This is a genomic window from Sneathia vaginalis (assembly GCF_000973085.1).
Lineage (GTDB): Bacteria > Fusobacteriota > Fusobacteriia > Fusobacteriales > Leptotrichiaceae > Sneathia > Sneathia vaginalis.
Window position 1 is genome coordinate 115344 of the sequence record NZ_CP011280.1, and the last position, 57671, is coordinate 173014.

The window sequence follows — 57671 nt, forward strand, 5'->3', positions numbered from 1 at the left end:
CAAAAAGATATAAAGCACATGATGAAAACAATGAGTGCAAAGTTGGAGATAAAGTAAGAATTATGGAAACTAAACCTTTAAGTAAGGATAAACATTGGAGAGTAGTTGAAATAATTGAAAAAGCTAAGTAGTAATTGAGAGGAGGAACTGTAGTGGTTCAACAACAAACAATACTAAACGTTGCAGATAATACTGGTGCTAAGAAAATTATGGTTATTAGAGTTCTAGGTGGATCTAAGAGAAGATTCGGAAGAATTGGTGATATAGTAGTTGCATCAGTTAAAGAAGCTATCCCTAACGGAAGTGTAAAAAAAGGTGATGTAGTTAAAGCTGTTATCGTTAGAACAAGAAAAGAAATTAGAAGACAAGATGGTTCATATATAAAATTTGATGACAATGCAGGTGTAATATTAACATCAACATTAGAAATCAAGGGAACAAGAATTTTTGGACCAGTAGCAAGAGAACTAAGAGCTAAAAACTTTATGAAAATAGTTTCATTAGCTCCAGAAGTACTTTAAGAAGGAGGATTAGGACGTGATCAAAACTAAAATAAAATCTGTTCCTAATAAATTACACGTTAAAACAGGAGATACTGTTGTTGTAATAAGTGGAAGATCAAATAAAGAAAAAAGAAGCGATAAATCCGAACAAATGGGAGATAAAGGTAAAGTTGGTAAAGTTTTAAAAGTTTTCCCTAAAACTGGTAAGATTATAGTTGAAGGTGTTAATATTAAAAAGAAACATTTAAAACCTACTCAAATGAACACACAAGGTCAAATTGTCGAAAGAGAAATGCCAATATTCTCATCAAAAGTTATGTTATGGGATGATAGTGCTAAAAAAGGTACTAGAGTAAAACATAAAGTTGTAGACGGAAAGAAAGTAAGAATTTCAGTAGTATCAGGAAAAGAAATATAGGAAGGAGGACACCAGATGGCAGACAAATATATTCCAAGATTACAAAAGAAGTATAATGAAGAAATTGTAGATACATTAGTTAAAGAATTAGAAATAAAAAATATGATGCAAGTTCCAAAGCTAGAAAAAATAGTAGTAAACATGGGAATTGGTGAAGCTGTTAACAATAGTAAGCTTATTGATTCAGCATTGAAAGAATTAGCACAAATAACTGGACAACAACCTTTACCAAGAGCTGCAAGAAAATCAGAAGCAGGATTCAAATTAAGACAAGGACAAAAAATTGGAGTTAGTGTTACTTTAAGAAAAGAAAAGATGTATGAATTCCTAGATAGATTAATCAGCATAGCTCTACCAAGAGTTAGAGACTTTGAAGGTGTTTCTTCAAAAGCATTTGATGGAAGAGGAAATTACACTTTAGGAATTAAAGAACAAATCGTTTTCCCTGAAATTGAAATCGATAAAGTAGATAAAGTTTTAGGATTAGGAATTACAATAGTAACATCAGCAAAAAATGATGAAGAAGGAAGAGCATTACTAAGAGCATTTGGTATGCCATTTGTAAAGTAGGAGGTGCAATAAATGGCTAAAGTAGCAATGGTTGAAAAGAACTTAAGAAGAGCTAGAACTGTTGATAAATATGCAAAGAAAAGAGCAGAATTAAAAGAAAGAATTAAAAAAGGTGACAGAGAAGCAGTACTTGAGTTACAAAAATTACCTAGAAACGCTTCACCAACAAGATTAAGAAATAGATGTAAGATAAATGGAAGACCAAGAGGATATATGAGAGAATTTGGAATTTCAAGAGTTATGTTTAGAAAGCTTGCTGGAGAAGGTTCAATACCTGGAATTACAAAATCAAGCTGGTAATATTCAATAAAGGAGGATAAAATGAATTTAACAGATCCTATTGCAGATATGCTTACAAGAATAAGAAACGCAAATGCTGCTAAACACGCAACAGTTGCAGTACCTTTTTCAAGAATTAAAGAAAGCATCGCAAATATATTAAAAAATGAAGGATATATAGTAGATTACGAAATCAAAGAAGAAGGAACTAAAAAAGATATAGTAGTTACTTTAAAATTCGTTGATGGAGAAGAAGTTGTTAAAGGGTTAAGAAGAATTTCTAAACCAGGAAGAAGAGTATATAGTTCAGTTGATAACTTACCAAAAGTATTAGGTGGGTTAGGTATAGCTATAGTATCAACACCAAAAGGTGTATTAACTGATAAAGAATGCAGAAAGCACAGTGTTGGAGGAGAAGTTCTTTGTTACGTATGGTAATAAAGACCAACATTGCGGAAATTAACGCTAAGGAGGAAATATGTCAAGAGTAGGAAACAAGCCTATTATACTGCCTAAAGGTGTTGAAGTTAAAAGAGAAGGTAACTTATTCACTGTAAAAGGGCCAAAAGGAACATTAACAAGAGAATTTTCAGATGTAATTAAAATTAATGTATTAGAAAATGAAGTTACATTTGAAAGACCTAATGATGAACCAAAAGTAAGAGCATTACACGGAACAACTAGAGCAAATTTACATAATATGGTTGTAGGAGTAAGCGAAGGATTTACAAAGAAACTAGAATTAATTGGGGTTGGATACAGAGTACAAGCTAGTGGTAAAGGATTAACATTAGCATTAGGATATTCACATCCAGTTGAAATAGCTCCAGTTGAAGGAATACATTTTGTTGTTGAAGGAAATACTAAGATAACTGTTGAAGGTATTGACAGACAATTAGTAGGTCAAATAGCAGCAAATATTAGAGCAAAGAGACCGCCTGAACCATATAAAGGAAAAGGTGTTAAGTACGTTGATGAAATAATCAAGAGAAAAGAAGGTAAGAAAGGATAGGAGGTAGCTTTACTATGTATAAGAGAATAGATAGAAAAAGTTTAAGAGCAAAAAAACACAAAAGCATAAGAAATAAAGTTAGTGGAACAGCCGAAAGACCTAGACTTTCAGTGTACAGAAGTTTAAATAACATTTTTGCTCAAATAATAGATGATGTTAAAGGAGTTACTTTAGTATCTGCGTCAACAGTTGAAAAAGAAGGAAAAGTAGAAAAAGGTTCAAATGTTGAAGCTGCAAAAATTATAGGAGAAAGAATTGCTAAAAAAGCAATTGAAAAAGGAATTAAAAGTGTAGTATTTGATAGAAGTGGATATGTCTACACAGGAAGAGTTAAGGCTTTTGCAGATGCCGCAAGAGAAGCAGGACTTGAATTCTAAAGGATAAGGAGGATTTATTTTGGCAAAAGAAGTTAAGACTAATGAATACAAAGAAAGTCTTTTAAGAATAAGCAGAGTTTCAAAAACTGTTAAAGGAGGAAGAAGAATTTCATTCTCAGTATTAGCAGCAGTTGGAGACGGACAAGGTAAAGTTGGTATAGGATTAGGAAAAGCTAATGGTGTACCTGATGCTATAAAAAAAGCTATAGCTTCTGCAAAGAAAAACATGATAAAAGTATCATTAAAAGGTGGAACTATACCTCATGATCAAATTGGTAAATTTAATTCTACTTCTGTATTATTAAAGCCAGCAACTCAAGGTACTGGGGTTATAGCAGGTTCAGCAACAAGAGAACTTCTTGAATTAGTTGGTGTAACTGATGTTCTAACTAAGATTAGAGGAGCTAGAAACAAAGATAATATAGCAAGAGCAACTTTAAATGGTTTATCAAAATTAAGATCATTAGAAGAAGTAGCTAGATTAAGAGGAAAGACAATAGACGAAATAATTAGATAGATTAGGGGGTAAAATTAATGTCTAAAGTAAGAGTAACACTTGTTAAAGGAATTAATGGAAGAAAACCTAATCATATCAAAACTGTGAAGGCACTTGGTTTAACTAAGGTTAACCAAACTGTTGAACACAATTTAACAGATGATATAAAAGGTAAGATTAAATTAGTTTCTTATTTACTTAAAGTAGAGGAGGTTTAATATCAAATGAATATAAACGAATTAAAACCTGCTGAAGGATCAAAAAAAGATAGAAAAAGAATAGGAAGAGGTCACGGAACTGGTTGGGGTAAAACAGCTGGTAAAGGACATAATGGTCAAAAACAAAGATCAGGTTCATTTGTTTCAGCTGGGTTTGAAGGTGGACAAATGCCTTTAGTAAGAAGAATACCTAAAAGAGGATTTACAAATGCTGCATTCAAGAAAGATATGATAGTATTAAATCTTAAAGATTTCGTTGATAAATTTGAAGATGGTGAAACAGTTTCATTAGAATCATTAATCGAAAAAGGTGTTTTAAAGAACCCTAGCTTCAGAACTAAATATACTGAAGAAGGATTAAAAGATAGACAATACACAAGTATTTTAAAAGTTATAGGTGTCTATGAAATAAATAAAAAATTAAAATTTGTTGTTGAAAAGATATCTAAGTCAGCTAAAGAATTAGTTGAAAAAGCTGGAGGATCAGTAGAATTATTAGAAATTAAATCTTACTCAAAGGTTGCTTCTAATAACAAAAAAGAAGACTAATTCAAGTAGTTAAGGAGTGATGTCATGACATTATCAGAAGCAATAATGAGTAGATTAAACTCTATCATTAAAGTTAGAGAGCTAAGAAGAAGAGTTACATACACTTTAATAATGTTTATGATTGCAAGAATTGGTGTTCATATCGCAGTACCAGGGATAAATATGGCAGCTTTTGGAAAAATTACAAGTAATCCATTAGCACAATTTCTAGACTTATTCTCTGGTGGTGCTATTCAAAGAGCATCAATTTTCTCTTTAGGTATTACTCCATACATTAATGCTTCAATTGTATTTCAATTATTAGGTGTTTTATACCCTAAAATTGAAGAAATGCAAAGAGAAGGTGGAAAACAAAGAGAAACAATAACACAATGGACAAGATATCTTGCGATTGGAATAGCAATAGTTCAATCAGCAGGTATTTCATTCATATTACAAGCACAAAGAATAGTAATAGAACCAGGATTTACATTCGTAATTTCAACAGTAGCATTAATGACAGGTGGAGCTGCATTTCTTATGTGGCTATCTGAAAGAATATCTATAAAAGGTATAGGTAATGGTACATCAATGTTGATTTTCTTGAATATAGTAGCAAACTTACCACAAGTAAGCTTCAATATGACAAAGGGATTGAATGTAAGTACATATGGAAGAATATTATTAGCCTCTTCAATACTTCTATTTATCTTCATAATTGTCGTTATGGTAATAATCCAATTAGGAGAAAGAAGAATACCTATACAATATGTAGGTAAAGCAAGTAGAGGATTTGGACAAGGTCCAAGCAGTGTTGGTAAGAAAACATTCTTACCAGTTAAGATTAATACAGCTGGTGTTATGCCTATAATCTTTGCTTCAATGTTAATGGCAATACCTGGCCTTATTGTTACAGCAATAAAAGATCCAGTTAAGCATAAATATTGGGAAAAATTATTAGGTCAAACAGGATGGCTACATCTGTTAATAACAGCACTATTAATCATATTGTTCTCGTTCTTCTATACAGCTATAGTATTTGATCCAGATAAGATAGCTGAAAGTTTGAAGCAAAGTGGTGGAACATTACCATTAAAGAGAGCAGGAAGTGAAACAGCTGATTATCTAGAAGAAGTAGTAACAACTATAACTTATGGTACAGCAGTATTCTTAGCAATATTAGGAATATTACCTAATATATGGTTTGGGTATATAGTAAATATGCCAGTTATGATTGGTGGCACAAGCTTAATAATCTTGGTTGGTGTTGCAGTTGAATTAATTCAACAAATAGATTCACACTTAGCAGTCAAGAAGTATAAAGGCTTTGTAAATAGCCATAGACCAAAAAGAGTGAAATAAAGAGTAAAATAAAATAAAAAATGGGACTTTGTCCCATTTTTATTTAATCTTTATACTTTATTTTTCTTCTTAATATTTGCTCAATAGTATTAGCTTCATCCATGTTTCTAACCTTTAGTATTTGTGATTTTCCATTGAAATAAATGACTTTAACTTCTTTGTTAGATTTTTCGATTTTTTGTAATTTTGGTATTTCAACTAATTTATGATTGAACATTAAATAGTTCATATTGTATATTGCAATACCTCTTTCTCTTATTGTATACCCATATACAAGACAAAGTAGAGAAACTGTTATGCATAAAACATAATGATCGGTATTTCTTAGGTATGTAATACTAAAAATGTAGAGTATTAAAAATAGTATATATGGTACTAATGATAGCTTTTTATACATACTTGATAAATTGTATATTTTAAAATCTTTACTTGTTTTATACAAGTTGTTTATAGTAACTAATCCTAATATTGGTTGTAGAAGTAGTATAAATATTAAAAGCATTGCAGTCAATTTATCTTTTGGATATATAATATACGAAGATAATAAAGACATGATAATTCTAAAAATTAGTGTAAATACGTTTTCTATTATTCTTTTTTTCATATTTCTCCTTTCCTTTGTATTATATCACACAAAACGAATAATTTTATATACTGAAACTAAAAAACTAAAAAAAAGAAAAATACATTTTTATACCACAAAACATTAGTAAAATTTTGCTGTATATAGAATATATGGTATAATTAAAAAAGTAGGTAATGGAAAGTAATGAATGAAAAAACATATGAAAATACACTTAAAAATTACCAAATAAAAAAATAGCTATCTAAAAATAAAAACAATATATAAATTAAATTATATAAATAAAAAAGGGGCTGTATACTTTACAGTACCAGACAGATAAAGGAGGTTCAATTTTATGAATACAATAAATACGATTGTTTGGCTGTTTCCGGTTATTTTTATGCTGCATGACTTTGAGGAGATTATTTTTGTGGAAGCATGGAAACGGAAATATAAAAGAAAAATACAAACAACAAAAATGAAGAAGATTCCATTTGCCGATTTGGGGAGCACCCCTTCATTTTCCATTGGTGTATTGATTGAATTTTTTATTATTTCAGCTTTATCCCTTTTTGCTTGTATCTTTGATTGGTACTTTTTGTGGCTGGGATTATTTTTTGGATTTACCATTCATCTGATTGTGCATTGTATGTTGGCGTTGCAATTTAAAGGCTATGTACCTGGAGTGGTCACCGCAGTCCCGTTCCTTCCATTTTGCTTTTATATCCTTTGGGTTTCAAATAAATTCCTTTCTTTTACCACAGCTCAATTATGGATCAGTTATGTAGTAGGCGCTATTTTGATGCTCTTAATGGTGGCTGTTTTGCATAGATGCATGAAATCGTTTGAAACTTTTATCAAGAAGTGGGAAGTTTAATTACCCACAAATAGCAAATTTTGGTAATGGAAAGTAATGAATGAAAAAACATATGAAAATATACTTAAAAATTAGCAAATAAAAAAATAGCTATCTAAAAATAAAAACAATATATAAATTAAATTATATAAATAAAAAAGGGGCTGTATACTTTACAGTACCAAAAAGTAAAGGGAGGATAAAAAAATGATGAAACGTCTATTTTTAATTTTGTTTTTACCACTTTTTTTAGCATGTTCTAATTTTGGGGATGGTAAAACTATAAAAACAGCAATGCTTGTAGATATTGACAGCTTAAATCCATATAAATTTGTTGGAAGTTCAACTGAAGAAGTAATGTTTAATGTTTATGAAGGTTTAGTAAAACAAACGCCAGATGGTGAAGTAAAACCAGCAATTGCTAAAAGCTATAATATCTCTAGTGATGGACTAACATATACATTTGACATACGTGATAATGTGTATTTTCATAATAATACAAAATTAACACCAAGTGATGTTGTATTTTCTTTGAAAAAAATGAAAGAATTAGAATTACAACCTTCATTTAAAAATATTAAAGAAATAAAGTTGGAAGGTAATAAGGTTATACTACAACTAGAGAAAAAAGATGCATCATTAATTTATTATCTAATAACTCCTATAGTAGATGAACAAACATATAATACAATAGATAAAAAAGCTATAGGTACAGGTCCATATTATGTTGATACATATAAGAGGGAACAAAAACTTGTATTTAAAGCATTCGATAAGTATTGGGGAGAAAAACCTAATGTAAAGACAGTAAAAATAAGTATTATGCCAAATTCAGATACAGTCTTTATGAAGTACTTAAGTGGAGAATTAAACTTTATCTATACAGTAGATTCAAAAAGATTAGATGAAATAAAGGATAAAACAGTAATAAAGACACCTAGAAATATGCTATTCATATTAGGTATAAATAATAAGAAGTATGATAAGAATATAAGGGAAGCTTTAAATATTGCTGTTAATAGAGATGAAATAAATAAGAGTGTATTTAAAGGATTAGGAAAACTATTAGATAAAGATAGAACTGGTGACACAAGTACATTGAAAGGAATGAAGTTCGAATTAAAAGTTCCAACTAACAACAGAATGTACACTGATACAGCACAAGTTGTTAAACAACAATTAGCTAAGGCTGGTGCAGATGTAAATATAGTTCCAATAGAATGGGCTAGTTGGTTACAAGATGTGTATACTAACAGAAACTATGAATTAACTCTAATAGGATTTACAGGTAAGTTAGATAAAGATGCTGTTTATAGAAGATATACATCAACTTACAAGAAAGATTTCTTGAACTTTAATGATAGTGAATACGATAATTTAGTAAAAGAAGCTAAGGTAACATTAGATATTAATAAGAGAAATGAAATGTACAATAAAGCATGGAACATCTTATTAAATGAATCAGCAAGTGTATTCATATTAGATCCAACAAATCTTGTTGTGTGTGACAAAAACATAAAAGGATTCACACCATATACAATATCATTTATAGATTTCTCAAAGTTAGTTATAGAATAAGAAAAAATGCAACGTGAAATTTTGCGTTGCATTTTTTTATCTTTGGGGACATATTTTTGGATATAATTTGGACATCTTTGGGGACATTTTTCATGTGCAAGAGCTAATATTCTAATATATATTAGGCATTTTGCAATTTTTATTAGGGACATATTTTGGACATCATTGTGGACATTTTTTGGACATAATATTGACAAAAAAATAAACATTTTGTATACTTATCTTAGATGATGCCGCTTTAGCTCATTTGGTAGAGCAACTGACTTGTAATCAGTAGGTGATTGGTTCGATTCCGATAAGCGGCACCATTTTTTTGTGGTTAAGTATTTAAAAATATTGTATAATATGGTCATATGAATATATAGAAAGAGGCTTGAGATGTATTATATAAAAAAAATAGTGAAGGGTATATTCAATATTTATATCATAACCACTATATCTTTCTTTTTAATATCACTAATACCAGGTAAGCCTGAAACAGTAATACTTGGTGTAGATGCGTCGCAAGATAGAATAAATGCGTTTAGAAAGGCGTTTAATTTAGATTTGCCAGTATTTAAGAGATATATAATTTGGCTAAAAAAAATAGCAGTTGGTGATTTTGGAGTATCCTTAAAATCACAAATACCTGTAAAAGACTTAGTTTTAGAAAAATTACCATTAACCATATTAATAACAATAATTAGTGTCATAATCATTTTTTTAATTTCTATACCACTTGCGTTTATGTTAAACAAGATAAAAAATAAGGGGAAAATGAAAAAGTATAACAAATTACTAGCACTAAGTATTTCTATACCATCTTTTTGGCTAGCAATACTTGTAATATATGTATTTAGTGTTTTACTTAAATTAGGTGGTTTAAGTTATGATGATAATATATTTTCTTTAATAATACCATGTTGTATTATTGCAGTTCCTAAGATTGGGCAAATAACATACAACCTAAAAAAGAACCTATACCACGAAATAAGACAGGAATATATAAAGTACTTGTACTCTAATGGTATGAATATGAAATATTTAAATTTTTATGTATTAAAAAATGCCATATTACCAGTCTTACCTTTAATAGGTTTAATGGTTATAGACATACTAACGGGGGTTGTAATAATAGAACAGATATTTTCTATACCAGGTATAGGAAGACTATTATTAATCTCAGTATATACAAGAGATATTCCTCTACTTCAGGCATTAATAATATACACATCATCTGCTGTTGTAGTGATAAATATTGTTGTAGACATCCTATATGGAGTCTTGGATAAAAGAATTTCTATGGAGGATAAAAAATGAAAAAGATAAAATACATAATACCATTAATTCTTTTATTCTTTATTAGAAATCCTTTTAAGATAGATAATTTACACATATTAGCAAGACCTAGTCTATTACATCTATTAGGTACAGATAATCTTGGTAGAGATATATTTACAAGGTTACTAATAGGGACAGTTAATACTATTATGATAGTACTAATAGCCGTAGTACTATCTAGTATAATAGGGAACTTATTAGGCTTTTTATCAGGGTATTTTGGAGGCGTAGTTGATAATGTTGTAGAAATGGCAATAGATATTCTTTTATCAATACCCTCTATATTGGTGGTAATAACAATAGTAGTATTACTTGGAGCAGGCTTTAAGTCATTAATATTTGCAATACTAGTAATATACTTACCCTCAATTACCAATTATGCACGTGGGCTGATAATAAAAGAAAAGGACAAGGAATATATATTGGCTGCTAAAACATATGGAGTTAAGAGTTTTAGAATAATAGTGCGACATATATTTCCGAATATAAAAAAATATATACTACTTAATTTTGAGATTAATTTTTCAAAAGCAATACTAACAGAAGCAAGTTTAGGCTTTTTAGGTATAGGTATAGATCCTACAATACCCACATTAGGTAATATGCTTAATAGTTCACAGTCATACTTCTTAGTTGCACCTTGGTTTACAATATTCCCAGGTTTAATGATAGTGTATATAGTGTATAAGGTTAATAATATAACATTGAGGAAGAAGAATGGAAGAATTAAAAATTAAAAATCTAAATGTCACTATAGATGGTGAACATTTATTAAAAGATATAAGTATTAGCGTAGGGAAAAATGAAGTCATAGGAATATTAGGAGAATCAGGTAGCGGTAAGACATTAACTACTAAGTTCATACTTAATATTTTACCAGAAAAAGCTATAGTAACTTATGATGAGTATGTAAAAAAAGTTAGTGTAGGTGCAATATTTCAGAATGCATTTATAGTTTTTAATCCAACAGTTAGACTTGGTAGGCAATTAAAACATTTATACAAGTCACATTATAATACTATAGATGGATTTGATGCTAAAATATCAGAGATATTTAAAAAAGTAGGATTAGATAAAAAAGATTTTTTAAAAAAGTATTCTTTTGAGTGTAGTGGTGGAGAAAGACAAAGGTTAGCAATAGCTGGAGCATTAATAGGAGATCCTAGTATATTAATAGCTGACGAGGTAACAACAGCACTAGATACAGATACTAAAAATGAAGTCTTAAGCTTATTAAATAAGATAAGAGGTAAAACCTCAATAATATATATATCACATGAGGTAAATACTATGAGAAACTTTGTTGATAGAATTTATGTGATGTATAAGGGAGAAATTATAGAAAAAAATACGACAAAAGAACTTTTTGAAAATCCTAAGCAAGAGTATACAAAAAGATTAGTTGAATTAGCAAATAAATATATTGATTAATAATATTAGAAAAGAGGAAATAAATGTTTGGACAAATAATGAAAGTAATAGTATTAAGCTTTATAGAAGGATTAACTGAGTTTATACCAGTTAGTAGTACAGGACACATGATACTAGTAGAACATTTTTTGCAATTATCAAGTAATAAGAACTTTGTAAATTCATTTGAAATAATAATACAATTGGGTGCAATTTTATCTGTTATAATCTACTTTAGAAAGAAAATATTCCCCATAAGTATACCTCTATGGTCTAAGATAATAGTAGCTATGATACCAGCCGTTGTAATAGGTCTAGCATTAGATGACTTTATAGAACAAAAGTTATTTAATCCATATGTAGTAGTTGCCATGCTTATTATCTACGGGATAATATTGATATTCCTAGAACAAATAGGAAAGAAAAAAGATATAAGAAGATTAAGAGATATTAGCTATAAAAAAGCACTATACATAGGCTTATTCCAATGTTTAGCAATGATACCAGGTACATCAAGATCAGCTGCCACTATAATGGGTGGTATGTTAATAGGTGTATCAAGAATAGCAGCTACTGAATTTTCATTTTTCTTAGCAATACCAACTATGTTAGGGGCAACAGTATTAAAGCTACTTAAAATAAAGGCATTAAGTTATGGAGAAATAGGTCTAATAGTTCTAGGTTTCATACTTTCATTTGTGTTTGCATATATATTTATTGCAATATTTATGGAATATATAAAGAAGCATAACTTTAAAATATTTGGATATTACAGAATAATACTAGGTATAGTTGTTGCTATAATCCTAATATTTAGATAGGAATATATGGAAATAATAAGTAATAAAGAAATAGACAATAAAAGATTCATAGAGTTTATTTACACAAATTTTAAAGATAATACTGACAAGGTATATATTGATGAAAAAAGTACAAAAGATAGCATATCTTTAAAAACAGGGGAACTTGAATTTAAGCTACCAATTCTTTTTGACTATGATAGGCAAAGATATGCTATGTATAAAGCTCTATTATTAAAAAAATATAATAAGAAACTTAATTGGGGTGTTTTAGTTGGTGTTAGACCTACAAAGCTAGTGAATAAAATGCTAGAAGAAGGTCATAGTGAAGAAAAGATAAGAAATATACTAAGTTTAGTGTATCTTGTAAAAAAAGAAAAAATAGATTTAGTGTTTGATATAATAAAAAATGATAGGGGATACATAGATAAGTCTACAATTTCTCTATATGTTGGTCTTGCATTTTGCCCTACAAAGTGCACTTATTGTTCATTTCCAGCATACCTAAAAAAAGGAAAGTATGAAAAAAAGTATGATGAATATTTTTTAACAATAATAGATGAAGTAAAGGAAATGACTAGTTTAATAAAGGAACTTAGGCTAAAAGTTGGTGAAATATATATAGGTGGTGGTACACCTAGTTTTTTAAATTATAGTGAATTAGAAACCCTATTATCTACATTACATAATAATGTAGATTTTAGTACCATTAAAGAGTTTACATTTGAAGCTGGTAGAATTGATACACTAGATGAGAAAAAGTTAGATATATTAAAAAAATATTGTGTTGATAGAATAAGCATTAATCCTCAAAGTTTCAAGGAAGAAACTTTAAAAAAAGTAAATAGATATCATAGTCAGGAAAAGTTAGATGAGATATATAATCTGGCATACAATAAAGGCTTTTGCATAAATATGGACTATATCATGGGCCTACCTAATGAAAGTACAGAAGATATGTTGAATACAATAGAAAAGATGAAGTCATATAAGGCACAAAATATTACTATACATTCACTAGCACTAAAAAAGACAAGTTATCTTTCAAAAAGCAAGTTTTTTAGTGAAAATGTCGATATGGATAGGGTATACAAGAATATATATTCATTTGCTAAAGAATACAATTATCTCCCCTACTATATCTACCGTCAAAAGCAAAGCTATAGGGAGGAAGAGAATATAGGTTTTTGTAAGAAAGGTTATCAGTCAAGATATAACATAGATATAATAGAGGAGAATAAGAATATCTTTTCTGTTGGAGCAGGATCATATACCAAATTAATAGATAAAAATAACATAACAAGGATAACAGCACCAAAAGATCCATTGGTGTATGTTATTGAATATAGGGAAAGAATAAAAAAGAAAAAAGAGGAGATAAAGAAATTTTATGAAAAAAATTTTACTAGCAGTATTTAGTATAATTTTAGTGATATTGGTATCTGAATATTTACCTAGAATAAATAGGGATATTGATGAGCCACATGTTGAAATAAATGAGGATGTGACGTATAAGACATATGGAAAAAAGGATGTAAAAAAAGAGATAAATGATATTTCATATGAGGATATAAAGGACATTGATATATCTAAAAAAAAGATGGACAAGATAATGGAATATAAGGAATATATGGGAGGTATAAAAAAAGTTTGTGATTTAAAAGCTATACCAAGATTTACAGATTCTGATATAAAAAAATTAGAAAGTGTATTTAAAGATTCAAATATTTCATATAAAGTACATAATATTAATAAAGCATCTGAGTTAGAGTTAAGATATTTAGGACTAAATAAACAAAGTATAAAAAAAATAGCTAATAAAACTTTAAATAATATGATAGAATTAAAAGAAGTTATAGGAAAAGATGTAGAAAATATAAAAGGTGCAATCACTTTTTAAAATTTGATACTTATGATATAATATACAATGGTAATTTGTGGAGTGATAATATGAAAACAATTTTTGAATATATTTCATCAAATAAAGAAAAATTGACTGAAGATAATTTTAATCCTGTAGATAGTTTAGTATTAGCAAGATTATCATATCTACCTATGCATAAGATAATAAATACAAATGAAAAAATGAAACTAAAAAAATTACTAAATATATTAAAATGTTTTAGAGATGAATTTTTTGTTGATGTGGCAAACGACAAGAAATTTGTCAATTTTCTGTCTAAAAGCAATAGATTTTTAGACTTAGAACTTTCTGACTGTGTGGAGAGTGTAAGTAAGGATGAATCAAAGCAATTTGGAGCTTTAGTAATAGATTTAGGGTTTTCAAAATATATTTCATTTAAAGGTACAGATAGAAGTTTTGTTGGAATAAAGGAAGACTTAGATATGTCGTATAAAAATATTCCAGCACAAAAAGAAGCACTAAAGTATTTTAATAATATTGCAAAAAAGTATGATAATTCTCTATTTATACTAGGTGGGCACTCAAAGGGTGGAAATATTGCAATTTATGCAGGTATATATACTGATGATAAAAATAGAAATAGGATAAAAAGTATATATAACTTTGATGGACCAGGATTTTTAGATGAAGTCTTAGAAGAAGAAGGATATAATAAAATTTTAAATAAAATATATACAATACTCCCAACATCATCATTTATAGGCTTACTTTTAAAAAGAAAAGAAAAAGTTAAGTTTGTAAATAGTGATAATTTCTTTGTGATGCAACATGATGTATTTTCATGGCATGTATCAGGTAAAGATTTTTCATATACTACTAATCAAACTAAGATTAGTAAGACTGCGAGCAAGTCTATAAAAAAATTACAAGAAAGTATAAGCTCAAAAGAAAAAGAAGCTTTAATAGAAAGTATAAATGAAATACCTTCTATTATTTCAAAAATAAAGAATAGAAAGAGATAGACATGACGAAGACTGAGATTTTTAAAAAGATTATTAAGACAGACTTTAATTTTAGTGGGAGAGTTTGCATAGACTCAAGAATGTTAGAAAAAGGCGATATATTTATTGCAATAAGAAATGGAAATAATTTTGTTAATACAGCCATACAAAAAGGATGTTTTCCTATATATGATAATGGAAAATATGAAGTAGGTTTAAAAGTAGACGATAGTTCAGAGTTTATAAAACAATTTGCAAGAGAATATAGAGAATATTTAGATGCTACTGTTATAGGTATAACAGGTAGTAATGGTAAGACAACTGTTAAAGATGTTTTGGCACATTTATTAGATAATTCATATAAAACAGAAGGTAATCATAATAATTTAATAGGTGAGCCTCTAACTATACTAAATTGCCCTATAACTTCAAAGTATTTGGTACTTGAAATGGGTATGAGTAAATTAGGTGAAATAGATGAATTAGCAAGTATTGCTAAGCCTGATTATAGTATAATAACAAATATAGGGGATTCACATTTAGAATTTTTAAAAACAAGAGAGAATGTATTTCATGCAAAGTGTGAAATAATAAAGCACACAAAATATATGACCATAGTAAATGGTGAAGATGAGTTTTTATCTACACTAGATAAACCTAATGTTATAAAAGTTAAATTAGATAAGTATACACCAAATGATACTTATACACATTTTGTATTTAAAGGTAAAACTTATGAAACAAATTTACATGGTAAACACAATGCACAAGATATATGCTTAACATTAGAAGTCTTAGAACAAATGAAAGTAAAGCTTGATGAAGATAAGCTAAAAGATATAAAAATAACTGATATGAGATTTCAAATAATAAAAAAGAATGGAAATATATATATTAATGACGCATATAATGCAGCACCAAAATCTGTTGAAAGTTCACTTTTAACACTTAATGAACTATTTAAAAATAAGAAGAAATACTTAGTTTTAGGGGATATGTTAGAATTAGGTGAAAATGAAATAAAATATCATGAAGATTTAAAGTATGTATTAGATAAAATTGATTATGAAAAAGTTTATCTATATGGTAAACTAATGAGTCATTTGAATGCAGATAGATGCATACATACAATGGATAAAGAAGAAATAAAAAAAGATTTAGACAAACTTTGTGATGTTGTAATATTTTTAAAAGGTTCAAGAGGTATGAAACTAGAAGAAATTATAGGAAGTGATAAGTAGTGCTGTATTTTATTCAATTATTTTTCATAAATAACTTAAGTATATTAAGAGTTTTTAAATCAATTGCTATAAGAGGCTCAATAGCTTTCTTTATTTCTCTATTTATAATCTTAATATTCGGACAAAGATTCATTGATTTTTTACGTAAAAAGAAAATGGGCGATAAGATAAGAGAAGATGGACCAAGTACACATCTTAGTAAAGCTGGTACACCTACAATGGGTGGAATAATGATAATATTTTCAATAGTAATATCAATGCTAATAACAGGTAATTTTACAAATAAATTTAATAATTTTTTAATAGTTATGACTGTACTATTTACAACAATAGGTGGTTATGATGATTATTTAAAATTAACTAGAAGTAAAAAAGGGTTGTCAGCAAAGAAAAAATTAGCAGGGCAAATAATAATGACTATAATCTCATTTGTGTTCATATTCACTTTTGGATTAGTTAATAAGACTATAGATTTTTCTATAATCAATCCATTTATTAAATGCTCATATATTTATATAACACCTGTAGTGTTTTTCGTATTTATGATTTTAGTTATAGTAGGATCATCTAATGCAGTTAATTTAACTGATGGATTAGATGGACTAGTTAGTGGGCCTATTATGATAGTTAGTATCATATTTTTAATGGTTGCATATTTCTCAGGTCATAAAGAAATGGCACAATACTTAAATATTTACTATATCGAAGGAGCTGGAGAAATAGCTGTTTACCTATCATCAGTAATAGGGGCAGTAATAGGATTTTTATGGTTTAATTTCTATCCAGCACAAGTCTTTATGGGAGATACAGGTTCATTAACCTTAGGTGGTATATTAGGAATAATAGCGATATTTTTAAAGCAAGAATTATTATTACCTATAGCAGGATTCATATTCATAGTAGAAGCTTTATCAGTAATGATACAAGTTACATATTACAGAAAGTATAAGAAAAGAATATTTAGAATGGCTCCTATACATCATCACTTTGAAATGGGAGGTTTAGCCGAAACAAAGGTAACAATAAGATTTTGGATAGTCACTATAATCACATGTATTATAGCGTTTATGATACTTAAGATAAGATAGGAAGTAGTAAAATGAAATACGTGGTATTTGGTTTAGGAATTAGTGGAAAAGGTGCACGAGAATTATTAGAAAAAAAAGGACTAGAACATATAGTTGTAGACGATAAGTATGGTATTAAAAGTGTTGATGCTATGAAGATGACAAATAAGGATGATGTAGTTGTTAAAAGTCCTGGAATATCATGGAATAATGAATACTTAAAATACTGTATAAAAAATGGAATAAAGATAATTTCTGAAATAGATTTAGCACTAAAATATATAAACAAAAAAAGCAAAATAATTGCAATAACAGGTACTAATGGTAAGACCACAACTGTTACAAAATTGTATGAACTTTTAGTTTATGCAGGGTACAAGGCAAGTGTTGGTGGTAATGAGGGACACTCATTAGCAAAAATTGCTGTAGAACACAATGATAATGACTATATTGTTCTAGAAATGAGCAGTTATCAATTAGAAAATAATCCTCAAATAAAGCCATATATAGCATTAATAACTAATTTAACACCAGATCATTTATTGAGATATAATAGTGTTGATGAATACTATATGACAAAAATGAATATATTTAAAAATCAAGATGAAAATGATTTTGCTGTTATAAACAAAGAAGATAAAGAATTTAAAAGATTATTTAAAGGCACAAAAGCTAAAATAGTCTACATGAATGATTATCGTGATTTATTAGATTTTAAAACAAATTTACATGGTGAACATAACGTGCAAAATATGTTAAACATTATTGCTTGTAGCAAGATAATAGGAATAAGCGATAAGGTTATTAAAGATTTCTTGTCTACAACAAAACCATTAGAACATAGAATGGAACAATTCTTCAAAAAAGAAGATACGTATTTTATAAACGACTCAAAAGGAACTAATGTAGAATCAAGTCTTGTAGCAATAGATACATATATGGGTAAAGACCTGTATCTAATCTGTGGTGGACAAGACAAGAAAATAGATAATACAAAGTTATTTGAAGCAATATATAAGGCGAATGCATTTGTATATTTAATAGGTGAGAACGCTCATCTATATATAGAAGAATTTAAGAAAACTTCATATAATAGATATATAGACTTAAAAGATTTAGAAAGTGTAGTTAAGTATATTAAAGAAAATCTTCCTTTAAAGGGAGAAAAGTATATATTATTATCTCCTGCAACAGCAAGTTTTGATCAATACACAAGTTTTGAAAAAAGAGGAGAACATTTTAAAAACTTAGTACATAAGTATTTCGGAGGAGAAAATGTTTAATAGAAAGCAGGTATTGACTACAATTCTAGTATGTTTAGGTATTATATCAATAATAGGTATAATATTTATAGGAAGTGTAACACAACCAGAAGCAGAATATTCTACAGGAAATAAGTTTGCGTATTTACAAACATATATCAAGTATATAATTGTAGGGCTAATTTTAGCAGGTATTACATACAAGGCATATAGTTATGAAAGTATTAGAAAATTCTTGTATATTAGACAAGTTGAAATTATTATGGCTTTATTAATAATGGTATTCTTAATCTTACCAATATTTCTAGGAGTTTCAGTAAATGGAGCTAGAAGATGGATAAGAATAGGGTCATTTCAAATGCAGCCTTCTGAATTAGTTAAGCCAATTTTAATATTGTTAGTATCACAGATAATGTATGGTTTTAAAAGAAAAAGAGATGAAGAGTTTACTTTTTATTATTGGGCAGGTATAACAATAATTTCAGTTTTTATAGTAATATTACAAAAGTCTAAGACATCAGCAATACAATTAGCAGCAATTTGTTATTTAATATTTGCTGTTTCAAAATTTAGAGAAAACGTCAAAGTTACTATAGGCTTTTCGGGATTTTTTGTAGGAGTAATTGTTCTAATTTTTAAAAGAGACTACAGTACGACACGTTTAACTAATTTTGCAGGTAAAGGTATGCCTCTACAAGTAAAAGCAGCAATAGATGCTGTAAAAGCAGGAGGTATTTTAGGTAGAGGTATAGGTAATGGATATCAAAAATATTTCTATCTACCTGAAGCACATAATGACTATATCTTCGCTTCCATATGCGAAGAAGGAGGATTAATCTTTGCTTTGTTAATAATTATCCTGTTTATCGTCTTATGTGCAACAATGTTTTATGTCGCTAGTAAAATGAAAGAATCAATTAATAGATATGTAGTATATGGAGTTGCATTTTCAATAGCTAATCAAGCTTTATTGAATATAGCAATCAATTTAAATTGTGCACCATCAACAGGTATAACTTTGCCATTTATAAGCTATGGAGGAAGTTCATATATTAGTAATGCAATTTGTATGGGACTTCTATTCTCGGCGATAAATATAGAATATACTAAGAGAGGACAGTAAAATGAAGAAGATAGCATTTACAACTGGAGGGACTGGAGGTCATATATATCCAGCATTATCTCTAGCAAATGAAATGAAAAAAAGAGGCTATGAAGTAATATTCATAGGTACTTGTCATAGAATGGAAAAAGAAATAGTTCCTAAAGCAGGGTATAAGTTTTATGGTTTAGATATACTACCATTTAATAGTATTAAATCTGTTTTAAAAGGTATTAAAGCAGTATTTGAAATAAAGAAAATATTAAAACAAGAAAATGTTGATACTCTAATAGGTTTTGGAAACTATATCTCTATACCAAGTATCACAGCAGCAAAGTTATTGAAAATAAATATATACTTACAGGAACAAAATATAGTAATGGGTAAGGCAAATAAGTATGGAATGTTTTTTGCAAAGAAGGTATTTTTAGCATTTGGCAATAGTCTTGATTTAATAAAGAGATTCAAGTCTAAGTGCGTAGTTACAGGGAATCCTTTAAGACATGAGTTCTATAACATAACAAAAGAAGATGCAAGAAATATTCTAAGTATACCTAAGGAAAATAGAGTAATACTAGTTATGGGTGGAAGTCTAGGAGCTAAGAGCATAAATGAGGCGATATTATCTAATATAGATAAGATAAATGAAAAGGAACACTTTACCCTATATTGGTCTACTGGTGAGAAGCTATATAAAGAAGTACAAGTTAGAATAAAGAATTTTAATAATATAATAGTTATGCCATATTTTGAAAATGTTTATGAAATAATGGCAGCATCTGATCTTGTAATATGTAGATCAGGAGCATCTACAATATCTGAATTATTACAATTAGAAAAGCCTTCTATACTAATACCGTATGATTATGTAGGACAAAAGGAAAATGCTGAAATGTTAGAATATGTGGATGCAGCAAAGGCATATACAAATGAGAGTGCAAAAAGTGCAATACTAGAAGCATTATCATTATGTGAACAAGATTCAATGTTAAACTTTATGAGAGAAAATATTAAAACACTTAATACAGGGAATGCAGTAAATAATATATTAAAAGAAATGGAAGATGACAATAAATGAGAAGAATATATTTTAGTGGGATAAATGGAATAGGAATGAGTGGTATAGCTAAAATCTTAAAAGAACAAGGTGAAATAGTAGAAGGTTCTGATTTAGAATATAAAGATATTACTAAATCATTGGAAGATTTAGGTATAAAGGTACATATAGGACAAACAGTAGAAAATATAGAAGACTTTAATCCAGACCTATATGTATACTCAACAGCAATAAAAACAACAAATCCAGAATATATTTATGCTAAAAGCAAGGGTATAAAGATGGAAAGAAGAGGTCAAGTTTTAGCAGATATTGCAAATAAATTTGAAAACAGTATAGCAGTTGCAGGGACTCACGGTAAGACAACTACATCATCAATGATGTCTTTATGCTTTATGTGTAAAGATCCATATGTAGTAGTTGGGGGAATAATTCCTACTTTAAATAGTAATAGTCATTTAGGAAAAAGTTCATACTTTGTAATGGAAGCAGATGAAAGTGATAATTCATTCCTTTATTTGTATCCAAAATATTCAGTAATAACAAACATTGAACCAGACCATTTAGAACATCATGGTAACTTTAATAATTTAGAACATTCATTTATAAAATTCATAGAACAAACAAAGGAAAAGGTGATATTATCTAAAGATTGTCCTAATATAAAGAGCCTTGATTTAAGTGAATATAAGGATAAACTAATATACTATAGTGTTGAAGAAAGTGCTGATATTTATGCTAAGAATATAAGAGTAAATAATGGAATTACTAAATATGAAGTAATAATGAATGGAGAATCATTAGGTGAATTTGCATTAAAAGTACCAGGTTTACATAATGTAAAAAACTCTTTGCCAGTAATATATCTATCAGAAATTAATGGTGTAGATTTAGAATATGTTAGAAAAACATTAGCAAGTTTTACAGGTGCTAAAAGAAGATATCAAGTGATATATAATGATGAAATAAAAGTTATAGATGATTATGCACATCATCCAACAGAAATTAAGGCGACAATAACAGCAGCAAGAACTAATGAAAAAGGTAAATTAACTGTAATATTTGAACCACATAGATATACAAGAACAAAGTTTTTCATGAATGATTTTGCTAAATCATTGTCTCTAGCTGATAAGATAATCTTATTGCCTATATACGCAGCAAGCGAAGAAAACACTACAGGTATAAGTTCAGAAGACTTATGCAATAAGATAAAAGAAATTGATAGTAAAAAAGATGTTTCTGTTATGTTACCTAACGAAGTTATGGAATATATATATTTAAACTATGAACCAGGAGATGTATATATATTCATGGGAGCAGGTACAGTTTCTAAGTTTGCATATAGACTAGTAAACAAAATTAAGGAGTAAAATAATGATAGTACAAGAAAATGTATCAATGAGAGAATATTCCAATATGAAAATAGGTGGTATAGCAAAGAGTTTAATACATATAGAAAAAGAAGATGAATTAAAAAATCTATTTAAACCTAATGAAAGATACTATCTAATTGGTAACGGGACTAATACATTAATTTATGATGGATATTTAGATATAAATTTTGTTAGTCTTGAAAAATTAAATAAAATAGAAGATTTAGGAAATAATAGGGTATATGTAGAAGCTGGAGTAGATTTAACTACTTTTACACAATATATGAGAGACCATAATCTTGGTGGATTAGAAAATATATCTGGTATTCCAGGTAGCATAGGAGGTCTTGTAAATATGAATGCAGGGGCCTATGGTACTACAATATTTGATAAGATAGAGTCTGTAAGAGTTTTAGTGGGTAATAAGGAAATTAAGACTCTTAGTAAGGAAGAACTAGGATATAGATATAGAGGAACAAAGATAAAGGATAATAAGTGGATAGTAATAGGAGCCACTTTCAAATTAGATGATGGCTTTGATGTAGCATCTTGTGAAGATAAATTAAGTAAAAGACAACATAATCATCCATTAGATTACCCTAATTTAGGATCAACATTTAAAAATCCTGAAGGACAATTTGCAGCACAGTTAATTTCAGATTGTGGATTAAAGAAATATAGAGTAGGAGATATGGAAGTCTCTGAAAAACATCCTAATTTTTTAATAAATCATGGTAACGCAAAGTTTTCTGATGTAATAGATTTAATAAAACACATTAAAGAAGTTGTATATAGCAAGACAGGATATATGCTAGATACTGAAATAATAATTCTTAAATAGAGGTTGATATGATAACAATATTATTTATGTTAATGTTTATAGGACTAATAGCTATAATATTATTCTTAGCACTACCATTTTGGATATATTTTTTAATAGCATTATTAATCTATATATCAAAGAGAAATTTTATAGATTACAGAATAATATTTTTAGTTATTTTGGGGATATATAAGCTGATAAAAAGAGATAGGGGCTTTAAATTTTACTATAAACAAGACTTTTCCCATGACTATAATCAAAAATACGAATACTATAACCCCAATACTACTAGTGATAGCGAGTATGAAAAGGCGTGTAGTTACTTTGGTATAACTTCTGATATGTCAGAAGAAGAAAAGAAAAGAAAATATAAAGAATTCGCTAAAAAGTATCATCCAGACGTTAATAAAAGTCCAGATGCATCAGAAAAGATGAAAGAAATAAATAAATATTGGAACATAATAAAAGAACATGATACTTTACGACACTAAAAATATATGTTAAAATATATAAAATGTTCAAAAAAGAGGAAAAATGAAAGAAAGAATAAAAAAAGATGTATTGTTACTCATACTTTTTTTAATAATTATAGGAATATTACAGATGGTACAATCAGATTTTTTCTATGTAGATGAAATACAGGTAGAAGGAAACAACGAAATATTAAAAAAAGATATAATAAGTAAATTAGATGAATTTAAGAATAAACCGATAGTTTATGTAAATACTAACTTATTGGTTTCTAATATATCTAGTGATGCAAGAGTTAAAGAAGTGATTATAAAAAAAAGTTATCCTAATAAGTTGAAGGTATATATAGAAGAAAGAAAACCTCTTGCATATGTAATGAATAACGATAAGTTATTCGCAGTAGATGAAAATTTAAATATTTTTACAAGCTATGATGAATTAGATAATAAGGGTTTACCTATTGTATACTATAACAATAAAGATGAAGAAAACGATATATCAATGATAGTTAAAAGCTTATCTAAGAGTAGTCTATATCCTCTTTCATCAGAAATATATAAACAAGATGATAAGTATGTCATAGTTTTATCTGATGGAGTTAAAGTGTATGTAAAAAAAGATGTAAGTATAAAAAAATTAAATCAAGGATATATAGTATATAACAAAGAAAAAGAACAAAATAACAGCATGGAATATATTGATTTAAGATTTGAATTAATAAGTGTTAGGTAGGAGGAACCATGAACGAAGAAAATGAAGTTTATGAAACAAAAGGAACAAAAATTAGAATTATAGGTGTCGGTGGAGCAGGTGGAAATGCTATAAACGACATGATAGACTCAAAAATTGTTGGTGTTGAATATGTTGCAATAAATACTGATGAACAAGATTTGAGAAAGTCTAATGCTAAGATTAAGATATCACTAGGACACCTTGGAGCAGGTGCTAATCCTGAAGTAGCAAGATTAGCAGCTGAAGATAATGCACAAGACATTAGAAAAGCCATAAAAGGTCAAGATATGATATTCATAACAGCAGGTATGGGTGGTGGAACAGGTACAGGTACAGCACCAGTAGTAGCAAAGATTGCTAAAGAAGAAGGAATACTAACTGTTGCAATAGTTACAAAACCATTCAAATTTGAAGGTAAGAAGAGAAACTTAAATGCTGAAAAAGGATTAGATGAATTAAAGAAATATGTTGATACACTTATCGTAATACCTAATCAAAAATTATTAGAATTAGATGGAGCTAAAAATTTAGGTTTCCAACAACATTTAAAAGCTTCAAATGTTATACTACGTTATGGAGTTAAAGGTATTGCAGAATTAATTACAAAAGAAGGAACAATAAATCTAGACTTCTCAGATGTTAAGTCTGTAATGGAAAATTCAGGTGTTGCATTATTTGGTTTCGTAGAATCAAACGAAGGAGAATCTGTTGAAGATATAGTAGAAAGAACTATAACAAACCCATTATTAGAAAAAGACATAAAGGGTGCAACAAAGATACTAGTAAATGTAACTTCTGGAGACAATGTAACAATGGAAGATGTTATAAAGATGCAAGAATTAATATCTCAAAAAGCAAGTGGATCAGATTCAGGTGTTGACAACTTAATCTTTGGAACTATATATGAACCAGAAAGACAAAATATGATACTATCAGTAATAGCAACAGGATTTGAAGATAATGAAAGTGAAGAAGTAAAACCTGAAGAAGGTCAATCAGATAGCTTATTCACAACTGATGAAAATCAAGACTTTATAGTCCCATCATTTAATATATAGAAAGAAGGAAAAACAAAATGAATATTGCATTATTCGGACCACCAGGTGCTGGTAAAGGAACACAAGCTAAAGAATTAATAGAAAAGTACAATATACCACAAATTTCAACTGGTGATATATTAAGAAACGCCATAAGTCAAGGTACTAAGTTAGGACTTGAAGCTAGAAGCTATATGGATAAGGGAAATTTAGTTCCAGATGAAGTAGTTAATGGATTAGTAAAAGAAAGATTACAACAAGAAGATTGCCAAAAAGGATTTATCTTAGATGGTTATCCAAGAACTACAAAACAAGCAGAAAAATTAGACGAAATTTTAAGTGATTTAGGTAAAAAAATTGACAAGGTACTTGCATTAGATGTACCTAATGAAGATATAATAGAAAGAATAACTGGAAGAAGAACTTCAAAAAAGACTGGTAAAATTTATCATATTAAATTTAATCCACCTACAGATGAAAAAATGGAAGATTTAGTTCAAAGAGCAGATGATACAGAAGAAGTTGTAAAGAAAAGATTAGAAAATTATGAATTACAAACAGCTCCAGTATTAGACTACTATAAGGCACAAGGAAAAGTTGTAATAGTAGATGGAACAAAGAAACCAGAAGAAATAACAAAGGATTTAATTAGAATACTAGGTGAATAATAAATGGTTAAGTTAAAGACATTAGATGATATTAAGAAAATAAAGAAAGCTAATGAAATATTAGCAAGAATCTTCTCTGATGTAATACCTAAGTACATAAAACCAGGAATAAGCACTTGGGAAATAGATAAAATTTGTGAAGACTATATGCTATCACAAGGTGCTGTGTGTGCAACAAAAGGGTATGATATAGGGTGGCCATATCCACCATATCCAGCAGCAACTTGTATATCTGTAAATGAAGAAGTCGTACATGGAATACCTAAAAAAACAAAGATTTTACAAGAAGGAGATATAGTAAGTCTTGATATAGTTGCAAAATTAGACGGATATTACGGAGATGCAGCTTGTACTTTTCCAGTGGGAAAAATAGAACAAAAATATCAAGATTTAATAGATACAACTAGAAAAGCAAGAGATTTAGGAATACAACAAGCTATAAAAGGAAATAGACTAGGTGACATAGGACACGCTATACAAAGTTTTTGTGAACCAAAAGGTTACTCAATAGTAAGGGATTTTTGTGGACATGGTGTAGGCTTTGAGCTACATGAAGATCCGTATGTAATGAACTATGGTAGAAAAGGTGAAGGACTTGTCATAGAAGAAGGCCTTGTTATAGCAATAGAACCTATGGTTAATATGGGAACACATAAAGTTAAAATACAAAAAGATGGATGGACAGTAAAGACAATAGATAAAAAAAGATCTGCACACTTTGAACATAGCGTAGCTATAGTTGATGGTAAGCCTTTAATATTGTCTGAACTATAGAAAGGAATAATATGTGTACAACAGTAATAGTTGGTAAAAAAGCAAGTTTAAATGGGAAGAATATAATAGCTAGAAATGAAGATTCTCATGAAACAACTAATCCTAAAAGATTTGAATTTGTAAAAAAGGCTTTAGCTAAGGATGGAATATATGAATCATATCTAACTAAAGTTAAAATAGAATTACCAAAAGAAAGTATGTCATATACAGCTATGCCAGATGTAGTTTCAGATACTTTCAATAGAGGAAGATTTGGTGAAGCAAGTATAAATGAAAAAAATGTGGCTATCAGTTCTACTGAAAGTCTATATGGAAATGAAAGAGTACTTGCATATGATCCATTAGTAAAAGATGGTATAGCAGAAGATGCAATAAATGATATCTTAGCACCATATGTAAAGACTGCACGTGAAGCTGTAGAAATGTTAGGAAGATTAATAGAAAAGTATGGTTCAGCTGAAGGTAATGGAATACTATTTGCTGATGAAGAAGAAATTTGGTATATGGAAATACCAACAGGACATCATTATGTAGCTGTAAAATTACCAAGTGATATGTATGGAGTTGCACCTAATTGTGTATGCATAGAAAAGATAGACTTTAATGATAGTGAAAACTACATTTGGTCAAATGGAATACAAGAATTTGTAGAAAAACATAAATTAAATCCAGATAAGGATACATTTAACTTTAGACATATATTTGGGACATATTCAGAATTAGATAGAGTTTACAATACATCAAGAGCATGGTATGCACATAGATATTTAGATAAGAACTTCAATTTAGGGCCTACTGCTAAAGATATACCATTTTTAAATAAGGCAGACAGACTAATATCTGTAGAAGATGTTCAATTTATTCTAAGTTCACACTACAATGAAACAGAATTTGACCCTATAGGTAAAGGTACTGAAGAACAAAAAACAAGATTTAGAGCAATATCATTATCAAGAACTCAACAATCACATGTTTTAGAAATGGATGAATATTCTATACAATGGGTTGCATTTGCAACAACTGCGTTTACACCTTATGTGCCATTTTTTGTTGATGTAAATGATACACCCGTAGAGTATAGAGATACAACATTTGAGTTAGATATGAAGTATGCTTATTGGCTATTTAAGGTATTTTCATACTATGTTGAAACACATTATGGAGCATTCTCTAAAGAAAATACACAATATTTAGAAGACTTAAGAGCATATGGAAGAAGAAGAGTATATGAAGTAAAAGAAGCTCTAAAGGATTACAATAAGCAAAATTGTAGAGAATTTCTAACTGAACAAAATGAAATTACAGCAAAGTATGTTTTAGATAAGACAAGAAAATTATTAAATAGTTTTATGACAAGAGCATTATCTGCTTCAAAGATGTCATTTACTATGGATGAAAATTTATAATACTAAAAAATGCAGTCAACAACAACTGCATTTTTTTATTTACATAAAATATCTAATATTTCTTCACGACTGTTTGATTTTCTTAAAACATCAAGAACCTTAGGATCTAGAACTTTTTTAGAAACAGCCATTAACATATCAATATGCTTGTCAACATCATTTTCTTTTGCTAATATTGCAAATATGAATTTAGCGTTATCTTCATCAGACCATTTTATACTATTTTTAACTCTAACGAAAAATATTACATTTTTAAGAATTCTGCTACTTCTTGCATGAGGAATTGCACATTCTGTTCCAAGATAAGTTTCTGTATTTTGTTCTTTTGCATAAAAGTCTTCTATAACACCTTGTTCATCTGAAATATATCCTTTTTCCTTAGAGATTTTAGTGATTTTTGTGAATAAATCAATTTTATCCTTAATATCAATATCAATAAGTGTAGTGTCATCAAATAATACATCCTTTAGCATATTATCACTCCTATATATTTTTTCTATACCAAATTATACATTGATTTTAAAAAAAAGCAATTAAACTATGCATCTAAATATTTTTCTAATAGAATACCAGAAATACCTGTTAGTATTATTGATGTTATAGTATACACTAATGTTAATATTATATAGGCTAGTCTGTATACTTCTAGATTATATGGTCTATCGAATAGTAAATTTGTTACGATATTTATAATAATTGAAATAATTATTATTGATAATGCAACTGCGAAAGCTTTAGCTATTTTTTCATTTTTTAATAGTATTTTTCCTGTTACTAAAAGAACGTAGTATACTGAATACAATAGAATAAAGAATGTGATAAATGTAAGTGATGGAATAATAATATGATTTTTAATATCAACATGTGATGCCATCATTCTATTGTATGAAGTAAGGAATATAATAATCAATATAGATATTTGCATTACTATTATATACAAAAGTGCATAAAGATATTTTCCAAATGCTATACCTACTTTTGATATAGGTAGTGTAAATGTAAAGTATTTTTCATTAGAATACAAGTCTTTTGTTAGTAAAGCAATACAACGATATGCTATGAAAAATACATAACCCATTGAAAATATTATTAAGCTAGCAAAAATAGGTTTATTATTGTGTTCTTTATTTAAAAAACAAGTAAAAAGTATTAAAAATATTAGTAACAAAGCAGAAGAGAATAGTGTTTTATAATCTTTCTTTAGTATATATTTAAAGTATTTAATCATTTATATTACCTCCAAAACATTCTATGTAAAGTTGTTCAACAGACTTTTTAGTTTCATAACGAATAGTTTCTACATCATGTATTTTATCTATCTTCCCATCTTTTAAGAAAGCAACTTTATCAAAAAGTTGTTCAATATCACTTATTAAATGTGTAGTAATTATTACAGAAGAATCTTGATTAATGTTTTCTGTAATTAATTTCATTATTTCTTTTCTTGTAACAATATCAACACCTGCTATAGGTTCATCTAGTATATATAGCTTAGCATTTCTAGAAAGTATCAATATTAATTGTAGCTTTTCAACCATACCTTTAGATAATGTTGAAATTTTTTGATTTTTATTTAAATTTAGTTTTTGTAGCAATATATCTGCTTTTGTATTGTCAAAGTCATCAAAAAAATATGAATATTCATCAATTGCATTTTTAATTGTGTCACTTTTATCGACAAAAGGAGTATCAGGTAAAAATGCAACATATTTATTTGTGATATATCCTAATTTTTCACCATTAATTACTATTTCACCAGAGTTATAGCTGTTAGTTGTAGAAAGTATTTTCATTAAAGTTGTTTTTCCACAACCGTTAGGTCCTAAAAGGCCTAATATTTCACCAGAATTCAACTCTAAATTTAGATTTTTTAAAACAGATTTATTTTTGTATTTCTTTATTAAATTTTTAATTGATAGCATCAAAATCTACCTCCTTGATGTATTCTATAAGTTCTTCCTTACTTATATTGAATTGCTTTATTGAAATTAAAAAGTCGTTTATAGCTTGATTAATTTTCTCCTTAGAAAAACTTTTTACTAGATGTTTGTCATCTACTATAAAGTATCCTAAGCCCCTTTGTGAGACTATAATACCCATATTTTCAAGTTCTTTATATGCATGTATAACAGTATTTTGATTTACAATATATTTTTTAGCGAACTCTTTAATAGAAGGTATTTTTTCATTTGCCTTGTATTTACCGTTAATTATATCTTGAATTAAAATATCACATAGTTGAAGGTATACAGGCTTAGTATTATCAAAATCCATACATTCCCTCCTTGTATACTTATATAGTATACTATAACACGCAAAGTGTCAAGAGAAAGTTTGTATTTTTTTTAAAAAAGTGCTATTCTGTACCAAGAAAGAGGTGATAAAAATGATGATAGAATTGAAAAAATAAGAAAATAGAAAGAGGGAGTGTATGATAAGCGTAAAAGATTTAGAATTTTATTATACTATATACGAACAAAAAGAGGGATTTCTAGAAAATATTAAAGGATTATTTAATAGAAAATACCAAAAGGTTAGAGCGTTAAATATAGATAATATAGAGATTAATGATGGAGAAGTTGTAGGTATATTAGGTCCTAATGGAGCTGGTAAAACTACGTTAATAAAAATATTAACAGGGATTTTGAATTATGATAAGGGAACTGTTAAATGTAATGGCTATACACCATATACTAAAGATAAGAGATATTTAAAAGATATAGGTGTAGTAATGGGACAAAAAAGTCAGTTAATATGGGATTTACCTAGTAGTGAAACCTTATCCATGTTAAAAGATATTTATGAGATATCTGATGAAGATTATACCGAAAGACTAGAATATCTCTTGAAGTTATTGAATTTAGAAAAGAAAATTAATATTCCTGTTAGAAAATTATCTTTAGGTGAGAGATTAAAATTTGAGTTAATTTGTTCTTTAATTCATAAACCTAAGATCCTATTTTTAGATGAACCAACTATAGGAGTAGACATCGTAAGTCAAAAAGCTATATATGAGTTTTTGAATGAGATTAACAAGAAAGAAAAGAATATAATATTACTTACAAGCCACTATATGAAAGATATTGAGGCAGTATGTAAGAGAATAATAGTTATAATAGAAGGACAAAAGCATTTAGATATTCCTTTAGATAAGTTAAAAGAAAAATACAAAGCCGAGTATAAGTACTATATCGATACAAAAGATGGTGTTTTTCCAGCGTATAAAAAAATAAATGAAAAAAGATTTGAACTTTCTTTAGATAACGTAGAGAATATTGAGAATGGTTCAAAGGAATTGGATGAGATAATTTATGAAATATTTAAAAATAAGCAAAAATAGGATATTGATTAATTTTCAATATAGATTCAATATGTTAGCTCAAATATTTATGTACATTTTTTCATTTTTAGCAATATTGTATATGTGGTTAAGCATTTATCAAAATAATACAGATATAGGGGCATATACAAAAAAAGAAATGATAGTGTATATATTTATTATAAATATGCTACATTATTTATTTGATTTTAGAAATGTAACAAGAATAGGAGAGTTAGTCCATAGTGGACAACTATCAACATATATAATACGACCAATAAGTATTGAGAGTGAGTCATTATTTTTCTACTTGGGAGAAAATGCATTAAAAAATTTTCTTATGCTCTTAATATTTTTGGGTTCAGGTATAGTGTATAAGAATAATAATATATTGTTAACTTTAATGTTGTTTATAATAATATATTTCGTGTACTTCTATATCGAACAAACATTAGCCTGTTTAGGATTTTGGATGTTAGAAACATGGCCCTTGATAGGTTTAGTTAATGGAATATACTATATTCTATCAGGTACTACATTTCCATTAGATATACTGCCAAAGCCAATATATAGTGTAGTTAAATATAATCCTTTTTCAATGATAGGATTTTCTTTAACAAAGAGTTTACAAAATTCACTAAGTGTTAGTGAAAATGTGAAGTATATAATTGCAGGGTTAATTTGGCTTGTAATATTTAAAATGGCATATAATTTTATGATGAAAAAAGGTCTAGAAAAATATGAAGGGATGGGTGCATAATGAATATTAAAATATTTAAACGGTTAGTAAAGTTAAGCATATTACAAACAATAAACTTTAGAATTACCAGCTTTATAATGCTCATAGTATCTATCTTATTCTTCTTACTTGAAATATTTACAGGGTTTATCCTATTTAAATATACAAAAACTATAGCAGGATTTACAAGATATGACTATTTTAATCTAATTATTACTGGTCATGTCATAACCAGCCTATACTATATGATCTTTTCATATGGGAATAATAAGATAATAACAGATATTTTGTATGGAAGAATGGACTATATCTTCATTAGACCTGTAAACTCATTTTTTTACTATGTTTTTTATGGGATAGATTTAGAAAGTCTTGTAACCTTTATACTATACACAGTATTGCAAGTAATTTTGCTTTGTCATCAAACATTAGGATTGAGTAAAATAATAATGTATGTACTATCTATTTTAATTGGAGTAGTATATATGGCAATAATTAATACGTTAATAGCTATGATAGCATTTTATACTGATAGAGCTACAGCACTATTTGGTGTTACGGAAATATTAGAAGATTTAGGTAAAAATCCTAAAAATATATATCCTAGTAGTATAAAAGTAGTATTAACATACATAATTGCCTATGCATATGTATATAATTTACCAGTAAATATCTTGCAATCTAAGGTAGATTTATTTAATACAGTGGTATACTTACTAACTTGTATTATTTTATCTAATGTAGTGTATAGATTGTGGTTTAAGTCGATAGAACGATATCAATCAGCAAATTAAACACAAATGTCAAGCAAAAAAGCTTGACATTTTTTTTGAATTAATGTAGAATTACTTTGTTATGAAAGAGATAGAAGAATTTGTTAAATATTCAAATCTATTTGAGACATATAAGCCACTATTTTCTGGGAAACAAAGATTGTATCTAGAAGCATTTTTAGAGGAAGATAATTCGTTTACAGAAATAGCAAATGCTATGAATGTTTCAAGACAGGCTGTCTTTGATAATATTAGAAGAGCTTGTAAGAAATTAGATTTTTATGAAAAGAATTTAAAAATATTAGAAAATAGAGAAAAGACTCTGGATATTTTAAAAAAAATATATTTTAATTTTGATAAGAAATATTTAAAAGAACTCATACAAGAGTTAGAAGGAAATAGTGATGTTTGAAGGTTTAAGCGATAAATTAAGACAAGCCATGAAAACAATTAGTGGTCAAAGTAAAATGACAGAATCTAATATTAAAGAGGCAATTAAAGAAGTTAAAATGGCATTACTTGAAGCAGATGTTAACTATACTGTAGTTAAGAATTTTGTTTCAAGAATAAAAGAAAAAGCTATGGGTTCTAGCGTTCTTGTAGGTGTAAATCCTGGGCAACAATTTATTAAAATAATAAATGATGAATTGACAGAAACTTTAGGTGGGACTAATGTAGAGCTAAACGAAAAGAAAGGCTCTATAAGAGTAATAATGCTTGTAGGATTGCAAGGAGCAGGTAAGACAACATTTGCAGCAAAATTAGCTAAATACTTAAAAAATGAAAAAACACTTCTAATAGGGGCAGATGTATATAGACCTGCAGCAAAACAACAATTAAAAGTATTGGCAGATAAAATAGGAGCATTGAACTTTACAATTGATGATAGCAAAGATGCTATCAACATAGTTAGCCAAGGTATGGATTTTGCTAGAGAGAATAAGGTAAATAACGTAATAATAGATACTGCAGGGAGACTACATATAGATGAAGTCTTGATGGAAGAATTGAAAAATATTAAAAATAATTTTAAACCAGATGAAATTCTTTTGACAGTTGATGGAATGACAGGACAAGATGCAGTTAATGTTTCAAAGAGCTTTAATGAAGCATTAGGCATTACAGGTGTTGTATTAACAAAAATGGATGGTGATACAAGAGGTGGTGCTGCATTATCAATAAAAGAAGTTTGTGGTAAACCTATCAAATTCATAAGTGAAGGTGAAAAATTATCAGATATAGCTAAATTCCATCCTGATAGATTAGCTGGAAGAATCTTAGGTATGGGAGATGTAGTGTCTTTAGTAGAAAAAGCAAAAGATGTTATAGACGAAAAAGAAGCTAAGTTAATGGAAGCCAAATTTAGAAAGAATCAATTTGATTTTGAAGATTTTCTAAAGCAGTTTAAAATGATAAAAAGATTAGGATCTTTGGGTGGTATTATGAAAATGCTACCTGGTGTAAACCTTGGCGGAATAGATATGAATTTAGCAGAAAAAGAAATGAAAAAAGTTGAGGCTATAATCTACTCAATGACTGTACAAGAAAGACGTAATCCACAACTATTAAAAGTTTTTTCTAGAAAAGAAAGAATAGCTAAAGGTAGTGGAACAAATGTTAGTGATGTTAATAAGCTATTAAAACAATATGAACAAATGAAACAAATGGTTAAGATGTTAAATAGCGGAAGATTTGGAAAAATGTTTTAAAAAATATGGAGGTATATAAATGTTAAAATTAAGATTAACTAGATTAGGAAGAAAGAAACAACCAGTTTACAGAATTGTTGCAATGGAAGCATTAGGAAAAAGAGATGGAAAGGCAGTAGCATATCTTGGAACATTTAATCCTTTATTTGCTGAAAACCAAGTAAAGGTTAATGAAGAAGAAGTTTTAAAATTCTTATCTAATGGTGCACAACCAACACAAACTGTTAAATCTTTATTAGTTAAGACAGGAACATGGGCAAAATTTGAAGAATCAAAGAGAAAATAAGGTAAATAGAAATTGATTCCTACAATGTGGGGGTCATTTTTTTTACAAAAAAATCGGCTGATTATAGCCGATTTATACTACTTTTTCAAATATTTCAATACCATTTCGGCATCTTCTCTTGGATTAACTTTTTCATAAACTTTTTCTACTAATCCATTTTCGTCGATTATATAGGTAGTTCTAACTACGCCAATATATTTCTTACCGAACATTTGTTTTTCTTTTAGTACATCATAATGTTCACATACTTCTTTTGTTGAATCAGATAGAAGCAAGAAAGGTAAGTCGAAATTATTTCTAAATTTCGCATGTGATTCGGTAGAATCTATAGAAATACCTATCAGGACTACATCGAGCTCTAAAAACTCTTTGTAAAACTTCTTATAACAACACGCTTGTTGTGTGCATCCTATAGTGTCATCTTTAGGATAAAAATAAAGAATAACTCTTTTTCCTCTAAATTGTTTTAAAGTATACATTGTATTTGTATAATCAGGTAAACTGAAATTATACGCTACATCGCCTACATTAATCATGACAATCCCTCTATTTCTCCTTTTTTATTAATATCTATATTATATGCATTAGGTATCTTAGGTAAACCAGGCATATCAATAATATTTCCAGACATAATAACTACAAATCCTGCTCCAAATGCTGGTCTAATATCTGTTACATTGAAAGTATAATTATTAGGTATCTTAATTTTAGGGTCATCTGTAATAGACATAGGTGTCTTTGAAACACAGATAGGTAGTTTGTCTATACCTTTATCTTTGAAGAATTTTAGTTTTTCAAGTGCTAAATCAGAGTATTTAATGTTTGTTGCACGGTATATAGATTTTACTAATGTATCAATTTTTTCTTCTATAGGTATATCTATCGGATAAAGGTAGTTAAATGTTTCTATATTATTATTTTCCACTTCTTTATTAGATAAATCTTCTGTCTTATTAATCTCATTAACAATTAATTTAGCAAGATTAACAGCACCAATACTTCCTTTAGAATAGGCATCAACTACACAGCAAGAAATATTTTCAGATTTAGAAAATTCCTTAATCTTATCTATTTGTTCTACAGTATCATCGTTAAACTTATTAATCCCAATTACAATAGGGATATTAAATTTACGAAGATTTTCAATATGAATTTTTAAATTTTCAAGACCATTTTCTTCTATTGCTCTACATGTAACAACTAAAACTGCAACATCAGGAGTTATAGATGACAATCTACATTTTATGTCGAAAAACTTTTCAGCTCCTAAATCTGCTGCAAATCCAGCCTCTGTTATTGTATAATCGCAAAGCTTTAATGCTAGTTTTGTTGCAATTACTGAACTGCAACCATGAGCAATATTTGCAAAAGGTCCACCATGAATTAAAACAGGGGTATTTTCTGTTGTTTGCACCAAGTTAGGTAAAATTGCATCTTTAAGTATTACAGCACAAGCACCATCTACACCCAAATCTTTTACAGTTACTAAGGAATTATTTAGTGATTTTGCGACCACAATATTTCCTATTCTTTCTTTAAGTTCTTCTAAATTTTCACTAAGACAAAGTATCGCCATTAACTCGCTTGCTGCCGTTATTTGAAATGAAGAACTTCTTTCATATTTTTTATCTTTAATAAGTATATTTCTTAATGCTCTATCATTAGTATCTGTAACTCTTTTGAAATATACATTATCCTTATCAATTTTAAGTTCATTTCCCCAATAGATATGATTATCTATTGTTGCAGCAATCAAATTATGAGCGGCTGTTATTGCATGAAAATCACCTGTAAAATTCAAATTAATATCTTCCATTGGTAAAACTTGTGAGTAACCCCCACCTGTTGCACCACCTTTTAGACCAAATACAGGTCCCATTGAAGGTTGCCTTATACTTGCTATTGAAGAATAATTTAGTAAATTAAATGCTTGTGTAAGACCTATAGTTACAGTAGATTTACCTTCTCCATATTTTGTAGGTGTAATGCTAGTAACTAATACCAATTTACCGTTTGATCTGGTTTCTAGTCTATCAAAAATATTAAGTTTAATTTTAGCTTTGTAGTCTCCATAAACATAAACTTCGTCATCATGTATGTGAATATTTCGATATATCTCTCGTATGTTTTTTAATTTTGTATTTCTAGATATTTCAATATCGTTCATTTAATCACCTCAAGATATTATACCATATATTTAAAATTAATAAAATATATGTTTATATTATAGTTCAAATGTAAAAAATGTGGTATAATTTATCATGACAAGTAGGAGGTAAAAGATATGGCGATAAAAATATTTGCAGATGGAGCAAACTTAGAAGAAATGCTAAAAATATATGAAAGTGGATTAGTAGATGGGTTTACAACAAATCCTTCATTAATGAAAAAAGGTGGAGTTAAAAGTTATAGAGAATTTTCTAAAAAAGTTTTAGAAAATATTAAGAATGTGCCTGTTTCATTTGAAGTGTTTACTAATAGCTTTGAAACAATGTATAAGGAAGCAAAAGAAATAGCTAGTTGGGCAGATAATGTATACGTAAAAATCCCTATAATGACTACAGATAGAAAAAGTACAAAAGAATTAATAAAGAAATTATCAGACGAAGGTGTTAAAGTAAATGTAACAGCTGTCTTTACATTAGAACAAGTAAGAGAAGCAGTAGATGCTATAAACGAAAAATCTAAAGGATATGTATCAGTGTTTGCAGGTAGAATTTCAGATGCAGGACATGATCATATGCCGATAATAGAAAAGGCAAGAAGAATCTGCGATGAAAAGAAGGGTTCAGTTGAACTTCTATGGGCAAGTACAAGAGAAGTGTATAATATATTCCAAGCTGAATCATTGAAAGTTGATATTATAACATGTCCTAATGAAATAATATATAAATATGGTAAAAGAGGAGAAAGTTTATTAGACTTATCTTATGATACAGTTAAAACTTTTGCAAAAGATATATCTAATTTAGGATTTAGTGTTTTTGAATAAGATAGGGCTTCTAGCCCTTTTTTAGGAGGTAGTATTGTGAGAAGTATAATGAGAAAAAGGATAATGATATTAAATATATTTTTGGTTTTAATCCTAATATTTTTATCAAAAAATATAATTATCGATAATTTCTTTAATGAGACTATGGTTGTTGTACCTGATGTAACTAATATGGATAAGGATGATGCGATAAAGAAATTAAAGAAATCAAAACTTTATGCTAATGTAATAAGTACAAGATCAAGCGATGTACCCATTAACTATATCTACTCACAATTACCAATTGCAGGAGAAGTAGTAAAGAAAAATAGGGTTATAAAAATATTTGTTAATGATAACAAGAGTAATGAAGTGCCAGATTTAGTAGGTAAAACACTTACAGAAGCTATGAGCTATTTAGAAAACAATAATATAGAGATAAAGCGTGTAGACTATATCCATACAGATGCAGAAGACAATACAGTTTTAGCAATTTATCCTAATACAAGAAAAATAGCTTATGGAGAAAAAATATGTCTTTTAGTTTCAACTAAAGAAACAATGGATAAAAATGTAATGCCAGATATAGTAGGGTTAGATGTTAATGAAGCAAATAGAGTTTTAGCACAAATAGGATTAAAGATTAGTGACATAACTAAAGTAGATAATACAACTTATCCTTCAAATGTGATAGTTTCTTGTAGCCCAGCACCAGATATGTCAGTAAGTAAAGGTACAAAAGTTAGTGTAGTAATTAGTGCACCTAATGATACAACAAGTGCAGATAGAGAAAAAATAAAGCAAGATAATATAGATGAGATAATAAAGAAGGCTGTAGATAGTAATAATACAGAAGATAATAAAGAAGGAAGTGAAGGAAATTAAGGGCTATGTAGTAGGTAAAACACAAGGTTTTTATGAAGTAAAATCAAATGATAAAGTGTATATGTTAAAATTAAAAGGGTCACTTAAGAAAAAAAATGATAAATTAAATTGTATTATAGGAGATAATGTAGAATTTAATGATGATGTTATAGAAAAAATATACGATAGAAAAAACTATTTAACAAGGCCATTAATAGCAAATATAGACGATGTTGCTTTAGTTTATGCAATAAAAGATCCAAAATTTGATTTAACATCTTTTCAAAAAAATTTACTATGGATAGATAGTAAAGGTGTTAATAGAGTATTGATATTAAGTAAGATAGACTTAGTAAAAAAAGAGGAATTGGAAGAGTTTTTAAAGAATTTATCTAATATTTTTAAAGACTTACAAATCTTTCCTATTAGTCTAAAAGAAAACATAGGTACAAATCAATTAAAAGAGTTTTTAGTAGGTAAAAATATAGTTTTATCAGGATTAAGTGGTGTTGGTAAATCAAGTCTTGTAAATTATTTAATGGATACAAGAGTAATGAGTGTTGATACAATAAGTAAGAAGACAAAAAAAGGAAAAAATACTACAATAATTACAAAGTATTTTGAAAATAAGGGAATTTGTATTTTTGATACTCCAGGATATTCAAGTATTGAAATTCCACCTTTTAAAGATAAAAGAGAACCCATGCATTGGTTTAATGAGTTTAGTGAATATATAGGAAAGTGCAGATTTAGAGATTGTTTGCATATAAATGAACCTTGTTGTAGTATAAAAAAGGCAGTAGAAGATGGATGTATAAGTAAAACTAGATATTTAATGTATACTAGTATAATAACTAAGGAGGATAGATGAATATACACATAGCACCATCACTATTATCAGCAGATTTTAGTGATTTAAAAAATGAAGTTATAAACATAGAAAAAGCGGGAGCAACACATTTACATTTAGATGTTATGGATGGAGCTTTTGTTCCTAATATTACCTTTGGTAAAGATGTAATATCTGCGATAAGAAAACATACAAAGCTAATATTTGACATACATATGATGGTGGAAAATCCAGAAAGATATATCAAAGATATGGTAGATGCAGGTGCAAATAGTATTACTATACATGCTGAGTCTACAAAACATTTAGATAGGGCAATAAATTTAATAAAATCATATGGCGTAAAAGCTTGTGTGGCATTAAATCCAGCAACGCCTATTTCTGTTGTAGAAAATGTTGCATATTTATTAGATATGATACTAGTTATGTCAGTCAATCCAGGGTTTGGTGGGCAAAAATTCATACCACAAGCTTTAGATAAAATACAAAAATTAAGAGAACTTTATCCTGATATAGACATAGAAGTAGATGGAGGGATAAATGATAAAACAGCAAAATTAGCTAAAACAGCAGGAGCTAATGTACTAGTTGCTGGTTCATATGTATTTGGTGGAGACTACAAACAGAGAATAGAAAGTTTAAAATAGGTAGACGTATGAGAAAAATAGAAGAGACTTTAGATGATTTCTATAGTATTTATTATAAAGTAGAAAAAGTTAATGTAGATAATACTATAAGATGTATGACTGCAAATGAAATGAAGATAATTGATAGTATAGGTAATAAGAAAACAACAGTAAAAATATTAGCAGATAGAATGGATGTAAAAGTATGTACTATTTCATTGGCTCTTGACAAGTTAGAAAAAAAGCAATTCATAGCCAAGGTAAAAGATGAAGTAGATAAGCGTATAGTGTATATTAAACTTACAAAAAAAGGCCAGCTAGCATTAAAGTATCACGGGAATTTTAATACAACATTATTTAAACAAATAACTGAGAATGTTGATAAGAAAGATCTACAAGTTTTTTCTGATGTTTTAAGAAAAATAACTTCTAATTTGTATAACATAAAAAAAAGTATTGAACCTGTAGATATATTTAATTTTAGAGTAGATGATAGATTAGTTATTATAGACATAAAGATAAATGACGATAATAAATTAAAGTATTTAGTAGCTGATGGACTTAATATTGGGAAAAAAGTTAAGATACTTGAGAAAGATAAAGATAGTATTTTATTGAAAATAGATAATAAGAAGAGAAAAATAAATAGAGATGACGATGTATTAATACTATGCAAAAAAGGAAGATAACATGATATATTTAGACACAGTAGGGATAAAATTTTTATCAAGAGAATTAAATGAAATATTTAAGGGAAATAAAATTGGTAAAATTGTAGCATATGACAAAAATTCCTTTTCAATTTTTTGTGGTAAGAAGGACTTGTATTTTGAAAATAAAGAGGTAGCTATAGTATTTAGCAAAGATGAAAAATTGAGAAATACAGAGTATACCAGTTCCTTTATACTACAATTAAAAAAATATATACAAGGAGGATTAATAAAGGACATATATTCTAGACCTTCTGATAGAATAATAATAGTAGATATTGAAAAGATGGATATAACTGGAGATATTTTAAACTACAGGTTAATATATGAATTATTAGGTAAAGAAGTTAATGTGCTTTTAGTAAATGAAGATAGTGTGATAATAACTAATATGTTTACTAATATGAATGCTAAAAGAAAGCAAATAAAAAACTCGAATTATGTATTTCCACAAACCGTTAATAAATACGGTAAATATATGGTGAAATTGGAAAAGAGTAAGCAAGAAGAGTTTGAAAGAAGCTATAAGGCACTGATATATGAAAATAATATGTTGACATATAATGAGTTTTTAGATATTCCATATACTAAATATGATAGTTTAAATGATAGCCTTAATGCCTACTTTAAAACTAATTCTGAATTAAGTTTAATAGAGAACAAGAAAAGACCATTGCTTAAGTATATAAATAAGAATATATTAAGACTTGAACTTATACAAAATAAGATTCCTATAGACCTAGAAAAAAATAAAGACTATGAAGAGTATAAAAGAAAAGCAGATATATTAGTTTCTAATCTATATAAATTAAAGGGTAAAGAAGAAAAAATAGAATTATTTGATTACTATAACAATAAACAAATAGAGATACAATTAGATTCTAGTCTTAGTCCAAGTAAGAATGTTGAAAAACTCTATCAAAAATATGCAAAATGTAAGAGAAGACAAGAAAGTTTACTTAAAAGAGAAGAAGATATAAAAGAAGAACTAGAGTACTATAAGGAACAGTTACATTATACTGAGAATGAAACAGATATATTAGGTTTAGAAGAAATTGAAAAAGAGTTAGGAATACAAGGCAAGGACAAATTAAAGTCAACTAAACAAAGTAAAAGAAATTTATGCAAAAAAGAGTATAATGGAGCAATTATATTCATCGGAAGAAATAGCACGGAAAATGAAAAAATAACATTTGAGATAGCAAAGCCAAATGATTATTGGTTTCATATAAAAGATGTTCCAGGGTCGCATATATTAGTCAAAAGCGATAATATCACAGATGATATAATACAGTATGCTGCAAAATTAGCAGTAGAAAATTCAAAAAATAAAATTTCTGGAACAGTTGACTATTGTATGAAAAAATTTGTAAAAAAAATACCTGGTGCAAAAAAAGGACAGGTAATATATAAGAATTATAAGAGTATTAATGTGTAGATTACATAAAGTGATTTACACATTTTATTATACACTCCCTTTTTATTTATTAACTCTATTTATAGGTGTAGATTTAAATGATATAGTTTTAATAAATATAGCAGATTAAAGAAGAGATATATTAATAGTTTTATGTGTGAATAAGTAAGCTCTATTAGCTGGTTTAATGCTTCTACTATAAGCATATTGGGCTGTAATCCAAATAACAGCAGTATAAGTTTATTTGCATGTTGAAATATAGAATATTAAAACAATACAGTTAAAGCCAGTAAAATCAATATCTAAAGAACAAAAATAAAAAAAAAGAAAAAAAGTTGTTGACAAAGGGGTTTAAATTTGGTAATATAGTGATTGTCAATAAAGACAAGGACAATGGAAGAAAAAAATAGCAAACAAGATGTTAAGAAAAAGACAAAAGGTGAATACAAGAAGAAAAAAAGATAAAGAATGAAGAGTTTGATCCTGGCTCAGGATAAACGCTGACAGAATGCTTAACACATGCAAGTCTATGAGGAAGTTTAGCTTGCTAAATGGACTCATGGCGGACGGGTGAGTAACGCGTAAAGAACTTGCCCTTTAGACTGGGATAACAGAGGGAAACTTCTGATAATACTGGATAAGTTAGTATATCGCATGATATGCAAATGAAAGCTACGGCACTAAAGGAGAGCTTTGCGTCCTATTAGCTAGTTGGTAAGGTAAGAGCTTACCAAGGCGATGATAGGTAGCCGGCCTGAGAGGGTGGACGGCCACAAGGGGACTGAGATACGGCCCTTACTCCTACGGGAGGCAGCAGTGGGGAATATTGGACAATGGAGGAAACTCTGATCCAGCAATTCTGTGTGTGTGAAGAAGGTTTTAGGACTGTAAAACACTTTTAGTAGGGAAGAAAAAAATGACGGTACCTACAGAAGAAGCAACGGCTAAATACGTGCCAGCAGCCGCGGTAATACGTATGTTGCGAGCGTTATCCGGAATTATTGGGCTTAAAGGGCATCTAGGCGGTAAGACAAGTTGAAGGTGAAAACCTGTGGCTCAACCATAGGCTTGCCTACAAAACTGTTGAACTAGAGTACTGGAAAGGTGGGTGGAACTACACGAGTAGAGGTGAAATTCGTAGATATGTGTAGGAATGCCGATGATGAAGATAACTCACTGGACAGAAACTGACGCTGAAGTGCGAAAGCTAGGGGAGCAAACAGGATTAGATACCCTGGTAGTCCTAGCTGTAAACGATGATCACTGGGTGTGGGGATGCGAAGTCTCTGTGCCGAAGCAAAAGCGATAAGTGATCCGCCTGGGGAGTACGTTCGCAAGAATGAAACTCAAAGGAATTGACGGGGGCCCGCACAAGTGGTGGAGCATGTGGTTTAATTCGACGCAACGCGAGGAACCTTACCAGATCTTGACATCCTCGGGAGAGTATAGAAGTATACTTGTGCCTTCGGGAACCGAGAGACAGGTGGTGCATGGCTGTCGACAGCTCGTGTTGTGAGATGTTGGGTTAAGTCCCGCAACGAGCGAAACCCCTATCATTAGTTGCCATCATTAAGTTGGGGACTCTAATGAAACTGCCTACGAAGAGTAGGAGGAAGGTGGGGATGACGTCAAGTCATCATGCCCCTTATGATCTGGGCTACACACGTGCTACAATGGGTAGTACAAAGAGAAGCTTTGTAGCGATACATGGCGAAACTTAAAAAGCTATTCTTAGTTCGGATTGAAGTCTGCAACTCGACTTCATGAAGTTGGAATCACTAGTAATCGTGAATCAGCAATGTCACGGTGAATACGTTCTCGGGCCTTGTACACACCGCCCGTCACACCACGAGAGTTGTTTGCACCTGAAATTACCGGCCTAACCGTAAGGAGGGAGGTACTGAAGGTGTGGATAGTGATTGGGGTGAAGTCGTAACAAGGTATCCGTACCGGAAGGTGCGGATGGATCACCTCCTTTCTAAGGAGAAAAAGACAAGTAACACTTGTTTGCTAACTTTCATGTTAGAAATTAGGACAATGAGAAATGAATAGTAGGTAAAAAAGAATTACAACTTAAAAAGAAGAGTTAGAATGAGAAGCTAAAAAAGGGCGTACGGAGGATGCCTAGGTAGTAAAAGCCGAAGAAGGACGTGATAAGCTGCGAAAAGCTTGGGGGAGATGCACATAATCAGAGATCCCGAGATATCCGAATGGGGAAACCTGTATATTAGGAGAATATACGTGAAAAAGGTAAGCCTGTGAACTGAAACATCTAAGTAACAGGAGGAAAAGAAAGTAAAAACGATTTTCCAAGTAGCGGCGAGCGAACGGGAAAGAGCCTAAACCATAGTAGAGTAAAAGTTGGAGGACGTTTCTATTATGGGGTAGAGGGGATATTCAGATAGAACTCTATATATCAGTAACGAGTATAAAAGAAGAGGAATTAGTTGGAAAGCTAAACCAAAGAAGGTGATAGTCCTGTAGAACGAACAATATACGAGTTATGAATATTACCCGAGTAGCATCAAGCACGAGGAATTTGGTGTGAATCAGTGAGGACCATATCTCATAAGGCTAAATACTTTTACTAACCGATAGTGCAGAGTACCGTGAGGGAAAGGTGAAAAGAACCCTGAGTAAGGGAGTGAAATAGAATTTGAAACCGTATGCTTACAAGCGGTAGGAGCATAGAAATATGTGACTGCGTGGATTTTGGTTAATCATCCTGCGAGTTATGATATATGGCGAGGTTAAGGAAGCGGAGCCGAAGGGAAACCGAGTCTTAAGAGGGCGATAGTCGTATGTTATAGACGCGAAACCTAGTGATCTAGGCCTGTCCAAGTTGAAGCTGGGGTAAGACCCAGTGGAGGACTGAACTCACCGCCGTTGAAATGTTGGGAGATGAGATAGGTCTAGGGGTGAAAAGCCAATCGAACTAGGAGATAGCTCGTTCTCTCCGAAATGCATTTAGGTGCAGCCTTAATAGAAGATATGTGGGGGTAGAGCACTGTATGACCTAGGGGGCATATAGCTTACTGAAGTCAAGCAAACTACGAATACCATATATTAATAATTAGGAGTGAGTCTATGGATGACAAGGTCCGTGGACGAGAGGGAAAGAACCCAGAACAACAGCTAAGGTCCCCAATTATGTCTAAGTGGGAAAGGAGGTGGATATTCCTAAACAACCAGGAGGTTGGCTTAGAAGCAGCCAAACCTTTAAAGAGTGCGTAATAGCTCACTGGTCGAGAGTATCTGCGCCGAAGATTTAACGGGGCTAAGACATAAACCGAAGCTTTGTAATATACCGATAGGTATGTTGGTAGGAGAGCGTTCTGTAGGCCGTAGAAGGAGAGTTGAAAGACGATCTGGAGGTATCAGAAGTGAGAATGCAGGAATGAGTAGCGAGAAAGAAGGTGAGAATCCTTCTGGCCGGAAGTCCAAGGATTCCATGGCAATGTTTGTCAACCATGGGTGAGTCGGGACCTAAGCTATGGCAGAGATGCTAAGGCGAATGGAAAATAGGTTAATATTCCTATACCACTTATTTAACGTTTGAAGGAATGGAGTGACGCAGGAAGGTATGCGAGATGGCTAACGGATGCCATTTTAAGGAGGAAGTGTGGATATATAGGCAAAACCGTATATCTAAACATGATGACTGATGAGTAAGTACATGTAACGTGTATAAGTCGCAAATCCTACACTGCCGAGAAAAACTTCTACCAAGGAGAATAAGTGCCCGTACTGCAAACCGACACAGGTGGACAGGGTGAGAAACCCGAGGCCGACAGGCTAACTCTAGCTAAGGAACTCTGCAAAATAGCCCCGTAACTTCGGGAGAAGGGGTGCCTATTAGGTGAGAAGAGAAAAACTTTAAGCTAAAATAGGCCGCAGTGAAGAGTCCCAAGCAACTGTTTACCAAAAACACAGGTCTATGCTAAGCCGAAAGGCGACGTATATGGGCTGACACCTGCCCAGTGCTGGAAGGTTAAGAGGAGGGATGAGAGTCTCGAATTGAAGCCCCAGTGAACGGCGGCCGTAACTATAACGGTCCTAAGGTAGCGAAATTCCTTGTCAGGTAAGTTCTGACCTGCACGAATGGTGCAATGATTTGGGAGCTGTCTTGGCTGGAGGCCTGGTGAAGTTGTAATAGCGGTGAAGATACCGCTTACCTGCAGTAGGACGGAAAGACCCCGTGGAGCTTAACTGTAGTTTGACATTGGGTTTTGGCAATGTGTGTATAGGATAGTTGGGAGACGAAGATATATGTACGCAAGTATGTAAGGAGTCACTGGTGGAATACCAACCATAGATTGTTGAAATTCTAATTATGAAAGTAAGACAGTGTTAGATGGGCAGTTTGACTGGGGCGGTCACCTCCAAAAGAGTAACGGAGGTGTTCAAAGGTTCCCTCAGGTTGGATGGAAATCAACCGAAGAGTGTAAAGGCAGAAGGGAGCTTGACTGCGAGACTGACGGGTCGAGCAGGTACGAAAGTAGGACTTAGTGATCCGGTGGTACTGAATGGAAAGGCCATCGCTCAACGGATAAAAGCTACCCCGGGGATAACAGGCTGATACTTCCCAAGAGTCCATATCGACGGAAGTGTTTGGCACCTCGATGTCGGCTCGTCTCATCCTGGGGCTGTAGAAGGTCCCAAGGGTTGGGCTGTTCGCCCATTAAAGAGGCACGCGAGCTGGGTTCAGAACGTCGTGAGACAGTTCGGTCCCTATCCACTGCAGGCGTAAGAATATTGAAAAGATCTGTCCTTAGTACGAGAGGACCGGGATGGACAAACCTCTGATGTACCAGTTGTATCGCCAGATGCATGGCTGGGTAGTCACGTTTGGAAGGGATAATCGCTGAAAGCATCTAAGTGAGAAGCCCACTTTGAGATGAATATTCTATAAGGATCCATAGAGAACATATGGTAGATAGGCTGGGTGTGTAAGTATAGAGATATATTCAGCAGACCAGTACTAATAATCCGAAAGCTTTACAGGAAAAAATTCTTTTTTACTACTACTATTTATTTCTAATTGTCCTAAGAAAGCTTGGTGGTAAGCTACAGAGGTACACCTAGAAACATACCGAACCTAGAAGTTAAGCCTGTAAACGCCTACAATACTCAGTAATGGGGAAGATTGGTAACTGCCAAGTTTGTTTTGACAGGAGTTTTATGACTCCTTTTTTTTCGCCAATTTTCAATAAATATATATAGTAAAGACACATTGTGTCTTTTTTTTTACCTTTCATCCTTAAAAATGATGCGTATATCGCAAATCTATTGTTAATACTTAATTTATTTGATATATTAATATCAAGGAGGTAAGATGAAAGTAGAAATTTCAATTGACAAAAAATATTCTAATCCTAAAGTTGTAATTTATTGTGATGAGTATACAAGTGATATACAAAATGTATATGAGAAAATATTATCATCAACTACTAAGAAAATATTAGCAATTAAAGATGATAAGACGTATTTATTAGATTTTGATGAGATAGTTAGAGCATATTCTCTAGATAAAAAAGTGTTTGTAAGCACAATGAAAGATACATATGAAATTCGTGAGAGAATCTATGAGCTAGAGGAAAAATTATCCTTGGAAAAGTTTATTAGAATTTCAAGAAGCGAAATTATTAATTTAGATTATATAGAAAAATTAGATTTATCGTTTATAGGGACAATTTCTGTAGAATTAAAAAATGGTGAATATTCATATGTTTCTAGAAGAAAAATAAAGACTTTTAAAACATTACTTGGATTGTAAGGAGGTATTATGAAAAAGTATAGAGATAGTTTTTTAATTGGTGTTGGTATAGGGAGTTTAGTAGAAGCAATAATATCAATATTTTTACATATTAATATTGTTGGTGTTTCTTCATTTGTTGAAAGTGTACCTTCAGGGTATGCAAAAATTATTCAATGTATATTGTATGGAGGTTTTGGGATTGTTGGACTTTTAACTAGTAAAATTTACAAACTGAAAATACATTTAGCATTAAAAACAATTTTACAATTTATGTGTTTAATAATATATTTTTTGATTGTAGGAACATATTTAAGATGGACAAGTACAAGAAATTTATTGTTTTCATTGATTATATTTGTTGTTATATACTTAGTAATTTGGACTTTAATATATATTGAAAGAAAAAAAGAAGTAGATATGATAAATATGAACTTAAAGAAAAATAGGGAAGGTAAATAGCCTTTCCTATTTTCTTTTCCATATAACAGTTCTACCTAATAGTTTAATACCACCTACATAACCATGTACTTTTAAAGTATTGTGATTTTGTAATTTTAAAGAACAGTGATATGTATTACCTGTTTCAGGATCGTAAATTGCTCCATTTTCAAAACTGTCATTGTTTTTATCATATGTAAAACTGCTTATTATTGTTATACCAACAATATCTCTATTTCTTTTAGACTTATCAGGATTATTGTCATCCTTTTTAGGGTGTGTCATTCCAATGATTCTTCCATATACTTTGTTGTTTGCTTCATAAATTTTAATAGTGGCAACATTACCGTTTTTAGCCGCTTGTGATTGCCATGTTCCAAAATAGTCGCTTTTAGCTGCAAATGCAAAGACTGATGATGCGATTATTGAAAGAATTAAAATACTTTTTTTCATTTTTGCCTCCTTATGATAGGTGTATTATAACACGTGTTATATTCAAAAATCAACTATATATTTTTAAAAAATATTTAATTAAATATATATTGTTAACAAGAAATATATGATTATTTATTATGAATGTAAATAAATATGTGAGATAGTGCTAGAAAAGTATATTTTTTTGTTTGAGTGATGTAAAATAAAGGGAAGGGGAGAATAAATATTTCTGTAAAGCTTGTTTGACAAAATGTAAATTTTATATTACAATTAAAGTAATATAAAAGGAGGCTAATATGGAATTAGGTAAAGAGAAATTATTAAAAATGTATGAATTGATGCAAGATGCTAGAAACTTTGATATGAAGATAAACCAACTTGTTAGAAGGGGGTTTGTTCAAGGTATGACGCACTTTTCTGTTGGTGAAGAAGCTGCAGGGATAGCTGTTACATCTTCTATGACGGATAAAGACATTCTTTTTACTACGCATAGAGGGCATTCACAATGTATAGGTAAGGGAATGGATATTAATAAGATGATGGCAGAATTGGCAGGAAAAGTTACAGGTGTATCAAAAGGTAAAGGTGGTTCAATGCACCTTGCTGATATACAAAAGGGTAATTATGGTACTAACGGTATAGTTGGTGGAGGATTTGCACTAGCTGTTGGAGCTGCTTTTACACAAAAGAAGAAGAAAACAGGGAATTTTGTAGTAGCAATCTGTGGAGATGGATCAACAAATGAAGGTTCATTCCATGAATCAGTAAATATGGCAGCAACATGGAAACTACCAGTAATATTCTTTATTATCAATAACAAATATGGAATAAGTATGGATATACACCGTGCAACTAATACAGAACACTTATACACTAGAGCACAAGCTTATGGCATACTAGGCTTATACGAAAAAGATGGTAATGATGTTATTAAAGTGTATAACGAATTTCAAAAAGCAATAGAACACGTAAAAAATGGTAATGGACCTGTAATAATGGAAGTTGAATCATATAGATGGTTTGGACATTCAACAGCAGATGCTGGGGTTTATAGAACAAAAGAAGAAGTAGATGCATGGAAGAAAAAAGACCCACTAATTAAGTTTGCAGACTATTTAATAGAAAAAGGTGTTGCAATAAAAGAAGAATTAGAAAAAATGGAAGAAGATTCAAAACAAAAGATACTAGATGCAGTAGAATATGCTAAAAATAGTCCAGATCCAACATTAGATGTTGCGTTTGAAGATGTATATTCAGATTAGGGGGTAAAAATGGAAACAAAATTAATGTCATATAGAGAAGCGATTAATCTTGCTATGAGCGAAGAGATGAGAAGAGATGAAGATATATATTTAATGGGAGAAGATGTAGGAATCTATGGTGGAGACTTTGGTACATCAGTTGGTATGTTTAAGGAATTTGGTCCTGATAGAGTAATAGATACACCAATTTCTGAAGCTGCTATTGCAGGGTGTGCTATAGGGTCTAGTATTACAGGATTAAGACCGATAGTAGACTTAACATTTATGGATTTCATAACAATAGCAATGGATGCCATTGTTAACCAAGGTGCAAAATTAAGATATATGTTTGGTGGACAAGGTATACACGTTCCAGTAACATTTAGATGTGCTTCTGGTTCAGGTATAGGTTCAGCAGCACAACATTCACAAGCGTTAGAAAGTTGGGTATGTCATATACCAGGATTAAAAGTTGTAGCACCAGGAACAGTTTCAGATGCAAAAGGGTTGTTAAAATCAGCTATTAGGGATAATAATATAGTGATATTTATAGAACCAAAGGCTGAATATGGTAAAAAAGGAGAAGTACCTTTAGATCCAGAATACACTATTCCTTTAGGAAAAGGAGAAATTAAAAGAGAAGGTAAGGATATAACAATCGTATCATATGGTAGAATGTTAGAAAGAGTCTTACAAGCAGCAGATGAAGTTAAAAAAGAAGGTATTAGTGTTGAAGTTGTAGATCCAAGAACTTTAGTGCCATTAGATAAAGAATTAATAATAGAATCAGTTAAAAAAACAGGTAGAGTATTACTTGTAAATGATGCACATAAGACAGGAGGATTTATAGGGGAAATTTCAGCAATGATATCAGAATCAGATGCGTTTGATTATTTAGATGCACCTATTGCAAGACTTGCTGGACAAGATGTACCAATTCCTTATGCAAGAGTATTAGAAACACAAATGATACCAAGCGTAGAAGATATTAAGAAAAAAATTCATGATATTATGAACAAACAGTAGGAGGAAAAATGGAAGAAAAATTAAGAGCTACTCCTGCAGCTAGAAGTATGGCAAAAAAAATGCAAGTAGATTTATCAATGATATCAGGAACAGGAGCAAAGGGGAGAATACATAAAGAAGATGTATTAGTATTTATGGAAAATGAAAGACCAAGAATAACACCACTAGCAAAAAAGATTGCAGAAATTAATAATTTGGATTATAGTACAATAAAGGGTAGTGGATTTAGAGGAAAGATAATGAAAGAAGATGTCTTAGCTTTAATGAAGGTAGAAAAACCAGTTGAAGTTAAGAAAGAAAAAGAAGAAGTAAATATAGCTAAACCTGTGGAAAATAGTAATATTATTCCTATGTCAGCTATGAGAAAAGTTATAGCCAAAAGAATGTCAGAAAGCTATTTCCTAGCACCAACATTTACATTAAATTATGAAATAGATATGACAGAACTAAAGGCATTAAGAGCTAAATTAATAGAACCAATAAAGGAAAAGACAGGCTTAAAATTAACATATACAGATTTAATTTCTATGGCTGTTATTAAAACACTTAAGAAGCCAGAACACAAATTTGTTAATGCATCATTAACACCAGATGTAAAAAATATTGAATTACATGATTATGTAAATCTATCAATGGCAGTTGGATATGATGAAGGTCTATTAACTCCAGTATTAAAAAATGCTGATAAAATGAGCTTAACAGAAATAGTTGTAGGACTAAAAGATTTAGCTAAAAGAGCTTTAGATATGAAACTAAAACCTGATGAAATGAGTGGAAGTACATTTACTATTAGTAATATAGGAATGTATGGTGTAGATAGTTTTAATCCAATAATTAATCAACCAAATTCAGCAATTTTAGGGGTTTGTGCAACAGTGGATAAACCTGTTGTAAGAGATGGACAAATAGTTATACGACCTATGATGAATTTATGTTTAACTATAGATCATAGATTAGTAGATGGGTTAGCTGGTGCTAAATTCATGCAAGATTTGAAGAAATTATTAGAAAATCCAATGATGATGTTAGTGTAAAGGAGAAAAAATATGGCAACAGAAATAATTATGCCAAAACTTGGTGTTGATATGCAAGAAGGGCAAATAATAGAATGGAAGAAAAAGGAAGGCGATGAAGTTAAAGAAGGAGAAATTCTTCTTGAAATCATGTCTGATAAAACAAATATGGAATTGGAAGCAGAAGCAACAGGTACATTGATAAAGATATTAAGAAAAGATGGAGAAACAGTTCCAGTAACAGAGGTTATAGGGTACATAGGTAAAAAAGGTGAAGTTGTTGGAGAAGAAACTAAACCTGCAGAAGTAAAAGAAGACAAAAAAGAAGAAAAAACAGAAAAAAATGCTAAAGATTATGATATAATAGTAATAGGTGGAGGACCAGCAGGATACTATTGTGCAATTAGAGCAGCTCAATTAGGAGCTAGGGCATTGGTTATAGAAAAAATAGAAGTTGGGGGAACATGTCTAAATAGAGGATGTATTCCTACAAAGACATACCTAAAGAATGCAGAAATAATAGAAAATATACAACATGCTAAAAAAAGAGGTATAATTCTAAAAGATGAAAAGTATACTGTAGATATGGACAAGACTGTAGATGTTAAGAATAACGTTGTAAAGACATTGACTAATGGAATAAAGGGACTATTTAGAAGTTATGGAATAGACTGCATACATGGTGTAGGAAAAGTATTAAAAGATAAGACAGTAGTAGTTGATGATAAGAAGTTTACAGCTGATAAGATAGTTATAGCAACAGGATCTAAAGTAAGTAAAATCAATATTCCAGGTATAGAAAGTAAGTTAGTATTAACAAGTGACGATATACTTGAATTAAGACAAGTTCCAGAATCACTAGGAATTATAGGTGGAGGAGTTGTAGGAGTTGAATTAGCACAAGCCTTTAATTCATTTGGTTCAAATGTAACAATAATAGAAATGTCTGATAGAGTAGTTCCATCATGTGATGAAGAAGTATCACAAGTATTGAGAAAATCTCTTGAAAGCAAAGGAATAAAGATATTAACATCAAGCAAGTTAAATTCTATTGAAGAAAAAGAAGGAAGATTAACATTAAAATTAGAAGGAAAAGAAGATGTTATTGTTGATAAAGCTCTATTATCAATAGGAAGAGTTCCTGAATTAGAAGGTACAGAAGATTTAGGACTTACTCTTGAAAGAGGAAGAATAAAAGTAGATGAATATATGCAAACTAATATAGAAGGTGTATATGCACCAGGAGATGTTAATGGTATTAAAATGTTAGCTCATGCAGCATTTAGAATGGGAGAATTAGTTGCAGAAAATGCAATAAAAGGAAATCATAGAAAAGTTAAGTTAGCATCTACACCAGCAGCTGTATATACAATGCCTGAAATAGGTATGGTTGGTTTAACAGAAACTAAAGCAAGAGAAAAATATGATATTTCAGTAGGTAAATTTAACTTTGCAGGTAATGGTAGAGCAATAGCATCAGATGAAACAGCAGGATTTGTTAAAGTTATTGCAGATAAAAAATATGGTGAAATATTAGGAGTTCATATTATAGGGCCAGCAGCAGCTGAAATAATAAATGAAGCAGCTACATTAATGGAAATGGAAATTACGGTAGATGAAGTAGCAAAAACTATTCATGGTCATCCAACTTTCTCAGAAGCTTTATACGAAGCATGCCTTGATGTTTTAGGTGAAGCAATACATTTACCAAAGAAAATTAATAAATAAAAGAGGTTATATCAATGAAATATATAGTTAGTAAGACAAATGATACACATTTTAATATGGCAATGGAAGAATATTGCTTTAAAAAATTAACTGATGAAGAAGAAATATTTATACTTTGGATTAATCAACCATCAATAATTATAGGTAAACATCAAAATGCAATTGAAGAAATTAATGCTGAATATGTAAGAGAAAATAATATATGTGTTGCAAGAAGAGTTTCAGGTGGTGGAGCAGTCTATCATGATTTAAATAATTTAAATTATACTATTATTTCATCAAAAGTAGGAAATGAAGCATTTGATTTTAAAACATTCTCACAACCAGTAATAAACGTACTAAAAAAATTAGGTGTAAATGCAGAATTTACAGGAAGAAATGATATACAAATAGATAGTAAAAAGATTTGTGGTAATGCTCAAGCATATTTTAATGGAAGAATGATGCATCATGGTTGTCTTTTATTCAATGTTGATTTAACTGTTTTAACAAAAGCACTTAAAGTATCAAAAGATAAGATAGAATCTAAGGGTATAAAGTCAGTTAGAAGTAGAGTGACTAACATATTAGATGAGTTACCTAAAAAAATTACAATAAAGCAATTTATGAATATGATACTAGATGAAATGAAGAGTACTAATAAAGATTTTACTGAATATGTATTTACAGATAAACAATTAGAAGAAATAAAGCACGCAAGAGATACTAAACAAGCTACATGGGACTGGGTATATGGTAAGGCACCAGACTATAATATAAAAAGAGGAGTTAAGTACCCATCTGGTAAAATTACTACATATGCAGATGTGCAAGGTTCAGTTATTAAAAATATTAAAATATATGGAGATTTCTTTGGTATTAATGATGTTGATGATATTGAAAAGGTCCTAATAGGTAGAAAATATACTTATGAAGATGTACTAGATGCCTTAAAAGACATTGATATATCAAAATACTTCTTGGGAATGACAAAAGAAGAAGTCGCAAAAGCAATATGTGAAATATAGGAAGGGGATATCTATGAAATTAACAGAAGAAATGAAGAAAATGTTTTCTGAACAGTTACCAATAATAGCAACTGTAAATGAAGATTTAACAGCCAATGTAGGTCCTAAAAGATCAGGAAGAGTTTATGATGATGAAACTATAATATTTAATGAAAATACAGCAGGTAGAACAGAAAGAAATATTGAAAGAACAGGAAATGCTACAATAATAATAGTTGATCGTGAAAAACTAGATGGTTACAGATTTGTTGGTAAAGCAAAAGTATACAAAGAAGGAAAATACTACGAAGAAGCAAAAAAATGGGCAGAAGGTAAAATGGGAGTACCAAAAGCTGTAACAGTCATAAAGATTGAAAGAATAGACACATTAAAATCAGGTCCTACTGCTGGGCAAGAAATTAAATAATTGTATGACAAAATAGCTAGCTAGAAACTAGCTATTTTTTGTGATATAATAAAAAAAAGAATGAAGGTAATACATGTTTAATGAAGTTATGTATAAACTAAATGAATTGGGTATAAAAGTTCATAGAAGGTGTGAGAACTAAGACTATGTTTTTGACTATCTCTATTTGGCTTATTAAATAATATAGGATATGAATTAAAAATAATAGAACTTTAAATGTGGAGGAAAGATGAAAAGAGAATTAGCATTGGAATTTGCTAGAGTTACTGAAGCTGCAGCATTAGCAGCATACAAGTGGATAGGTAGAGGTAATAAAGAGGCTGCAGATCAAGCTGGTGTTGATGCAATGAGAACAATTTTTAATAGAATTAAGATTGATGGAGAAATAGTTATAGGTGAAGGAGAAATAGATGAAGCACCTATGCTATACATAGGCGAAAAAGTAGGGCTAAAAGATAAAGATGTTAGCTATGAAAAAGTTGATATAGCAGTAGATCCAATAGAAGGTACAAGAATGACAGCACTAGCTCAATCAAATGCTTTAGCTGTATTAGCAGTTGCTAAGGGAGGAACATTCTTAAAAGCTCCTGATATGTATATGGAAAAATTAATAGTAGGTCCAGAAGCTAAAGGGCTAATAGATTTATCAAAACCCCTTATAGAAAACATTGAAATAGTAGCTAAGGCTAAGAATAAGAAGGTAACAGATTTAATGATAGTAGTGCTAGATAAACCAAGACATAAAAAGATTATACAAGATTTACAAGAAAGAGGTATAAAGGTGTATGCACTTCCTGATGGTGATGTTGCAGGATCAATATTAACTTGTATGCCAGATTCAGAAGCAGATATGCTATATGGTATAGGTGGAGCTCCAGAAGGAGTAATATCTGCTGCTGTAATTAAAGTTATGGGTGGAGATATGCAAGCAAGACTTAAATTAAGATCAGAAGTTAAAGGAATATCACTTGAAAATGATAAGATTTCTAACTTTGAAAAAGCGAGATGCGAAAAAAGAGGATTGCATGTAGGAGATGTTTTAACATTAAAAGACTTAGTTAATACAGATGAAATAATATTTTCAGCAACTGGAGTAACTAGTGGAGATTTATTAGAAGGTGTTAAAAGAAAAGGCGATATAGCTAGAACCCAAACCTTATTAGTCAGAGGTTCATCTAAAACAATTAGATATATTAATTCAATACATAATTTGAATTACAAAGATCCAAATATTAGTCACTTAGTTAAGTAGTGGGGAAAGTTATAAAGCTTTTCCCTTTTTAATTGTAAGAAATGTCTAAATAGTGTATAATAAAAATAAAAACGGAGTAATTATTTATGAATAAAAAAGTTGTTGTAGGTATGTCTGGAGGAGTAGATTCTTCTGTAACAGCCTTACTTTTGAAACAACAAGGTTATGATGTAATAGGTGTTTTTATGAAAAACTGGGAAGAAAAAGACGATAATGGAGTTTGTACCAGTGAAAATGACTATTTAGACGCACAAAAGGTAGCAGAAAGCATAGGTATTCCTTGTTATTCAGTAAATTTTGTTAAAGAATACTGGGATAGAGTCTTTCAATATTTCTTAGATGAGTATAAAAAAGGGAGAACACCTAATCCAGATGTTATGTGTAATAAGGAAATAAAGTTTAAGGCATTTCTTGATTATGCAATGAGCTTGGGTGCTGATTATGTTGCAACAGGTCATTATGCAAAGGTTATACACAGTGATAAAGGAGCTATACTTTTACGTGGTATAGATGATAATAAAGATCAATCATATTTTTTATCAGAATTATCAAAAGAACAATTAGAAAAAGTATTATTTCCATTAGGAGATTATATTAAACCTGAAATAAGGGAAATTGCAAAGAAGTATAATTTAGCAACAGCAAACAAGAAAGACAGTACAGGTATTTGCTTTATAGGTGAAAGAGACTTTAATAAGTTTTTAAGTCAATACTTACCTTCAAAAGCAGGTAACATTGTTGATAACAAAGGTAAAATATTAGGAAGACATAGTGGACTTATGTACTATACTATAGGTCAAAGAAAAGGTATAGGTATAGGGAATAGCAAAGAAGGAAATGGACAACCATATTTTGTTGCAGATAAGAATTTAAAGACAAATGAATTAATAGTCTCACAAGGGGATACAAGTATACTTTATTCCAAAGGAT

At 29.8% G+C, this 57671-nt stretch carries 64 protein-coding genes, 1 tRNA gene and 3 rRNA genes (2 of these 68 cut by a window edge); 60 read left to right on the plus strand and 8 right to left on the minus strand.

Going from position 1 to position 57671, the window contains the following annotated elements:
• The 12 genes in view from rpsQ to secY are tightly spaced (at most 40 nt apart) and all read left to right on the plus strand, a layout consistent with a single transcriptional unit that may run on beyond the window.
• A protein-coding gene (gene rpsQ, locus VC03_RS00565; protein ID WP_052727638.1) for a 30S ribosomal protein S17 crosses the window boundary here: on the plus strand, positions 1-131 show its 3' portion. It extends 124 nt beyond the left edge of the window; only the last 131 of its 255 coding nucleotides appear in the window; its start codon lies off the left edge, out of view; it ends in the stop codon at positions 129-131.
• Positions 132-152: 21 nt separating this feature from the next.
• On the plus strand, positions 153-521 hold the full coding sequence (gene rplN, locus VC03_RS00570; protein ID WP_046328192.1) for a 50S ribosomal protein L14: 369 nt from the start codon (positions 153-155) through the stop codon (positions 519-521).
• Between the two features lie 16 nt (positions 522-537).
• Positions 538-921: a 50S ribosomal protein L24 gene (gene rplX, locus VC03_RS00575; protein WP_046328193.1), complete on the plus strand. Its 384-nt coding sequence runs from the start codon at positions 538-540 to the stop codon at positions 919-921.
• A 15-nt stretch (positions 922-936) separates the two neighbouring features.
• A complete protein-coding gene (gene rplE / locus VC03_RS00580) occupies positions 937-1491 on the plus strand; it encodes a 50S ribosomal protein L5 (protein ID WP_046328194.1) in 555 nt (184 codons plus the stop codon).
• Between the two features lie 12 nt (positions 1492-1503).
• Complete coding sequence (gene rpsN / locus VC03_RS00585) at positions 1504-1791, plus strand: 30S ribosomal protein S14 (RefSeq protein ID WP_046328195.1); 288 nt, start codon at positions 1504-1506, stop codon at positions 1789-1791.
• A gap of 21 nt (positions 1792-1812) precedes the next feature.
• A complete protein-coding gene (gene rpsH, locus VC03_RS00590; RefSeq protein ID WP_046328196.1) occupies positions 1813-2208 on the plus strand; it encodes a 30S ribosomal protein S8 in 396 nt (131 codons plus the stop codon).
• 40 nt (positions 2209-2248) lie between these two features.
• Positions 2249-2782 carry a 50S ribosomal protein L6 gene (gene rplF, locus VC03_RS00595; RefSeq protein ID WP_046328197.1) on the plus strand — a complete coding sequence of 178 codons (534 nt, stop codon included), beginning with the start codon at positions 2249-2251 and terminating at the stop codon, positions 2780-2782.
• A 14-nt stretch (positions 2783-2796) separates the two neighbouring features.
• On the plus strand, positions 2797-3159 hold the full coding sequence (gene rplR, locus VC03_RS00600) for a 50S ribosomal protein L18 (protein ID WP_046328198.1): 363 nt from the start codon (positions 2797-2799) through the stop codon (positions 3157-3159).
• Between the two features lie 19 nt (positions 3160-3178).
• On the plus strand, positions 3179-3676 hold the full coding sequence (gene rpsE / locus VC03_RS00605; protein ID WP_046328199.1) for a 30S ribosomal protein S5: 498 nt from the start codon (positions 3179-3181) through the stop codon (positions 3674-3676).
• A gap of 17 nt (positions 3677-3693) precedes the next feature.
• Positions 3694-3873, plus strand: a complete 180-nt coding sequence (gene rpmD, locus VC03_RS00610; protein ID WP_046328200.1) for a 50S ribosomal protein L30 — start codon at positions 3694-3696, stop codon at positions 3871-3873.
• Positions 3874-3879: 6 nt separating this feature from the next.
• Positions 3880-4422, plus strand: coding sequence for a 50S ribosomal protein L15 (gene rplO, locus VC03_RS00615; protein WP_046328201.1), 543 nt, complete (start codon positions 3880-3882; stop codon positions 4420-4422).
• A 24-nt stretch (positions 4423-4446) separates the two neighbouring features.
• Positions 4447-5763, plus strand: a complete 1317-nt coding sequence (gene secY, locus VC03_RS00620; RefSeq protein WP_046328202.1) for a preprotein translocase subunit SecY — start codon at positions 4447-4449, stop codon at positions 5761-5763.
• Between the two features lie 43 nt (positions 5764-5806).
• Here secY and VC03_RS00625 read toward each other — a convergent pair whose 3' ends face one another.
• Positions 5807-6367, minus strand: a complete 561-nt coding sequence (locus VC03_RS00625) for a hypothetical protein (protein WP_046328203.1) — start codon at positions 6365-6367, stop codon at positions 5807-5809.
• 316 nt (positions 6368-6683) lie between these two features.
• On the opposite strand from VC03_RS00625, the gene VC03_RS00630 reads away from it, so the two are divergent.
• The 23 genes from VC03_RS00630 to VC03_RS00740 all read left to right on the plus strand — a co-directional run bounded on the left by VC03_RS00630 (position 6684) and on the right by VC03_RS00740 (position 28173).
• Positions 6684-7205, plus strand: a complete 522-nt coding sequence (locus tag VC03_RS00630) for an HXXEE domain-containing protein (RefSeq protein ID WP_046328204.1) — start codon at positions 6684-6686, stop codon at positions 7203-7205.
• Between the two features lie 186 nt (positions 7206-7391).
• Complete coding sequence (locus tag VC03_RS00635) at positions 7392-8762, plus strand: ABC transporter substrate-binding protein (RefSeq protein WP_046328205.1); 1371 nt, start codon at positions 7392-7394, stop codon at positions 8760-8762.
• Between the two features lie 232 nt (positions 8763-8994).
• Positions 8995-9070: transfer RNA gene (locus VC03_RS00640), tRNA-Thr, on the plus strand.
• Positions 9071-9140: 70 nt separating this feature from the next.
• Positions 9141-10061, plus strand: coding sequence for an ABC transporter permease (locus tag VC03_RS00645; RefSeq protein WP_046328206.1), 921 nt, complete (start codon positions 9141-9143; stop codon positions 10059-10061).
• Positions 10058-10819, plus strand: coding sequence for an ABC transporter permease (locus VC03_RS00650; RefSeq protein ID WP_046328207.1), 762 nt, complete (start codon positions 10058-10060; stop codon positions 10817-10819). The genes VC03_RS00645 and VC03_RS00650 overlap by 4 nt, the downstream gene beginning before the upstream one ends.
• The gene (locus tag VC03_RS00655) at positions 10800-11513 is read left to right on the plus strand and encodes an ATP-binding cassette domain-containing protein (protein WP_046328208.1); all 714 of its coding nucleotides are present in this window, start codon (positions 10800-10802) and stop codon (positions 11511-11513) included. The genes VC03_RS00650 and VC03_RS00655 overlap by 20 nt, the downstream gene beginning before the upstream one ends.
• Positions 11514-11536: 23 nt before the next feature.
• The gene (locus VC03_RS00660) at positions 11537-12313 is read left to right on the plus strand and encodes an undecaprenyl-diphosphate phosphatase (protein WP_046328209.1); all 777 of its coding nucleotides are present in this window, start codon (positions 11537-11539) and stop codon (positions 12311-12313) included.
• A gap of 6 nt (positions 12314-12319) precedes the next feature.
• Entirely contained in the window at positions 12320-13711 is a 1392-nt protein-coding gene (locus tag VC03_RS00665) for a coproporphyrinogen III oxidase (protein WP_046328210.1), read from the plus strand.
• Positions 13683-14192 (plus strand): hypothetical protein, encoded by a 510-nt coding sequence (locus VC03_RS00670; RefSeq protein WP_046328211.1) that lies wholly within the window; start codon positions 13683-13685, stop codon positions 14190-14192. Before VC03_RS00665 ends, VC03_RS00670 begins: the two co-directional genes overlap by 29 nt.
• 50 nt (positions 14193-14242) lie before the next feature.
• Entirely contained in the window at positions 14243-15178 is a 936-nt protein-coding gene (locus VC03_RS00675) for an Mbeg1-like protein (RefSeq protein ID WP_046328212.1), read from the plus strand.
• 2 nt (positions 15179-15180) lie between these two features.
• Entirely contained in the window at positions 15181-16398 is a 1218-nt protein-coding gene (locus tag VC03_RS00680; protein WP_046328213.1) for a UDP-N-acetylmuramoyl-tripeptide--D-alanyl-D-alanine ligase, read from the plus strand.
• A complete protein-coding gene (gene mraY, locus VC03_RS00685) occupies positions 16398-17486 on the plus strand; it encodes a phospho-N-acetylmuramoyl-pentapeptide-transferase (RefSeq protein ID WP_046328214.1) in 1089 nt (362 codons plus the stop codon). Before VC03_RS00680 ends, mraY begins: the two co-directional genes overlap by 1 nt.
• Positions 17487-17497: 11 nt before the next feature.
• A complete protein-coding gene (gene murD, locus VC03_RS00690; RefSeq protein ID WP_046328215.1) occupies positions 17498-18748 on the plus strand; it encodes a UDP-N-acetylmuramoyl-L-alanine--D-glutamate ligase in 1251 nt (416 codons plus the stop codon).
• The gene (locus tag VC03_RS06500) at positions 18741-19850 is read left to right on the plus strand and encodes an FtsW/RodA/SpoVE family cell cycle protein (RefSeq protein WP_052727639.1); all 1110 of its coding nucleotides are present in this window, start codon (positions 18741-18743) and stop codon (positions 19848-19850) included. Before murD ends, VC03_RS06500 begins: the two co-directional genes overlap by 8 nt.
• Position 19851: 1 nt before the next feature.
• A complete protein-coding gene (murG, locus tag VC03_RS00700; protein ID WP_046328216.1) occupies positions 19852-20907 on the plus strand; it encodes an undecaprenyldiphospho-muramoylpentapeptide beta-N-acetylglucosaminyltransferase in 1056 nt (351 codons plus the stop codon).
• Complete coding sequence (murC, locus tag VC03_RS00705; protein ID WP_046328217.1) at positions 20904-22259, plus strand: UDP-N-acetylmuramate--L-alanine ligase; 1356 nt, start codon at positions 20904-20906, stop codon at positions 22257-22259. Before murG ends, murC begins: the two co-directional genes overlap by 4 nt.
• Positions 22260-22263: 4 nt before the next feature.
• Positions 22264-23103 (plus strand): UDP-N-acetylmuramate dehydrogenase, encoded by an 840-nt coding sequence (gene murB, locus VC03_RS00710; RefSeq protein WP_046328218.1) that lies wholly within the window; start codon positions 22264-22266, stop codon positions 23101-23103.
• A gap of 8 nt (positions 23104-23111) precedes the next feature.
• The gene (locus tag VC03_RS06505) at positions 23112-23576 is read left to right on the plus strand and encodes a DnaJ domain-containing protein (RefSeq protein WP_052727640.1); all 465 of its coding nucleotides are present in this window, start codon (positions 23112-23114) and stop codon (positions 23574-23576) included.
• A 43-nt stretch (positions 23577-23619) separates the two neighbouring features.
• The gene (locus VC03_RS00720; RefSeq protein WP_046328219.1) at positions 23620-24288 is read left to right on the plus strand and encodes a cell division protein FtsQ/DivIB; all 669 of its coding nucleotides are present in this window, start codon (positions 23620-23622) and stop codon (positions 24286-24288) included.
• A gap of 8 nt (positions 24289-24296) precedes the next feature.
• Positions 24297-25346 carry a cell division protein FtsZ gene (gene ftsZ, locus VC03_RS00725; protein ID WP_046328220.1) on the plus strand — a complete coding sequence of 350 codons (1050 nt, stop codon included), beginning with the start codon at positions 24297-24299 and terminating at the stop codon, positions 25344-25346.
• A 17-nt stretch (positions 25347-25363) separates the two neighbouring features.
• A complete protein-coding gene (locus VC03_RS00730) occupies positions 25364-25993 on the plus strand; it encodes an adenylate kinase (protein WP_046328221.1) in 630 nt (209 codons plus the stop codon).
• Between the two features lie 3 nt (positions 25994-25996).
• Complete coding sequence (map, locus tag VC03_RS00735; RefSeq protein WP_046328222.1) at positions 25997-26767, plus strand: type I methionyl aminopeptidase; 771 nt, start codon at positions 25997-25999, stop codon at positions 26765-26767.
• Positions 26768-26778: 11 nt separating this feature from the next.
• The gene (locus VC03_RS00740; RefSeq protein WP_046328223.1) at positions 26779-28173 is read left to right on the plus strand and encodes a C69 family dipeptidase; all 1395 of its coding nucleotides are present in this window, start codon (positions 26779-26781) and stop codon (positions 28171-28173) included.
• A gap of 35 nt (positions 28174-28208) precedes the next feature.
• On the opposite strand, the gene VC03_RS00745 is transcribed toward VC03_RS00740, so the two are convergent.
• The 4 genes from VC03_RS00745 to VC03_RS00760 all read right to left on the minus strand — a co-directional run bounded on the left by VC03_RS00745 (position 28209) and on the right by VC03_RS00760 (position 30447).
• Complete coding sequence (locus tag VC03_RS00745; RefSeq protein ID WP_046328224.1) at positions 28209-28646, minus strand: PTS sugar transporter subunit IIA; 438 nt, start codon at positions 28644-28646, stop codon at positions 28209-28211.
• Positions 28647-28711: 65 nt separating this feature from the next.
• Positions 28712-29401 carry an ABC-2 transporter permease gene (locus tag VC03_RS00750; protein WP_046328225.1) on the minus strand — a complete coding sequence of 230 codons (690 nt, stop codon included), beginning with the start codon at positions 29399-29401 and terminating at the stop codon, positions 28712-28714.
• On the minus strand, positions 29394-30095 hold the full coding sequence (locus tag VC03_RS00755) for an ABC transporter ATP-binding protein (RefSeq protein WP_046328226.1): 702 nt from the start codon (positions 30093-30095) through the stop codon (positions 29394-29396). Before VC03_RS00755 ends, VC03_RS00750 begins: the two co-directional genes overlap by 8 nt.
• Complete coding sequence (locus VC03_RS00760) at positions 30082-30447, minus strand: GntR family transcriptional regulator (protein ID WP_046328227.1); 366 nt, start codon at positions 30445-30447, stop codon at positions 30082-30084. The genes VC03_RS00755 and VC03_RS00760 overlap by 14 nt, the downstream gene beginning before the upstream one ends.
• Before the next feature lie 157 nt (positions 30448-30604).
• Here VC03_RS00760 and VC03_RS00765 point away from each other — a divergent pair, with 157 nt between their 5' ends.
• The 6 genes from VC03_RS00765 (at position 30605) to rpsP (ending at position 34999) form a co-directional block, all read left to right on the plus strand.
• Entirely contained in the window at positions 30605-31513 is a 909-nt protein-coding gene (locus VC03_RS00765; RefSeq protein WP_046328228.1) for an ABC transporter ATP-binding protein, read from the plus strand.
• Positions 31485-32252: an ABC transporter permease gene (locus VC03_RS00770; protein ID WP_046328229.1), complete on the plus strand. Its 768-nt coding sequence runs from the start codon at positions 31485-31487 to the stop codon at positions 32250-32252. The genes VC03_RS00765 and VC03_RS00770 overlap by 29 nt, the downstream gene beginning before the upstream one ends.
• Positions 32252-33025, plus strand: a complete 774-nt coding sequence (locus tag VC03_RS00775) for an ABC transporter permease (RefSeq protein WP_046328230.1) — start codon at positions 32252-32254, stop codon at positions 33023-33025. Before VC03_RS00770 ends, VC03_RS00775 begins: the two co-directional genes overlap by 1 nt.
• 61 nt (positions 33026-33086) lie before the next feature.
• Positions 33087-33416: a DNA-binding protein gene (locus VC03_RS00780; protein ID WP_046328231.1), complete on the plus strand. Its 330-nt coding sequence runs from the start codon at positions 33087-33089 to the stop codon at positions 33414-33416.
• Positions 33409-34713, plus strand: coding sequence for a signal recognition particle protein (gene ffh, locus VC03_RS00785; RefSeq protein WP_046328232.1), 1305 nt, complete (start codon positions 33409-33411; stop codon positions 34711-34713). The genes VC03_RS00780 and ffh overlap by 8 nt, the downstream gene beginning before the upstream one ends.
• A 19-nt stretch (positions 34714-34732) precedes the next feature.
• Positions 34733-34999 (plus strand): 30S ribosomal protein S16, encoded by a 267-nt coding sequence (gene rpsP, locus VC03_RS00790; protein WP_046328233.1) that lies wholly within the window; start codon positions 34733-34735, stop codon positions 34997-34999.
• A gap of 77 nt (positions 35000-35076) precedes the next feature.
• On the opposite strand, the gene VC03_RS00795 is transcribed toward rpsP, so the two are convergent.
• Positions 35077-35535, minus strand: a complete 459-nt coding sequence (locus tag VC03_RS00795; RefSeq protein WP_046328234.1) for a peroxiredoxin — start codon at positions 35533-35535, stop codon at positions 35077-35079.
• Positions 35532-37166, minus strand: a complete 1635-nt coding sequence (locus VC03_RS00800; protein WP_046328235.1) for a formate--tetrahydrofolate ligase — start codon at positions 37164-37166, stop codon at positions 35532-35534. The genes VC03_RS00795 and VC03_RS00800 overlap by 4 nt, the downstream gene beginning before the upstream one ends.
• Before the next feature lie 117 nt (positions 37167-37283).
• Here VC03_RS00800 and VC03_RS00805 point away from each other — a divergent pair, with 117 nt between their 5' ends.
• From VC03_RS00805 to VC03_RS00855, 11 genes are all read left to right on the plus strand, one after another.
• A complete protein-coding gene (locus VC03_RS00805) occupies positions 37284-37991 on the plus strand; it encodes a transaldolase (RefSeq protein ID WP_046328236.1) in 708 nt (235 codons plus the stop codon).
• Positions 37992-38027: 36 nt separating this feature from the next.
• Positions 38028-38855, plus strand: coding sequence for a PASTA domain-containing protein (locus tag VC03_RS00810; RefSeq protein WP_046328237.1), 828 nt, complete (start codon positions 38028-38030; stop codon positions 38853-38855).
• The gene (gene rsgA, locus VC03_RS00815; RefSeq protein WP_158500350.1) at positions 38842-39705 is read left to right on the plus strand and encodes a ribosome small subunit-dependent GTPase A; all 864 of its coding nucleotides are present in this window, start codon (positions 38842-38844) and stop codon (positions 39703-39705) included. Before VC03_RS00810 ends, rsgA begins: the two co-directional genes overlap by 14 nt.
• Complete coding sequence (gene rpe / locus VC03_RS00820) at positions 39702-40331, plus strand: ribulose-phosphate 3-epimerase (protein WP_046328239.1); 630 nt, start codon at positions 39702-39704, stop codon at positions 40329-40331. The genes rsgA and rpe overlap by 4 nt, the downstream gene beginning before the upstream one ends.
• An 8-nt stretch (positions 40332-40339) precedes the next feature.
• Entirely contained in the window at positions 40340-40999 is a 660-nt protein-coding gene (locus VC03_RS00825; RefSeq protein WP_046328240.1) for a MarR family winged helix-turn-helix transcriptional regulator, read from the plus strand.
• Between the two features lies 1 nt (position 41000).
• Positions 41001-42458, plus strand: a complete 1458-nt coding sequence (locus tag VC03_RS00830; protein WP_046328241.1) for an Rqc2 family fibronectin-binding protein — start codon at positions 41001-41003, stop codon at positions 42456-42458.
• A 444-nt stretch (positions 42459-42902) separates the two neighbouring features.
• Positions 42903-44415: ribosomal RNA gene (locus tag VC03_RS00835) — 16S ribosomal RNA — on the plus strand.
• Between the two features lie 114 nt (positions 44416-44529).
• Positions 44530-47442: ribosomal RNA gene (locus VC03_RS00840) — 23S ribosomal RNA — on the plus strand.
• A gap of 50 nt (positions 47443-47492) precedes the next feature.
• Positions 47493-47599 (plus strand): 5S ribosomal RNA (gene rrf / locus VC03_RS00845).
• The 16S, 23S and 5S rRNA genes sit together here, the layout of an rRNA operon.
• Positions 47600-47772: 173 nt before the next feature.
• Positions 47773-48213 carry a LytTR family DNA-binding domain-containing protein gene (locus VC03_RS00850; protein WP_046328242.1) on the plus strand — a complete coding sequence of 147 codons (441 nt, stop codon included), beginning with the start codon at positions 47773-47775 and terminating at the stop codon, positions 48211-48213.
• Between the two features lie 9 nt (positions 48214-48222).
• Positions 48223-48654 (plus strand): DUF3021 domain-containing protein, encoded by a 432-nt coding sequence (locus VC03_RS00855; RefSeq protein WP_046328243.1) that lies wholly within the window; start codon positions 48223-48225, stop codon positions 48652-48654.
• A 6-nt stretch (positions 48655-48660) separates the two neighbouring features.
• Here VC03_RS00855 and VC03_RS00860 read toward each other — a convergent pair whose 3' ends face one another.
• On the minus strand, positions 48661-49086 hold the full coding sequence (locus VC03_RS00860; protein WP_052727641.1) for a DUF2147 domain-containing protein: 426 nt from the start codon (positions 49084-49086) through the stop codon (positions 48661-48663).
• 278 nt (positions 49087-49364) lie between these two features.
• On the opposite strand from VC03_RS00860, the gene VC03_RS00865 reads away from it, so the two are divergent.
• The 8 genes from VC03_RS00865 to mnmA all read left to right on the plus strand — a co-directional run.
• Positions 49365-50330 carry a thiamine pyrophosphate-dependent dehydrogenase E1 component subunit alpha gene (locus VC03_RS00865; RefSeq protein WP_046328244.1) on the plus strand — a complete coding sequence of 322 codons (966 nt, stop codon included), beginning with the start codon at positions 49365-49367 and terminating at the stop codon, positions 50328-50330.
• Positions 50331-50339: 9 nt separating this feature from the next.
• The gene (locus VC03_RS00870) at positions 50340-51335 is read left to right on the plus strand and encodes an alpha-ketoacid dehydrogenase subunit beta (RefSeq protein ID WP_046328245.1); all 996 of its coding nucleotides are present in this window, start codon (positions 50340-50342) and stop codon (positions 51333-51335) included.
• A gap of 8 nt (positions 51336-51343) precedes the next feature.
• Positions 51344-52369, plus strand: a complete 1026-nt coding sequence (locus tag VC03_RS00875) for a dihydrolipoamide acetyltransferase (RefSeq protein WP_046328246.1) — start codon at positions 51344-51346, stop codon at positions 52367-52369.
• Positions 52370-52381: 12 nt separating this feature from the next.
• Complete coding sequence (gene lpdA, locus VC03_RS00880) at positions 52382-54076, plus strand: dihydrolipoyl dehydrogenase (RefSeq protein WP_046328247.1); 1695 nt, start codon at positions 52382-52384, stop codon at positions 54074-54076.
• Positions 54077-54090: 14 nt separating this feature from the next.
• Positions 54091-55083 (plus strand): lipoate--protein ligase, encoded by a 993-nt coding sequence (locus tag VC03_RS00885; protein ID WP_046328248.1) that lies wholly within the window; start codon positions 54091-54093, stop codon positions 55081-55083.
• Positions 55084-55096: 13 nt separating this feature from the next.
• Positions 55097-55489: a pyridoxamine 5'-phosphate oxidase family protein gene (locus VC03_RS00890; RefSeq protein WP_046328249.1), complete on the plus strand. Its 393-nt coding sequence runs from the start codon at positions 55097-55099 to the stop codon at positions 55487-55489.
• A 229-nt stretch (positions 55490-55718) separates the two neighbouring features.
• Positions 55719-56741 carry a class II fructose-bisphosphatase gene (gene glpX / locus VC03_RS00895; protein ID WP_046328250.1) on the plus strand — a complete coding sequence of 341 codons (1023 nt, stop codon included), beginning with the start codon at positions 55719-55721 and terminating at the stop codon, positions 56739-56741.
• An 86-nt stretch (positions 56742-56827) separates the two neighbouring features.
• A protein-coding gene (mnmA, locus tag VC03_RS00900) for a tRNA 2-thiouridine(34) synthase MnmA (protein ID WP_046328251.1) crosses the window boundary here: on the plus strand, positions 56828-57671 show its 5' portion. Its footprint extends 239 nt past the window's final position; only the first 844 of its 1083 coding nucleotides appear in the window; it begins with the start codon at positions 56828-56830; its stop codon lies off the right edge, out of view.

Excerpts from the sequence above, each read along its gene's own strand:
- VC03_RS00855 (WP_046328243.1), top strand. The coding sequence starts at position 48,223 with ATGAAAAAGTATAGAGATAGTTTTTTAATTGGTGTTGGTATAGGGAGT.
- rpsH (WP_046328196.1), top strand. The coding sequence starts at position 1,813 with ATGAATTTAACAGATCCTATTGCAGATATGCTTACAAGAATAAGAAAC.
- VC03_RS00765 (WP_046328228.1), top strand. The coding sequence starts at position 30,605 with ATGATAAGCGTAAAAGATTTAGAATTTTATTATACTATATACGAACAA.
- VC03_RS00670 (WP_046328211.1), top strand. The coding sequence starts at position 13,683 with ATGAAAAAAATTTTACTAGCAGTATTTAGTATAATTTTAGTGATATTG.
- rplE (WP_046328194.1), top strand. The coding sequence starts at position 937 with ATGGCAGACAAATATATTCCAAGATTACAAAAGAAGTATAATGAAGAA.
- map (WP_046328222.1), top strand. The coding sequence starts at position 25,997 with ATGGTTAAGTTAAAGACATTAGATGATATTAAGAAAATAAAGAAAGCT.
- VC03_RS00865 (WP_046328244.1), top strand. The coding sequence starts at position 49,365 with ATGGAATTAGGTAAAGAGAAATTATTAAAAATGTATGAATTGATGCAA.
- VC03_RS00630 (WP_046328204.1), top strand. The coding sequence starts at position 6,684 with ATGAATACAATAAATACGATTGTTTGGCTGTTTCCGGTTATTTTTATG.
- VC03_RS00860 (WP_052727641.1), bottom strand. The coding sequence starts at position 49,086 with ATGAAAAAAAGTATTTTAATTCTTTCAATAATCGCATCATCAGTCTTT.
- VC03_RS00850 (WP_046328242.1), top strand. The coding sequence starts at position 47,773 with ATGAAAGTAGAAATTTCAATTGACAAAAAATATTCTAATCCTAAAGTT.
- VC03_RS00730 (WP_046328221.1), top strand. The coding sequence starts at position 25,364 with ATGAATATTGCATTATTCGGACCACCAGGTGCTGGTAAAGGAACACAA.
- VC03_RS00740 (WP_046328223.1), top strand. The coding sequence starts at position 26,779 with ATGTGTACAACAGTAATAGTTGGTAAAAAAGCAAGTTTAAATGGGAAG.
- VC03_RS00720 (WP_046328219.1), top strand. The coding sequence starts at position 23,620 with ATGAAAGAAAGAATAAAAAAAGATGTATTGTTACTCATACTTTTTTTA.
- VC03_RS00875 (WP_046328246.1), top strand. The coding sequence starts at position 51,344 with ATGGAAGAAAAATTAAGAGCTACTCCTGCAGCTAGAAGTATGGCAAAA.
- ffh (WP_046328232.1), top strand. The coding sequence starts at position 33,409 with ATGTTTGAAGGTTTAAGCGATAAATTAAGACAAGCCATGAAAACAATT.
- VC03_RS00755 (WP_046328226.1), bottom strand. The coding sequence starts at position 30,095 with ATGCTATCAATTAAAAATTTAATAAAGAAATACAAAAATAAATCTGTT.
- VC03_RS00750 (WP_046328225.1), bottom strand. The coding sequence starts at position 29,401 with ATGATTAAATACTTTAAATATATACTAAAGAAAGATTATAAAACACTA.
- VC03_RS00780 (WP_046328231.1), top strand. The coding sequence starts at position 33,087 with ATGAAAGAGATAGAAGAATTTGTTAAATATTCAAATCTATTTGAGACA.
- rpsN (WP_046328195.1), top strand. The coding sequence starts at position 1,504 with ATGGCTAAAGTAGCAATGGTTGAAAAGAACTTAAGAAGAGCTAGAACT.
- rplO (WP_046328201.1), top strand. The coding sequence starts at position 3,880 with ATGAATATAAACGAATTAAAACCTGCTGAAGGATCAAAAAAAGATAGA.
- VC03_RS00680 (WP_046328213.1), top strand. The coding sequence starts at position 15,181 with ATGACGAAGACTGAGATTTTTAAAAAGATTATTAAGACAGACTTTAAT.
- VC03_RS00675 (WP_046328212.1), top strand. The coding sequence starts at position 14,243 with ATGAAAACAATTTTTGAATATATTTCATCAAATAAAGAAAAATTGACT.
- rplF (WP_046328197.1), top strand. The coding sequence starts at position 2,249 with ATGTCAAGAGTAGGAAACAAGCCTATTATACTGCCTAAAGGTGTTGAA.
- lpdA (WP_046328247.1), top strand. The coding sequence starts at position 52,382 with ATGGCAACAGAAATAATTATGCCAAAACTTGGTGTTGATATGCAAGAA.
- rpe (WP_046328239.1), top strand. The coding sequence starts at position 39,702 with ATGAATATACACATAGCACCATCACTATTATCAGCAGATTTTAGTGAT.
- VC03_RS00625 (WP_046328203.1), bottom strand. The coding sequence starts at position 6,367 with ATGAAAAAAAGAATAATAGAAAACGTATTTACACTAATTTTTAGAATT.
- VC03_RS00650 (WP_046328207.1), top strand. The coding sequence starts at position 10,058 with ATGAAAAAGATAAAATACATAATACCATTAATTCTTTTATTCTTTATT.
- VC03_RS00655 (WP_046328208.1), top strand. The coding sequence starts at position 10,800 with ATGGAAGAATTAAAAATTAAAAATCTAAATGTCACTATAGATGGTGAA.
- murB (WP_046328218.1), top strand. The coding sequence starts at position 22,264 with ATGATAGTACAAGAAAATGTATCAATGAGAGAATATTCCAATATGAAA.
- VC03_RS00665 (WP_046328210.1), top strand. The coding sequence starts at position 12,320 with ATGGAAATAATAAGTAATAAAGAAATAGACAATAAAAGATTCATAGAG.
- murG (WP_046328216.1), top strand. The coding sequence starts at position 19,852 with ATGAAGAAGATAGCATTTACAACTGGAGGGACTGGAGGTCATATATAT.
- VC03_RS06500 (WP_052727639.1), top strand. The coding sequence starts at position 18,741 with ATGTTTAATAGAAAGCAGGTATTGACTACAATTCTAGTATGTTTAGGT.
- VC03_RS00745 (WP_046328224.1), bottom strand. The coding sequence starts at position 28,646 with ATGCTAAAGGATGTATTATTTGATGACACTACACTTATTGATATTGAT.
- VC03_RS00760 (WP_046328227.1), bottom strand. The coding sequence starts at position 30,447 with ATGGATTTTGATAATACTAAGCCTGTATACCTTCAACTATGTGATATT.
- VC03_RS00645 (WP_046328206.1), top strand. The coding sequence starts at position 9,141 with ATGTATTATATAAAAAAAATAGTGAAGGGTATATTCAATATTTATATC.
- VC03_RS00825 (WP_046328240.1), top strand. The coding sequence starts at position 40,340 with ATGAGAAAAATAGAAGAGACTTTAGATGATTTCTATAGTATTTATTAT.
- ftsZ (WP_046328220.1), top strand. The coding sequence starts at position 24,297 with ATGAACGAAGAAAATGAAGTTTATGAAACAAAAGGAACAAAAATTAGA.
- rpsP (WP_046328233.1), top strand. The coding sequence starts at position 34,733 with ATGTTAAAATTAAGATTAACTAGATTAGGAAGAAAGAAACAACCAGTT.
- VC03_RS00660 (WP_046328209.1), top strand. The coding sequence starts at position 11,537 with ATGTTTGGACAAATAATGAAAGTAATAGTATTAAGCTTTATAGAAGGA.
- VC03_RS06505 (WP_052727640.1), top strand. The coding sequence starts at position 23,112 with ATGATAACAATATTATTTATGTTAATGTTTATAGGACTAATAGCTATA.
- VC03_RS00775 (WP_046328230.1), top strand. The coding sequence starts at position 32,252 with ATGAATATTAAAATATTTAAACGGTTAGTAAAGTTAAGCATATTACAA.
- VC03_RS00885 (WP_046328248.1), top strand. The coding sequence starts at position 54,091 with ATGAAATATATAGTTAGTAAGACAAATGATACACATTTTAATATGGCA.
- VC03_RS00890 (WP_046328249.1), top strand. The coding sequence starts at position 55,097 with ATGAAATTAACAGAAGAAATGAAGAAAATGTTTTCTGAACAGTTACCA.
- VC03_RS00770 (WP_046328229.1), top strand. The coding sequence starts at position 31,485 with ATGAAATATTTAAAAATAAGCAAAAATAGGATATTGATTAATTTTCAA.
- VC03_RS00830 (WP_046328241.1), top strand. The coding sequence starts at position 41,001 with ATGATATATTTAGACACAGTAGGGATAAAATTTTTATCAAGAGAATTA.
- rplR (WP_046328198.1), top strand. The coding sequence starts at position 2,797 with ATGTATAAGAGAATAGATAGAAAAAGTTTAAGAGCAAAAAAACACAAA.
- VC03_RS00805 (WP_046328236.1), top strand. The coding sequence starts at position 37,284 with ATGGCGATAAAAATATTTGCAGATGGAGCAAACTTAGAAGAAATGCTA.
- VC03_RS00870 (WP_046328245.1), top strand. The coding sequence starts at position 50,340 with ATGGAAACAAAATTAATGTCATATAGAGAAGCGATTAATCTTGCTATG.
- VC03_RS00800 (WP_046328235.1), bottom strand. The coding sequence starts at position 37,166 with ATGAACGATATTGAAATATCTAGAAATACAAAATTAAAAAACATACGA.
- murC (WP_046328217.1), top strand. The coding sequence starts at position 20,904 with ATGAGAAGAATATATTTTAGTGGGATAAATGGAATAGGAATGAGTGGT.
- glpX (WP_046328250.1), top strand. The coding sequence starts at position 55,719 with ATGAAAAGAGAATTAGCATTGGAATTTGCTAGAGTTACTGAAGCTGCA.
- rpmD (WP_046328200.1), top strand. The coding sequence starts at position 3,694 with ATGTCTAAAGTAAGAGTAACACTTGTTAAAGGAATTAATGGAAGAAAA.
- secY (WP_046328202.1), top strand. The coding sequence starts at position 4,447 with ATGACATTATCAGAAGCAATAATGAGTAGATTAAACTCTATCATTAAA.
- VC03_RS00795 (WP_046328234.1), bottom strand. The coding sequence starts at position 35,535 with ATGATTAATGTAGGCGATGTAGCGTATAATTTCAGTTTACCTGATTAT.
- VC03_RS00635 (WP_046328205.1), top strand. The coding sequence starts at position 7,392 with ATGATGAAACGTCTATTTTTAATTTTGTTTTTACCACTTTTTTTAGCA.
- murD (WP_046328215.1), top strand. The coding sequence starts at position 17,498 with ATGAAATACGTGGTATTTGGTTTAGGAATTAGTGGAAAAGGTGCACGA.